Annotated in this window: 39 protein-coding genes and 2 tRNA genes (2 of these 41 only partly in view); 21 read left to right on the forward strand and 20 right to left on the reverse strand. The window is 66.5% G+C overall.

Annotated elements, in window-relative coordinates; genetic code table 11:
• The 6 genes from AC07V5_RS17770 to AC07V5_RS17795 form a co-directional block, all read left to right on the forward strand.
• On the forward strand, positions 1-776 hold the 3' portion of the coding sequence (locus tag AC07V5_RS17770; protein WP_495117002.1) for a tetratricopeptide repeat protein. It extends 208 nt beyond the left edge of the window; only the last 776 of its 984 coding nucleotides appear in the window; its start codon lies off the left edge, out of view; the stop codon is at positions 774-776.
• A gap of 59 nt (positions 777-835) precedes the next feature.
• The gene (gene lgt / locus AC07V5_RS17775; RefSeq protein ID WP_495117003.1) at positions 836-1,651 is read left to right on the forward strand and encodes a prolipoprotein diacylglyceryl transferase; all 816 of its coding nucleotides are present in this window, start codon (positions 836-838) and stop codon (positions 1,649-1,651) included.
• 1 nt (position 1,652) lies between these two features.
• Complete coding sequence (dnaQ, locus tag AC07V5_RS17780; RefSeq protein WP_495117004.1) at positions 1,653-2,384, forward strand: DNA polymerase III subunit epsilon; 732 nt, start codon at positions 1,653-1,655, stop codon at positions 2,382-2,384.
• A gap of 34 nt (positions 2,385-2,418) precedes the next feature.
• Positions 2,419-2,493 (forward strand) — tRNA-Val (locus AC07V5_RS17785).
• A 98-nt stretch (positions 2,494-2,591) separates the two neighbouring features.
• Positions 2,592-2,666, forward strand: a tRNA-Val gene (locus AC07V5_RS17790).
• A 696-nt stretch (positions 2,667-3,362) separates the two neighbouring features.
• A complete protein-coding gene (locus AC07V5_RS17795; protein ID WP_495117005.1) occupies positions 3,363-3,830 on the forward strand; it encodes an Lrp/AsnC family transcriptional regulator in 468 nt (155 codons plus the stop codon).
• 102 nt (positions 3,831-3,932) lie between these two features.
• Here the strand turns inward: AC07V5_RS17795 and AC07V5_RS17800 are convergent, their stop codons facing one another.
• A complete protein-coding gene (locus AC07V5_RS17800; protein ID WP_495117006.1) occupies positions 3,933-6,896 on the reverse strand; it encodes a TIR domain-containing protein in 2,964 nt (987 codons plus the stop codon).
• A 518-nt stretch (positions 6,897-7,414) separates the two neighbouring features.
• On the opposite strand from AC07V5_RS17800, the gene AC07V5_RS17805 reads away from it, so the two are divergent.
• Positions 7,415-8,137, forward strand: a complete 723-nt coding sequence (locus AC07V5_RS17805; protein ID WP_495117007.1) for a helix-turn-helix domain-containing protein — start codon at positions 7,415-7,417, stop codon at positions 8,135-8,137.
• A gap of 146 nt (positions 8,138-8,283) precedes the next feature.
• Here AC07V5_RS17805 and AC07V5_RS17810 read toward each other — a convergent pair whose 3' ends face one another.
• A complete protein-coding gene (locus AC07V5_RS17810) occupies positions 8,284-9,447 on the reverse strand; it encodes a dipeptide epimerase (protein WP_495117008.1) in 1,164 nt (387 codons plus the stop codon).
• Between the two features lie 96 nt (positions 9,448-9,543).
• On the opposite strand from AC07V5_RS17810, the gene AC07V5_RS17815 reads away from it, so the two are divergent.
• The 11 genes from AC07V5_RS17815 to pepN all read left to right on the forward strand — a co-directional run bounded on the left by AC07V5_RS17815 (position 9,544) and on the right by pepN (position 30,433).
• Positions 9,544-10,815 carry a peptide MFS transporter gene (locus AC07V5_RS17815; protein ID WP_495117009.1) on the forward strand — a complete coding sequence of 424 codons (1,272 nt, stop codon included), beginning with the start codon at positions 9,544-9,546 and terminating at the stop codon, positions 10,813-10,815.
• Positions 10,816-10,983: 168 nt separating this feature from the next.
• On the forward strand, positions 10,984-13,281 hold the full coding sequence (locus AC07V5_RS17820; RefSeq protein ID WP_495117010.1) for a TonB-dependent receptor: 2,298 nt from the start codon (positions 10,984-10,986) through the stop codon (positions 13,279-13,281).
• Positions 13,282-13,316: 35 nt separating this feature from the next.
• Positions 13,317-15,242 carry a serine hydrolase domain-containing protein gene (locus tag AC07V5_RS17825; protein WP_495117011.1) on the forward strand — a complete coding sequence of 642 codons (1,926 nt, stop codon included), beginning with the start codon at positions 13,317-13,319 and terminating at the stop codon, positions 15,240-15,242.
• 8 nt (positions 15,243-15,250) lie between these two features.
• The gene (locus tag AC07V5_RS17830; RefSeq protein WP_495117012.1) at positions 15,251-16,285 is read left to right on the forward strand and encodes a Glu/Leu/Phe/Val family dehydrogenase; all 1,035 of its coding nucleotides are present in this window, start codon (positions 15,251-15,253) and stop codon (positions 16,283-16,285) included.
• 58 nt (positions 16,286-16,343) lie between these two features.
• Positions 16,344-17,609 carry a metal-dependent hydrolase family protein gene (locus AC07V5_RS17835; RefSeq protein WP_495117013.1) on the forward strand — a complete coding sequence of 422 codons (1,266 nt, stop codon included), beginning with the start codon at positions 16,344-16,346 and terminating at the stop codon, positions 17,607-17,609.
• Positions 17,610-17,714: 105 nt separating this feature from the next.
• Positions 17,715-19,217 (forward strand): serine hydrolase, encoded by a 1,503-nt coding sequence (locus tag AC07V5_RS17840; RefSeq protein ID WP_495117014.1) that lies wholly within the window; start codon positions 17,715-17,717, stop codon positions 19,215-19,217.
• Positions 19,218-19,236: 19 nt separating this feature from the next.
• Positions 19,237-20,217 carry a dipeptide epimerase gene (locus AC07V5_RS17845; protein WP_495117015.1) on the forward strand — a complete coding sequence of 327 codons (981 nt, stop codon included), beginning with the start codon at positions 19,237-19,239 and terminating at the stop codon, positions 20,215-20,217.
• Complete coding sequence (locus tag AC07V5_RS17850; RefSeq protein WP_495117016.1) at positions 20,217-22,076, forward strand: OPT/YSL family transporter; 1,860 nt, start codon at positions 20,217-20,219, stop codon at positions 22,074-22,076. Before AC07V5_RS17845 ends, AC07V5_RS17850 begins: the two co-directional genes overlap by 1 nt.
• Positions 22,077-22,112: 36 nt before the next feature.
• Positions 22,113-24,068 (forward strand): serine hydrolase domain-containing protein, encoded by a 1,956-nt coding sequence (locus AC07V5_RS17855; protein WP_495117017.1) that lies wholly within the window; start codon positions 22,113-22,115, stop codon positions 24,066-24,068.
• 49 nt (positions 24,069-24,117) lie between these two features.
• Complete coding sequence (locus AC07V5_RS17860; RefSeq protein ID WP_495117018.1) at positions 24,118-27,654, forward strand: indolepyruvate ferredoxin oxidoreductase family protein; 3,537 nt, start codon at positions 24,118-24,120, stop codon at positions 27,652-27,654.
• Between the two features lie 97 nt (positions 27,655-27,751).
• Positions 27,752-30,433: an aminopeptidase N gene (pepN, locus tag AC07V5_RS17865; RefSeq protein ID WP_495117019.1), complete on the forward strand. Its 2,682-nt coding sequence runs from the start codon at positions 27,752-27,754 to the stop codon at positions 30,431-30,433.
• 75 nt (positions 30,434-30,508) lie between these two features.
• Here pepN and AC07V5_RS17870 read toward each other — a convergent pair whose 3' ends face one another.
• The 16 genes from AC07V5_RS17870 to AC07V5_RS17945 all read right to left on the reverse strand — a co-directional run bounded on the left by AC07V5_RS17870 (position 30,509) and on the right by AC07V5_RS17945 (position 52,301).
• Positions 30,509-32,122, reverse strand: a complete 1,614-nt coding sequence (locus tag AC07V5_RS17870; RefSeq protein WP_495117020.1) for a GMC family oxidoreductase — start codon at positions 32,120-32,122, stop codon at positions 30,509-30,511.
• The gene (locus AC07V5_RS17875; protein WP_495117021.1) at positions 32,119-32,598 is read right to left on the reverse strand and encodes a hypothetical protein; all 480 of its coding nucleotides are present in this window, start codon (positions 32,596-32,598) and stop codon (positions 32,119-32,121) included. Before AC07V5_RS17875 ends, AC07V5_RS17870 begins: the two co-directional genes overlap by 4 nt.
• On the reverse strand, positions 32,588-34,738 hold the full coding sequence (locus AC07V5_RS17880) for a TonB-dependent receptor (protein ID WP_495117022.1): 2,151 nt from the start codon (positions 34,736-34,738) through the stop codon (positions 32,588-32,590). The genes AC07V5_RS17875 and AC07V5_RS17880 overlap by 11 nt, the downstream gene beginning before the upstream one ends.
• Before the next feature lie 153 nt (positions 34,739-34,891).
• The gene (locus AC07V5_RS17885) at positions 34,892-35,302 is read right to left on the reverse strand and encodes a nuclear transport factor 2 family protein (protein WP_495117023.1); all 411 of its coding nucleotides are present in this window, start codon (positions 35,300-35,302) and stop codon (positions 34,892-34,894) included.
• Between the two features lie 9 nt (positions 35,303-35,311).
• The gene (locus tag AC07V5_RS17890; protein WP_495117024.1) at positions 35,312-36,682 is read right to left on the reverse strand and encodes an MFS transporter; all 1,371 of its coding nucleotides are present in this window, start codon (positions 36,680-36,682) and stop codon (positions 35,312-35,314) included.
• Between the two features lie 17 nt (positions 36,683-36,699).
• Entirely contained in the window at positions 36,700-38,451 is a 1,752-nt protein-coding gene (locus tag AC07V5_RS17895) for a M14 family metallopeptidase (protein WP_495117025.1), read from the reverse strand.
• A gap of 4 nt (positions 38,452-38,455) precedes the next feature.
• The gene (locus AC07V5_RS17900; RefSeq protein WP_495117026.1) at positions 38,456-39,958 is read right to left on the reverse strand and encodes an aldehyde dehydrogenase family protein; all 1,503 of its coding nucleotides are present in this window, start codon (positions 39,956-39,958) and stop codon (positions 38,456-38,458) included.
• Positions 39,959-40,254: 296 nt separating this feature from the next.
• The gene (locus AC07V5_RS17905; protein ID WP_495117027.1) at positions 40,255-41,196 is read right to left on the reverse strand and encodes a helix-turn-helix transcriptional regulator; all 942 of its coding nucleotides are present in this window, start codon (positions 41,194-41,196) and stop codon (positions 40,255-40,257) included.
• Between the two features lie 56 nt (positions 41,197-41,252).
• Positions 41,253-42,443, reverse strand: coding sequence for a serine hydrolase domain-containing protein (locus AC07V5_RS17910; protein WP_495117028.1), 1,191 nt, complete (start codon positions 42,441-42,443; stop codon positions 41,253-41,255).
• Positions 42,427-42,807 carry an AtuA-related protein gene (locus AC07V5_RS17915; protein ID WP_495117029.1) on the reverse strand — a complete coding sequence of 127 codons (381 nt, stop codon included), beginning with the start codon at positions 42,805-42,807 and terminating at the stop codon, positions 42,427-42,429. Before AC07V5_RS17915 ends, AC07V5_RS17910 begins: the two co-directional genes overlap by 17 nt.
• A gap of 3 nt (positions 42,808-42,810) precedes the next feature.
• Positions 42,811-44,151, reverse strand: coding sequence for an acyclic terpene utilization AtuA family protein (locus AC07V5_RS17920; RefSeq protein ID WP_495117030.1), 1,341 nt, complete (start codon positions 44,149-44,151; stop codon positions 42,811-42,813).
• An 18-nt stretch (positions 44,152-44,169) separates the two neighbouring features.
• Positions 44,170-45,186: an enolase C-terminal domain-like protein gene (locus tag AC07V5_RS17925; protein ID WP_495117031.1), complete on the reverse strand. Its 1,017-nt coding sequence runs from the start codon at positions 45,184-45,186 to the stop codon at positions 44,170-44,172.
• Positions 45,187-45,340: 154 nt separating this feature from the next.
• Positions 45,341-46,279, reverse strand: coding sequence for a branched-chain amino acid transaminase (locus AC07V5_RS17930; protein WP_495117032.1), 939 nt, complete (start codon positions 46,277-46,279; stop codon positions 45,341-45,343).
• Positions 46,280-46,398: 119 nt separating this feature from the next.
• A complete protein-coding gene (locus tag AC07V5_RS17935) occupies positions 46,399-47,535 on the reverse strand; it encodes an acyl-CoA dehydrogenase family protein (protein WP_495117033.1) in 1,137 nt (378 codons plus the stop codon).
• Positions 47,536-47,542: 7 nt separating this feature from the next.
• Positions 47,543-48,766 (reverse strand): acetyl-CoA C-acyltransferase, encoded by a 1,224-nt coding sequence (locus AC07V5_RS17940; protein WP_495117034.1) that lies wholly within the window; start codon positions 48,764-48,766, stop codon positions 47,543-47,545.
• A 28-nt stretch (positions 48,767-48,794) separates the two neighbouring features.
• Entirely contained in the window at positions 48,795-52,301 is a 3,507-nt protein-coding gene (locus tag AC07V5_RS17945) for an indolepyruvate ferredoxin oxidoreductase family protein (protein ID WP_495117035.1), read from the reverse strand.
• A 149-nt stretch (positions 52,302-52,450) separates the two neighbouring features.
• On the opposite strand from AC07V5_RS17945, the gene AC07V5_RS17950 reads away from it, so the two are divergent.
• On the forward strand, positions 52,451-52,912 hold the full coding sequence (locus tag AC07V5_RS17950) for an Lrp/AsnC family transcriptional regulator (RefSeq protein ID WP_495117036.1): 462 nt from the start codon (positions 52,451-52,453) through the stop codon (positions 52,910-52,912).
• A 304-nt stretch (positions 52,913-53,216) separates the two neighbouring features.
• On the opposite strand, the gene AC07V5_RS17955 is transcribed toward AC07V5_RS17950, so the two are convergent.
• Positions 53,217-53,615: a methyl-accepting chemotaxis protein gene (locus tag AC07V5_RS17955; RefSeq protein WP_495117037.1), complete on the reverse strand. Its 399-nt coding sequence runs from the start codon at positions 53,613-53,615 to the stop codon at positions 53,217-53,219.
• Between the two features lie 34 nt (positions 53,616-53,649).
• Positions 53,650-54,654, reverse strand: a complete 1,005-nt coding sequence (locus tag AC07V5_RS17960; RefSeq protein WP_495117038.1) for an AraC family transcriptional regulator — start codon at positions 54,652-54,654, stop codon at positions 53,650-53,652.
• 405 nt (positions 54,655-55,059) lie between these two features.
• Between AC07V5_RS17960 and AC07V5_RS17965 the strand changes: the two genes are divergently transcribed.
• Together AC07V5_RS17965 and AC07V5_RS17970 are read left to right on the forward strand one after the other, a co-directional pair.
• Positions 55,060-57,339 carry a TonB-dependent receptor gene (locus AC07V5_RS17965; protein WP_495117039.1) on the forward strand — a complete coding sequence of 760 codons (2,280 nt, stop codon included), beginning with the start codon at positions 55,060-55,062 and terminating at the stop codon, positions 57,337-57,339.
• A 98-nt stretch (positions 57,340-57,437) separates the two neighbouring features.
• A protein-coding gene (locus tag AC07V5_RS17970) for a long-chain-fatty-acid--CoA ligase (RefSeq protein WP_495117040.1) crosses the window boundary here: on the forward strand, positions 57,438-57,671 show its start. 1,326 nt of this gene lie beyond the right edge of the window; 234 of the gene's 1,560 nt are visible here — the first part of the coding sequence; the start codon lies at positions 57,438-57,440; the stop codon falls past the right edge of the window.

Here is a 57,671-nt window from a genome sequence, read left to right on the forward strand (position 1 = left end):
GTGCACGGCTGGAGGCCGCACTGCCGGCGCTGCAAGTTTGTACCGAGAAGCGCCCGCAAGCCGCCTGCAGCTACGCGCTGGGCCGCGTGTACGGCCAGCAGGCGATGACGGCCAGCGTCTTCAAGATGCCCGGCCTGGCGAGCAAGACCAAGGAGCAGTTCGCCAAGGCCGTTGAGCTGGACCCGCAGCTCTTCGAGGCGCGCAGCGGCCTGACCCAGTTCTATCTGATGGCGCCGGGCTTTGCCGGCGGCAGCGTGCCCAAGGCCAAGGAACTCGCCGCCGAGGTGCAGCCGCGCCAGCCCGAGCAGGCCAAGGTGTTGCGCGCCATGCTCGCCATGAACGACAAGGACTGGGCCGGCGCCGAGCGCGAGCTTGCCAGCGCCAAGCCGGGGGACGACCGCACGGTAGCGCGCGAGCTGCGCGGTCAGTGGACGCGCCTGGGTTTCGAGTTCATGGAGCAGAAGAACCTGCCCAAGGCCCGCGGCATCTTCGAGGCGCTGCAACGCGACTACCCCGCCCACGCTGCCGGCCCCTACGGCCTGGGCCGGGTGCTGACCGAGATGGGCCAGCCCGAGGAGGCCGTCAAGTCGCTGGAGCGCGCCCGCACGCTGGAAGGGGCGGAGCGCATGCCCATCGACCACCGGCTGGGCCAGGCTCTGCTGGCCAAGGGTGACAAGCCCGGCGCCAAGACCGCGCTGGAGCGCTTCGTGCAGAACAAGCGCGCCAACCCGAAGAACGTCGAGGAAGCCAAGAAGCTGCTGGCCGGCATCGCCTGATGGGGCGTGGGGGAGGGCGCTGGCTATGATGCGCGCCGCTTCCGCTACTCCCCCGGGCCATGCTGGTTCACCCGCAGTTCGATCCCATCGCCATCAAGCTCGGCCCGCTGGCCGTTCATTGGTACGGCATCACCTACCTGATCGCCTTCGGCCTCTTCCTGTGGCTGGCCGGCCGGCGTGCGCGCATGCCCCAGCACGCGGCCGTGGGCTGGACGAAGCAGGACGTCGACGACGTGCTGTTCTACGGCGTGCTGGGCGTCGTGCTGGGCGGGCGGCTGGGCTACTGCCTGTTCTACAAGCCCGACTACTACGTTGACCACCTGCTGGAGGTCTTTGCCGTCTGGAAGGGCGGCATGTCCTTCCATGGCGGCCTGCTGGGCGTGCTCTTCGGCCTGTGGCTGTTCGGGCGCCGGCGCAAGCGGGGCTTCTTCGAGGTGTCGGACCTGATCGCGCCCTGCGTGCCCACCGGCATCATGGCCGTGCGACTGGGCAACTTCATCAACGGCGAGCTGTGGGGGCGCCCTGCGCCGGCCGATCTGCCCTGGGCCATGATCTTTCCGCAGGCCAACGATGGCGGCATTGCGCGCCATCCGTCCCAGCTCTATCAGGCGGCTGGCGAAGGCCTGCTGCTCTTCATCATCCTGTGGTTCTACGCCCGCAAGCCGCGCGCCACCGGGCAGATCTCGGGTGTTTTCATGATGGGCTATGGCGCGTTGCGCTTCGCGGCTGAATACTTCCGCGAGCCCGATGATTTCCTCGGCTTGCGCGCGTTGAGCTGGAGCCAGGGCCAGTGGCTGAGCCTGCCGATGATCCTCGCCGGCATCGTCATCTTCGCGTGGGCCACCCAGCGCAACCAGAGGCCCGCCCAAGGTTGATATGAGACAAATCTTCTTCGACACCGAAACCACCGGCCTGGAGGCCGACAAGGGCGACCGCGTCATCGAAGTGGGCTGCGTGGAGATGGTCAACCGCCAACTCACCGGCAACCACCTGCACCTCTACATCAACCCCGAACGCGCCAGCCACGAGGACGCGCTGCGGGTGCACGGGCTGACCGAGGCCTTCCTGTCGGACAAGCCCAAGTTCGCTGAGATCGTCGACCAGCTGCTGGACTTCCTGGCTGGCGCCGAGCTCGTTATCCACAACGCGCCCTTCGACATCGGCTTCATCAATGCCGAGCTCAAGCGCCTGAAGCGCGGCGTGCTGACCGACCATGTCGGCGGCGTGCGCGACACGCTGCTGATGGCACGCGACCTCTTCCCCGGCAAGGCGAACTCGCTGGACGCGCTGTGCCGCCGGTTGGAAGTCGACAACACCAAGCGCGTGCTGCACGGCGCGCTGCTGGATGCGGAGTTGCTGGCCGACGTCTACATCCGCCTGACGCGCGGCCAAGACGCCCTGCTGATGGACGAGCATGGCGACAGCGCCGGTGGCGACAACCACGCCGCCGTCGAGGCCGTGGACCTGAGCCGCTTCGAGTTGCCCGTGCTGCGGGCCAGCGAGGCCGAGGTGGCCGCGCACGCCAAGCTGCTGGTTGACCTCGACAAGGCGGCCGGTGGTGCCAGTCAGTGGCGCAAGCTGGAACCAGCCCCTCAAGCCGTGGCATAATCGCGGGCTTCCCGGAAGCCGAGTGCGTTTTCGAGGGCGGTTAGCTCAGCGGTAGAGCACTGCCTTCACACGGCAGGGGTCGCAGGTTCGAACCCTGCACCGCCCACCAAAATGCCTTTGAAAATCAAAGGGTTGCGGTGGAACCTCGAATGCGCACCCGCCGGGTAGGCCAAAAGTAGGCCAAAGTAGTTTTTGAAGTTCAGGATTGGGCGGTTAGCTCAGGGGTAGAGCACCACATTCACACTGTGGGGGTCGCAGGTTCGAAACCTGCACCGCCCACCAATCCATCACTTGTCAGCAACCCGGCCTTGAGCCGGGTTTGTTGTTTCTGGACGCTTCGCTGCACAAGAGACAACTCCCTCCTCCCGCGCGACTGAGCTTTTAATCATGATCGCTGGGCTGAGTGCGCAGCCGTCTAAGCTTCCAGCCACTGCGTGGCCCCCGTTAGGTCCTGTCTGGCTGCGTAGCGCGTCGACCGCAGCTAGCAGCCACATGTCGAGGTGCTCCCGGACTACGCGTGCGTGGCGACTTCTTCAGTGCTCCGAAGTAGTGCTGGGCTTGGGCCTGGGCCATCATGATTCGATCGGTCGACTCCTGCTTCAGCCCATTGACCTTGCGAAGTCCCCAGGGTCGCAGCCTTTCGATGCGGTCGTCCGTTCGTAGCGTGGCGCCTTGCCGCTCGGTGGCGGCTCAAGGCTTGCCTGCCAAGTGGGAACCGGGCGGCGTCACTGCCGGCGGCTAGAAAGACAAACCCCAAGCATTCGCATGCTTGGGGTCGGTGTAACAAGAGCTCGGTGCCCTCGTGGGGCTCGACTGCGCAGGGGATCGGGGTTCGTCCTAGGAGCGCTGTACCGTTGGTGACGGTGTGTCCACAGTGTAGGAAAACCGGGCTGGCAGAAGATTGCGAAGTTGCTTTGCACGGCGCTGAAATTGGCAGAATATGCCTTTTCCATAAAAGCACTAAGCAGGGGTTGCCAAATGGATCGCTATGACAGGCAGATTCTCGAAATTCTCCAGATTGATGGCCGCATCAACAACCAAGAGCTGGCTGATCGCATCGGGCTGTCGCCGTCGCCTTGCTTGAGGCGCGTGCGGATGCTGGAGGAGGCGGGCTTCATCACAGGCTACCGCGCGACATTGGACGCAAGGAAGCTGGGGCTGACGCTGACGGCTCTCGTCCACATCTCGATGGATGTGCATACGACAGAACGCTTTGCAGACTTCGAGGCCTCCGTGGCTGTGTTGCCGGAAGTGTTGGAGTGCTTGCTGATCACGGGGCAGGCAGCCGACTATCAACTGAAGGTAGCGGTGCGGGATATGGACCACTACCAGTCACTGCTTCTCGGGCATCTCACCCGGATCAAAGGCGTGACGGGCGTGCATTCGAGCTTTGTATTGCGGCATGTCATCGACAAGGCGGCCCTGCCGGTTGCCGTTGCAGCATGAGCAGCTCCGCAGCTCTGACCATCTGTGCGGCTTGAGCTCGTCAAGGCTTAGCTTTGGGCTGTTTGAAGGTCAACAGCGCCTTACTGATCTAGTAGGGGTTCATTATTGTTTGGGCGCATCTGCTGGCTCGAGGCGGGCGATCCAGCCCAGTGTTTTGTCCACCAGGTTTTCGAGCGGCGCATAGCCGAACGTGGGCGCGGGGCGGTCGTCGAGGATGGACTCCATAGGCAGAAAGAAGCGCTTCAGATCCTCCCTGGCGAGCGCTCGCGCGACAGAGGGCGACTGCTTCTTGACAGCGGCGATCAGGTCGGGCGTGTAGGGCAGCACTGGCGCGAGGACCGGGCCTTGGTGTGCGCTGATCGCCACCAGGGACTTGTTCGGCCCACAAAGGACGAGGCGATTGAATGTCGGTGTCTCCTTGTTCCTTCCCGGTTCCATCAGCGCATAGGACGTGCCGGATTGAATGTCCCAAAGCCATACCTGCCATTGCCCCTCGGCCCGCAAAGTCGTGGCAATCCGCCCAGGCTGTCCAGGCAAGAAGGCGACTTCGGCCGCGGGGAACGTCTTCTTGAGCTCCAGCGGTTCGACGAGTGCCGGCGACCAGACATTGACCTTGCCCTCCTCGATGAAGGCGATCTGGTCGTTTGGCCCTGCTGCCAACCCCCCCGAATTGGCGCGGCTCATCTTGAAATCGGCGACGAGCTTCCCTCCCGTGAGGTCCCAGATGCGCAGGCGGTCGTCCGAGCCGCTAACGGCCGCATACCGGCCAGTGTCCGTGACGACGCCGTGCAGCAGATTCTGGTTCTTGGGGTAGGAGCGCCCCGGAGCCTTCAGGGCGCGGACGAGGCGATTGGCCTTCGGGTCATGCACGATCGCGTCGCCCTGGCCGTCCACTACGAGCACCTGCGACGTGCCGGGGATGCTGGCAATGCCGGTGGCGCCGCGGGGGCTGGCCGAGTTGACGACGCGGCCATCCGGACCGATGACGCCGAACGATCCGTCGCCCGCCGCGAACAGCAGCATGCCGTCCGGGGAGTATTTCAGCTCGAGGATTGCGCCATCGGCCTTGTGCTGGAGCATCAAGGCGCCGGTGTCCAGCTTCCAGGTGAAGACTTCGCCCGTCTCGCAGCCCGCCGCGGCCGTTACCAGCCCATCGGAAATAACCACGGACCGGATGTATCCAGTGCAGGGCCGAGCCGTCGCAGGCTTGCCGCCGGGGTTGGACAGGTCCCAGGTCAGTACCGTCCCGTCACGGCCCGTGGCGGCGATGTAGCGTCCCGACGCCGAGGACACGCTTGCATGGGTGATACCTGGCTGAGACTGCAGCGCGCGCCGTTGAAACAGGGGATCGAACGACCACGACTTCGCTACGCCGTCGTGTCCCGCCGTGTAGATGAGGTCCTTGTCGACGTGGATGGACGCCACAGTGTCGGTGTGCTCAGCGAACACGGTGGTGCGTTGAAGGCTGGCGGCGTCAAACATGTGCACCCGCCCCGCGACGTCCCCCACCAGGATGCGCTGCCCGCTGGCGTCGTGGGCCACGGTCGCGGGCAGGCTCAGCGTGGGGGACTCCGCCGCCGAGGCCAAGCGCAGCTTCGCGGTTGCCAAATCCACGACGGCGATCGAGTTGTTGCCCACGGCAATGACGCCCGTCTGCCCTGTCGGGTCCAGGGTCACGTTCAAGGCCAGGTCGCCTATTGCCCCGACGCGCACGCGCGAGGCAGACTTGATGTCGACAAGGTCCACTTGGTGGGTTTCGCCGCGCTCCATCGTCACGACCAGCGCCTTGCCGCGCGCTTTGCTGTAGGCCGAGCATTCGCCGATCAGGCCCTGAGCCAGCGGCAGCTCGTGTAGGGTCGACAGGTCGGGTAGCTGCAAGATCTCTACTTTGCCCCCCAGAGTGACGGCCACCGTGTCACCGTCCGGCGACATCGTCATGCAGTTCGGCGCGTCGGTAAATGCCTTGACAGCTTGTGTGCGCGTCGATTCGTTCCACACGACGATCTGCTTGCCGCCAAGCGCCATGACCATGGCGTGACGACCTGCGTAGTAGGCGGCATCGATCTCGGGCTTCGCCAGGTCCAGCGCGATGGTCTGCGAGGCCCCACCCGGGCCTTCGATGTGAATCTTGCCTGTGCGCGACAGCGCATAGCTCCAGCCCTCTTGCTGCACGCTTGGCACGAACAGCACGATCTTCTCGCCGGGGTACCTCGCTTGCGTTCTCTCGCGCAGTTGTTGAGCGGAGCGGCTCAAGGCAACGGAGGCCTGCCAGGCATAGGGGCGATCCCGCCCATCGGCGGGCAAGGCGGCCAGTGCGAGCCGTGTCGCCAACGTGGCGTCGCCCGCACGCAGCGCATCGGAGGATTGCGTGGCGAGCAATTCCGACTGCCCGGCAAGCGCTCGGTTCTTCTCACTGTTGGCCTTGATAGCCGCTGCGAACGACAGCAGGCCCAGGGCCAGGATGACCGCCGATACCGACGAGACGGCCGACGTCCAGATGCGCCTGACGCGCCGCTGCCGCTTCTGCTCGCGGTTGCGAAGCTCCTCCAGGCCCCGGCCTCGGAGCTTCGCGATGACTGCCAGGAGCGCGCCGTCGAAGCCCTCGTCTGTGTTGACGACGAGGGGCACGCGCGGCATAGCGATCAATGCGTCGTCCTGGGGCGTGCCGGCGAACAGCAAGTCAGCGGCCAGCCCGCCATGCCCTGGGGCGGCGATGCAAAGAACGGGAGCATTGGGATGTAAGGCCCGGAAGGCCCGGACTTCGGCCCTCACCCACTGCGACTGCAGCGACGCGGGACTTACCACCACCACCAGGCAATCGCTGGCCGCAAGGGCCTGCTCGATGGCCGCAGGTAAGTCACTGACGGCGCCCAACTCGGCATGGTCGATATAAAGCCTGCCTATGCGGGCGTCCTCACCGGCAGCCAGCAAGGGCTTGGGCAGTTTGTATGCCTCCAGACGGCTGTGAAGCCTTCTCGCAAAGACCTTGTCCGCGTGCGAATAGCTGATGAAAGCAGGGTGTCGCACGGCCTTGGCCTGTGCCTGCAAGGATCCGGGTTCCGTCATGCCGCGGCAAGCCTAAGGGGGTTGAAGTGGCCGCAACGCTAACGTTGCTGTCCGCTTCCATCACCTTCGTTGCGGGTTAGCTCGTAAACAAACTTGACGAGGTCATGCAGCGCATTCGCAGACGGCGGCAGCACAGTGCTGTCGACACGGATCAGTTCGGTTCGCAACTGCTGCGACAAGAACCTGCAAACCGATGCGGCACGAATGTTTCCCGAAGCAGAGATGGATTCCTGATGCTCACCGTCGCACGGCGTGTAGGGCGAAGAGCCGGGCGTGGGAGGGCCGCACCTGCGGCGCGTGACGCTCGCATGACTTTGCGAATCTGGCAAACTCTTTCAACCGGTGCAAAGGGGTCGATGCGGCCGACAGTTGCAACGCCCATCACTTGATTTGAAGGTCAGGTCGGCTGTGTTCATGCTGCTGAACGATGACCGCGCCACCTCGTGCAAGCGAGCTTAGCCTTCACGACGCTCCACTATGATTCGCCGGTCGATGACTATCATTCGGAACGCTGGGGAATGACCAAAAGCGATTTGCCCGGAGCGAAGCTGAAGGCGTTGCGCCTGGAAAAGCGATTGACCCTTGCCGAGTTAAGTGGTCGGACAGGGATACCACTGCCGACCATCTCGAAGATGGAGAATGGCAAAGTCTCGCTCAGCTACGACAAGCTGCAGGCGTTGAGCACTGGACTTGGCATCGATGCGGGGGTGCTTTTCGGGAATCCCGTTGCCCACGTTCCCGTGGTTGCCTCCGGGCGACGCAGCGTTCACAAGCTCGGCGAAGGCAAGCGAATCGAGACGCACCTCAGCAGCTACCAGTACCTGGCGAGCGAGCTGATCGACAAGCACTTCATCCCGCTGTTGACGGAGGTCCGCGCACGTTCGCTGTCGGCGTTTGGGGAAATGCTGAGTCACCCTGGCGAGGAGTTCGTCTACGTCCTCGAGGGATCGCTCGAGCTGCATTCGCAGGCCTACAAGCCCTTGCAACTCGATGCCGGCGAATCCGTGTATTTCGACAGCAGCATGCCGCACGCCTACGTGGCGGTCAGCAAGGGCCCCTGCCGGGTGCTGATGATCTGTTCGTCCACGGAGGCGCAGCTCTTTGACGCCGTCGACCGCAGCCGCCCGACCGCGCAGCCCGCTGCGCCGCGCGAGGCGGGGCCCGTGCGTCGCCTCAAGGGCGAAGAGCCCGACAAGCAGCTGCCGGCCAGGGAAAAGACCGCTCGTACGCGCAAGACTTGAGGCCGCGTTGATGGTGCGAGAGGCGCGGCCTTGCGCGGTGCGCTTTTGCATCCATCGGGCCCTCGGCCAGGCGATCAGGAGTTGCCTGCCACGCTGCGCGTGAAGCCCCTGCCTCACGTAGAACCGGCCCCCTGTGTGCCCGGCCTTCAATGCACGCTTGCTTCCCGACCGCCCCAGACATCGGGCGCACAGCTGATCTCACCTCCTGCGTAGCTCGCTGACGGAGTGCAATCGTTGGTGATCGAAATCGGGCCATCCAGGTCGACCACATCGCAGAGCTGCCCCAGGATGAAGCCGGGCGCCATCGCCAGGCTGGTGCCGCCCATGTTGCCGACCATGACGCCCAGGCCCATTTGCCGGGCCGCTTCGGCCACCATCAGCCCTTCGGTCAGGCCGCCGCATTTGTCCAGCTTGATGTTGACGATGTCGAACAGGCCGCCGACTTTTTCCAGCTCCGCCAGGCTCAGGCAGCTCTCGTCCGCAGCTGTCGGAAGCGGGAACTCGATGTTCTTCATGTCCGCTTCGCGCCCGCGCGCAAACGGCTGCTCCAGCAGGCTGACCGAGCAGTCCAGCAGCACTGGCAGCAAGGGCGCGATCGTGGCAGGCGTGAAGCCCTGATTGGCATCGACGCAGAGCCAGACGTCGGGGCGCGCGGCGCGCACGGCTTTGACGCGTTCGATGTCGATTGCCGTCTCGCCGGTGAGCTTGAGCTTCAAGGCCTTGGCGGCGCTGAAGCCGCGGGCGCCCTCTGCCATCGCCTGCGGGGACATGGCGCCCAGCGTCATGGTGCAGGTCTTGGGCACCGGTCGGCCGATGCCGGCCAGCTGCCATTCAGCACAGCCCGCACGAGCCGCATCCAATTCCCACAGGGCACAGTCCACCGCGTTTCGAGCGCCTCCGGGAGGCAGCAGGTCGCGAAGGGCATGACGCGTGATGCCGGCCTCGATCTGGGGCCTTGCCTCCTCGAGCGTTGCGAGCATCGCTTGAGGCCTGTCGTGCAGGTAGTACACGCCGGCGGCCTCGCCGCGCCCGCTCAGGCCGCTGGCGGACAGCCTGACTTTCAGTACCGGTACCTCCGTGAAGGTGTAGCCCGAGATATGAAAAGGCTCCCGCAGCAGCAAGAGGTCCAGTTGCACGTGTAGTGACATGGGTTGCAAGGGCGGTCTCCCGGGTTCCTGGGCGCTCGCCCGCGACAGGCGGCGCCGTGCGATCTCCGCCGACGCGATGGTGCGTTTTGGCTTTGGAGAAATAGTTTGCGAATTTCGCAAAAAGTGTAGCATCCCGCGCCATTGCCAGTCATGCAAGGTCATGCGATGCCCTCCACGTCTGCGGCGACCCGTCGCGAGCCCTCTCATTCCGACGCCAGCGACGCAAGGTCGCCGGCCACAACGACGCAATCGCACTTCGTGCGAGGCGACGACTGGTTCGGTCAGCCCAGGGGGCTGACCTTCCTGTTCCTGACCGAGATGTGGGAGAAGTTCTCCTTCTACGGCATGCGTACGCTGCTCGTGTACTACATGATCAAGCAGCTGCATTTCACCCAGGCCGATGCATCGCTCCTCTACGGTCTGTATGCAGGCGGCGTCTATCTGACGCCCGTCGCCGGCGGGTACATCGGAGACCGCTGGCTGGGTCGACGGCGCGCCGTCATCGGCGGGGGGGTGCTGATGGCGCTGGGGCATTTCATGCTGACCCAGGAATCCTGGTTCCTTGCAGCGCTGGTGATGATCGCCCTCGGCAACGGGCTGTTCCTGCCGAATCTGCCCAGCCAAGTGGCGGGTCTGTATTCCAGCGGCGACCCGCGGCATGGCGGTGCCTACAACGTCTACTACGTGGGCGTGAACGTCGGCGCGCTGTTGGCGCCGCTGGTTTGCGGCACGCTCGGCGAGGTCTACGGCTGGCATTGGGGATTTGGCGCGGCCGGCGTCGGCATGTGCCTGGGGCTGCTCGTGTTCGTGCTCGGCCGGCGCCACCTGCCAGCCGACGCGCCGCTGGGTCGCGGCGTCCGGCCGAAGGACTTCGACGTCGATGCTTCCTTGGCGCCCGCCGCGCCAAAGCTTGCTGCCCTGCTGCTGGTCGGCCTGGCGATGGTCGTCTTCAGGACCGCCTATGAGCAGAGTGGCAACACGCTGGCGGTATGGGCGGACAGGGCGGTTGATCGCCACGTATTCGGCTGGGAGATCCCGGTGACCTGGATGCAGGCGCTCAATCCCCTGCTGGTCTTTGCGCTCACTCCCCTGGTCATCGGCTGGTGGCGGCGCCAGGCACTGCATGGGCGCGAGCCTGCGGCGCTCACGAAGATGGCCCTGGGGGCCGCTGGACTGGCCTTTTCCTACCTCCTGCTGGCGCTCGTCGCCTGGTCGGCTGCGAAAGGGAGCTCGTTGCCTCACTGCGGCTGGTTGCTGCCCTTCTTCCTCATCTACACCGGTGCCGAGCTCTTCATCCTGCCCGTGGGGGTGGGGTTGTTCGCCCGGCTGGCGCCGCGCGGAATGGCCGCCACATTCATCGCGGCCTGGTTCCTGGCTTCGTTCGGCGGCAACCTGCTGGCGGGCTTCGTCGGTGGGGCCTGGGCATCACTCGGGCCGGCCGCGTTCTTTGCACTCATGGCAGGTGTTGGGGCTGTGGCGGCCCTGATGCTGAAGGCGACGGGGCCGCTGTTGCACCGCGTCGATGCCTAGCGTGCCTGCCGCAAACGCTGTCCGTCCCCGGGCGCGAGGAGTGCGGGGGAGGGGGCGCTCGTCTTGCTGGGGCGGGTCATCGATGTAAACCCTGTATTTACTTAATCGGAAAACTTTTTACCATACTAGTAAATCAAGGCAAAACAACCGTACCCGTAGGAGCCCTCCATGCCCCAATTCCAGTGGCACCCCGTTGCCCGCGCAGCCCGCCATGTCTTGCAAGATCTCGCGGTTCCCCGCCGCCTGCGATGGCTGGGCCTCGCCCCCGCGGCAATCTCTATTTCCACGGCCGCCTACGCGCAGGCCCAGCAGCCGGCCGCTGAGCCGGCGCAGGCCGCCGCGGAGGTGAAGGCCGCGCCGGCCGTGACGACGCTGGACATGGTCGTCGTGACCGCCAACCGCCGCCGGGAGCTGAGCCGCGAGGTGCCCATGCCCGTCAGCGCCATTTCCGCGGAGCAACTGCAGAAGTCCGGCGCAAGCTCCCTCATCGACTACCTGGCGACGCAGCCTGGCGTGGAGCTCAAGGGCGGTGGCGGTGCCGGCATGGGCTCGGTGACCATCCGTGGCGTCTCCACCGGCGATGAGCCGACCTCTACCGTCGGCCTGTACATCAACGACGTGGCCTTCGGCTCGAACAGCGCCCAGCTGTACGGCTCGGGCATGGCGCTGGACATGGGGCTGCTGGACCTGAGTCGCGTCGAGGTACTGCGCGGCCCCCAGGGCACCCTGTACGGCGCGGGCGCCGTCGGTGGACTGATCAAGTACGTCACCAACGAACCTGACACGACTGCCCTGGAGGGCACGGTCGGCGTGGGCTACATGACCACGCGCAAGGGCCAGCCGGGCTACACCGTCAATGGCGTCGTGAACGTGCCACTCAAGGAGAACGTGGCGGCGGTGCGTGTGGCCGCCTTCCGCCAGCACGAAGGGGGCTATATCGAGGCCGTGGGCCAGGCGAGCCGTGAAGCCGTGAACCGTGGGGACACCACGGGCGCGCGCGTGGCCCTGCTGCTGGAACCCTCCAAGAAGCTGCATATCCTGCTGAGCGCGACAGGGCAGGAGATTCGGCGCGACGGACTGGACTCCGTCGACTATGACGTGGCCACGGGCCAGCCCGTCAGAGGCCCGCTCGTGCGCCTGCTCAAGGCGCCGGAGCCCTACGTCGTGAAGAACAGCCTGGCATCGGCCGAGATCGAGTACGACCTGGGCTGGGCCAAGTTCAACTCGATCACCGCCGGACAGACCACCCGCTCCAACCGGGCGCAGGACCTGACGGATGCCTACGGCCCTTTCCTGGGCGACCCCACGGTGAAGACCGTGGTGCTGGGCAGCGACGTCGACTACCACCATGTGTCCCAGGAGTTCCGGTTGTCCTCGCTGGGCGACAAGAAGAACACGCTGGACTGGCTGCTGGGTTTCTACTACGCGGACGAGTCGGGCACCTACCACCAGCGGGTCGATTCCACCCTCGAGGCCGGCGCGGGGCCCATGCTTGCAGACGCCACGCTGCCCAGCACGTACAAGGAAAGCTCCTTCTACGGGAACCTGAGCTGGAATGTCAGCGAGAAGCTGAGCCTCACCGGCGGCCTGCGCATCGCGCACAACAGCCAGACCTTTTCTCCGACGGCCGACGGTCCATTGCTGGGCGGTCCCTCGCACCTGGAGGGATCCTCCAGGGAGACCGCCACGACCTATCTGCTCACGGCGCGCTACGCCCTCACGCCGACCAGCAACGTCTACTTCCGCGCCGCGAGCGGCTATCGGCCCGGCGGCCCGAACGCGGTGCTCAACGATCCCGCGACAGGCCAGCCGGTCGCGCCGCCGCAGTTCCAGCATGACGACCTGTGGAGCTACGAGGTCGGCTACAAGGCCGACCTGCTGAACAAGACCCTGTCGACCGAGCTGTCGGTTTACGACATTCACTGGAACCAGATCCAGGCCTACGAGTCGGTCAACGGCGTCAACGTCATCGTCAACAACGGGCGCGCGCGCATCAAGGGGGCCGAGGCATCGCTGCGCTACCGGCCCCTGGAGGACTGGACGGTCACCGGTGCGCTCGCCTACATCGACGCGCACGCGCTGGACGACATTCCGACTCAGGTGGTGTCCGGGTCGCGGCTGCCCAACAGTCCCCGCTTCTCCGCCAACGCCTCGCTGGCCTACAAGTTCCAGCTGGGCGGGTACGCCGGGCATGCGGCTGTGGAGCAGCGCTATGTCGGCAACCGGCAGGCCGGCTTCGAAGGCAGCGCCAGCCTGCCGGGCTACCGGCTGCCCTCCTATGCGGTGACGAACCTGCAGTTCGGGCTTCAGTTCGGCAAGGTGTCCCTGGACGTCTACCTGCGCAACGCCTTCGATCGCCAGGCGCAGAACAGCGCCAGCACGAGCCTGGTGCCGCTTGGCGGCCCGGTGCAGGTCACGCCCATCCGGCCGCGCAGCCTCGGCTTCAACCTCACCACAAGCTTCTGATGCCGGTCGTCAGAGCCCGTGCCAGTGCCGGGCGCGTGAGCCTTCTGTCCCGCAAGGGTTTCCTGATGTCATCTTGGTTGATTCGATTTCTCTCGGTCCTGGTCTTGGCGTCGGCCGTGCCCATGCAGGTGCAGGCCGCCGAACTGACGGCGGCCGACGCCCAGAGCTGGCTCGACGGATTGATGCCCACGGCGATACGCAATGCCCGGGTGCCCGGCGCCGTCGTGGTCCTCGTCAAGGACGGCAAGCCCCTGATCCAGAAGGGCTACGGCCATGCGGACTGGCAGAAGCAGACGCCGGTGGATCCGCAGGCCACGCTCTTTCGGCTGGGATCCATCTCCAAGCTCTTCACCTGGACTGCGGTGATGCAACTGGTGGAGCAGGGCAAGCTCGACCTGGACGCCGATGTCAACCGCTACCTGGACTTCGCGATCCCCGAGCACGACGGGAAGGCGCTGACGCTGCGCCACATCCTGACGCACACGACCGGCTTCGAGGAGACGAACCGCGACCTGGTGACGTTCGACGGCGCAGCCGCGGCCATGGGGCCCTGGCTCAGGAAGCATTTGCCTGCGCGGGTCTTCGCTGCGGGCAGCACGCCGGGCTATTCCAACTACGCCACCACGCTCGCGGGCTACATCGTCGAGCGAGCCAGCGGCCAGCGCTTCAACGATTACATCGACCAGCGCATCTTCTCGCCCCTGGGCATGCAGCACTCGACGCTGCGACAGCCGCTGCCGCCCGCGCTGCAGTCGCAGATGGCCACCGGCTACCGGGAGCGGGATGTCGTCGGCAAGGGCTTCGAGACCGTCAACGTGGCGCCCGCCGGAAGCCTCTCAGCCACGGGCGAGGACATGGGGCGCTTCATGCTGGCCTACCTGCAGGGCGGCCGAGGGGAGCGCGGACAGCTGCTCAAGCCCGAGACGGTGCGCCAGATGCACACGACCGTCACGCGGGCACTGCCCGACCTGAACGGCATGGGACTGGGCTTCTATCAGCAGGACGTCAACGGCCACCGGGTGGTGGCACATGGCGGCGACACCATCTACTTCCACAGTGATCTGGTGCTCTTCGTCGACGACGGCATCGGGCTGTTCATCTCAGTCAACGCCCCGGGCAAGGACAACCAGGGGGGCCTGCTTCGGGAGCGGCTGTTCCAGGAATTCGCCAAGCGCTACCTGCCCAATCCGCAAGGCGGTGCGGCGATGGCGGACCGTGCGACGGCCCTCGAGCATGGTCGTCTGATCGCCGGCAAATATGCGGCGACGCGAGGCTCCTTTACCAACTTCCTGTCCATGCTGTCCGTGCTGAGCCCGACGACCGTCGTGGCCAACGACAACGGAACCATCCAGCTGGAGCTCGGCAGCGAGACCCTCGTCTACGCCGAGACGGCGCAGCCCTTCCTGTGGCAGGAGATGGGCACCACCAACAAGCTGCAGGCCATCGTCAAGGATGGCAAGGTCCTGCGCTGGTCGCTCGAGCCCTATGCATTCGCCTTCGTCTTCGAGCCGCTGCGGGGGCTGTCCGCAGCGGCACCGATGGTCCCCCTGCTGCTCGGCTCGATCGCTGTCGTCCTGGGCACGGCGTTGCTTTGGCCAGTCGCCGCGATTGCCCGCCGCCACTACGGGGTGTCAGTCAAGACGGCGAGCTCATGGCCTTTGCGTGCAGTACGGCTCAGCTGCTTGCTCGCGCTTGTCGCGCTCGGCCTCTGGGCCTGGGTCCTGTACTGGCTCGGCGAGAACTACACCGACATTCCCGCGGGAGTCTTCACGGCCGAGGCGCTGAGCCTTCTGGCGTTTGCCGGCGGTCTTGCAGCGGCACTCTGGCGAGCCTGCGAAGTCCTCAAGTCAGGCCACGGCCGCTGGCCGCGCGCGGTGGCTCTGCTCTGGGTCGCGGCCTTCGCCGTGATCCTGGCTTTTGCCCTGGACTGCCACCTGATCGGCTTCAACCCCAACTATTGAGAGTCCCCATGAGTCTTTTCGAACACCCGGAATTCAACGGGCACGAGCACGTCAGCCACTTCTACGACGAAGCTACGGGCTTGAGGGCCATCATCGCCATCCACAACTCCCGCAAGAGCGTGGCCGGTGGAGGCATCCGATTCTTCCCCTACGCGAACTCGCAGGACGCGTTGTGCGATGTGCTGCGCCTGAGCAAGGGCATGACCTACAAGAGCGCCCTGGCGGGGCTGCCCTTCGGTGGCGGCAAGACGGTCATCATCGGTGACCCCAAGACGCTCAAGAGCGAGGCCCTGCTGGAGGCATTCGGCCGCTGCGTCGAGCGACTGGGAGGCAAGTACATCTGCGCCGAGGACATCGGCATCACGCCAGACGACATGGTCGCGATCAACCGGTCGACGTCTTTTGTCGCAGGCCTGCCGGGCAAGAGCGGTGACACATCGCCGCTGACAGGCTATGGCGTCTATCGGGCCTTGCAGGCGGCCGCGGACTACAAGCTCGGGCGTCCCCTGTCCTCGGTCGCGATCCTGGGCTTCGGCAACGTGGGCAAGAACCTGGCGGCTCATCTGCGCAAGGACGGTGTGAAGCTCTTCGTGGCGGACATCAATGCCGACAACGTCCGCCTGGCCGTCGAGGAATACGGTGCCAGCGAAGTTGGCGTGGGCCAGCTCTTCGCCCTGGAGGTCGACGCCATCGCCCCTTGCTCGATCGGTGCAGTGCTCAACGACGAGACCGTGCCTCGGGTTCGAGCCCCCATCATCTGTGGTGGTGCCAACAACCAACTGGCCGATCTCGACAGACACGGCCGCATGCTGTTCGAAAAGGGCGTGCTGTTCGTTCCGGACTACATCGCCAATGTCGGCGGGTTGATCAGCGGTTCCGCCGATGTGCTGAACCGGGCGCCCGAGCAGACCCGGCAGATGGTCGAAGGCATCTACGACACCTGCATGCGGATCTTCCTCCTGGCCGAACGGTCGGGCTGCTCCCCCTTGCTGGCGGCCGAGCAACTGGCCGCGACGATCCTGAGCAGCGAAGCCTCGCGCTGAGCCGCCCCCCCGCATGACACGCCTCGACGACGCGCCTGCTGAAACAGCTCCGACATCCATGCCACGCCATCAAATGCCCAACCTTCTCAAGCTCGCTGTCGCCCTGTGCACGGCAGCCCTCGCGCAAGCCGCGCTCGCCGGCACCACCGTCATCCACGCAGGCCATCTGATTGCAGAAGCCGGCAAGCCCATCAAGAGCAAACAATCCATCCTCGTGGAGGACGGCAAGGTCGTCGCCATCAAGGACGGATTCGTTGCCGCCGACAAGGTGGTCAACCTGAGGGACTCCTGGGTCATGCCCGGCCTCATCGACATGCACACCCATGTCAGCGGCGAGCTCAACCTCGAGCTTCCGGTAGGGCCCCAGATCGCGCTTGCCTATATGCGTAATCCGGTGCAGCTGGCGCTCGAGACCCTGCCCCGACTGCAAGCCGTGCTGATGAGCGGCTTCACGACCATCCGCAATCTCGGGGATCCGACCGAGACGACCTATGCCTTGCGCGATGCCATCGAGAACGGGATCATCCCGGGCCCCCGGCTGCTCGCGATCGAAGCCCAGATCAGCCTGGACGGCGGGGACTATGACGCGTCCCAATGGGGGGTGCGCTCCGACCTGGAACGCCACGTCACCAACCGCGGCAACTGTTCAGGCGTCGAGAACTGCATCAAGGTCGTCCGCATGGAGGCCAATCGCGGTGCCGACGTGATCAAGCTGCGCCAGTCGAGCACTGCCGTGCGCGTTCCCAATACCGCGATGCTCGAGAGCGAAGGCGAGGTGAGGGCCATCATCGACACCGCGCACAAGCTCGGCCGCAAGGTCGCCGCCCATGTGAACGGCACCCCTGAATACCTGCACATGGTGATCGGCGCTGGCGCGGACACCATCGAGCACGGCCCCCTGGACGACGTGGCCATCGAGATGATGACGAAGCGCGGCACGGCCTTCACGCCGACCCTGCTCGCCGCAAAGCTCATCGACTACCGCTTCCAGGACGCGTCGCAGGGCGCCGCCAAGGCATTCAAGGCTGGCGTGCCCATCGTCTACGGCACGGACCTCGGCATCATGAGCACCAAGCGCAGCCACGAGGAGTTCGCGCTGCTGGTCGCCGCCGGCATTCCACCGGACCAGGTTCTGCGCAGCGCCACCATGAACGCGGCTGCTGCGCTGGGGCGCGCCGACACCCTGGGCTCCATCGCCCCGGGCAAGCTTGCCGACATCATCGCCATGAAGATCGATCCGCTGAGCCACATGGACAAGCTTGGCGACAGCGACGCCGTCAGCTTCGTCATGAAGGCCGGCCAGGTCTTCAAGGGCGGCCAGTAGCCCGCGCGGATCCGGCCAACGGACAAGACCATGACTGCATCTCCTACCCCTCCAATGCTCCGCCTGCTCGCGGGCGGCCTCGCTGCTCTGGCCTGTGCCGCAGCCGTGAGCGCCCCCTCCGGTCCCGCCATCTCTCCCGCAGCCATTGACGACACGGTTGCGCGCGCCATGAAGACCTTCTCGGTCCCCGGGATGGCTGTCGCGGTCGTCAAGGATGGCAAGCCCATCTTCACCAAGGGATACGGCGTGCGTGCACTGGGTGAAGCGGCGCGGCTGGACGTGGACACCGTCTTCCAGATCGGCTCCAACACCAAGGCATTCACGGCCGCCGCCCTCGCCCTGCTGGTGGACGAGGGCAGGCTGCGCTGGGACGACAAGGTCATCGACCACATGCCGCAGTTCCGCATGCACGACCCGTACGTGACGCGCGAGTTCACGGTGCGCGACATGCTGACCCACCGCAGCGGCCTCGGCCTTGGTGCCGGGGACCTGATGTTCTATCCGGCGACCGACTTCACGCGGGCCGAGATCATCCGCGGGCTGCGCCACCTCAAGCCGGTGTCGAGCTTTCGCGCCAAGTACGACTACGACAACCTGATGTACATGGTCGCGGGCGAGCTGATCCCCGCGGTGACTGGGCAGCCCTGGGAGGACTTCATCGAGCAGCGCATCTTCAAGCCGCTGCAGATGGGATCCTGTGCCGCGAGCCATTCGCGCCTGGCCGGCGGAGTCGCCCTGGCGGCGCCTCACACGATGATTGCCGGCAAGCTGGCGCGCATTCCCGTCGAGGACATCCGCGTCGTGGGCGGCGCCGGCACCATCAACTGCAGCATCCGCGACATGGCCATCTGGGTTCAGACCCTGCTGGCCCAGGGGCGCGCTCCGGGAGGCGCGCAGCTGTACTCGGAGGAACGTGCCGAGGAGATGTGGACGGTCAACACCGTCGAGGCCGTCAAGCCGGTGCAGGCCGCACTGCTGCGCACGCATTTCAGCGGCTACGGGTTGGGCTGGGAACTGACGGACGAGTTCGGCTACAAGCGCGTCGCGCACAACGGCTCCGTCCCGGGCAGCTCGACGTGGGTAGCCATGATTCCGGAGCTCAAGCTGGGCGTGCTGGTGTTCACCAACCAGAACGATCCCTACGCGATGGAGGCCGTCGGCAACCAGATCCTGGACTCCTACGTGGGTGCGCCCAAGCGCGATCTCGTCTCGATGCTCGCGGGCATCACGGCGCAGCGCGATGACGAGGCCGCAGCCATCGACGCCGCCGTCGAGAAGACAGTCGCCGGCGCCAGGGCCGCTCTGCCATTGCAGACCTATGCCGGCCGCTACACGGATCCCTGGCGGGGCGATGTCGTGGTCAGGGCCGAAGGCGACAGGCTGGTGCTCAAGTTCAGCCGCACCAGCAAGCTCGAGGGCACGCTCAGGCCCTATGCAGGCAACCTGTTCGTCGTCCGCTGGTCGGATCGCAGCCTCAACGCCGATGCCTTCGTCCGCTTCTCGCAGGGCTTTGATGGCCGCATCGACGGCATCACGATGAAGGCCATCCTCCCGACCACGGATTTCAGCTTCGACTTCCAGGACCTGTCCCTGGTCAAGGTGGATTGAGCGTCACATGAAATGCACCTTGAAAGCTGTCGTCGAGGACTGGCCGATGGCAGAGCCGCTGAAGATTAGCGGCTACACGATGACCCGGGTCCAGGTCGTTGTCGTGACCCTGAGTGGGCACAGCCTGAGCGGACGAGGCGAGGCCAGCGGCATCTACTACTTCGGGGACACGCCCCAGGTCCTGCTGGACCGGATCGCGGCCGTTCGACCGGACATCGAGGCCGGCATCACGCGTGCTGCGCTGCGCGAGCTCATGCCGCCCGGCGGGGCGCGCAATGCGCTGGACTGCGCCCTCTGGGAGCTGGAGGCTCGGCGTACAGGGCAGGCTGCGTGGCAGCTGGCCGGACTGGGTGAGCCTGTCCCGCTGACGACGACGTTCACCGTCGGTGCAGGAACGCCGCAACGCATGGCGCAGGTCGCGACGCAACGCTACCCGGCAGCCAGGGCGCTCAAGCTCAAGCTGCTCGGCGACGGCCAGGACGCCGATCGGGTGCGGGCCGTGCGCGCGGTGCGGCCGGACGTCTGGCTTGGCGTGGACGCCAACCAGGGCTTCGATCCTGAATCATTGGCTGCGCTGCTGCCCGTGCTTGTGTCGGCGCGGGTCGAACTGATCGAGCAGCCATTTCCTGTCGGCAAGGACGACTGGATCGACGCGCTCGCATCGCCCATTGCCCTGGCCGCCGACGAGAGCGCGCAGTCCCTGGTCGATCTGCCGGCCATGGCCGGACGCTACGACGTGGTCAACATCAAGCTCGACAAATGCGGGGGGCTCACGGAGGCCTTGCTGATGGCCGACAAGGCCCGGCAGCTGGGCCTGCGGGTCATGGTCGGCAACATGGGCGGCACGTCGCTGGCGACGGCGCCGGCCCTGTTGGTGGGTCAGTGCTGCGACCTGGTCGATCTCGACGGTCCGATCTTTCTCGAGAACGACCGGCACCCCGGCGTCATCTACGAACAAGGCCAGGTCCGCGGCTCGGGCAGCACATGGGGTGGTCCCTGATGGCTGAAGTTCTCGACACCCTGCCAGAGGCGGCTGGCCTGGGCGCTGCTGCAAGCCCGTCTCCGGCGTCATCGAATGCCGGGCCTCGCTGGAAGTGGCTGCCAGCCATGGGCACGTGGAAGTACCACGTGCTGCTCGTGGTCACCGGCATGCTGGTCCTGGGCCCGCTTTGCGGACTCACGTCGGCCTACATGGTCTTCTCGCTGGGCTTCTTCGTCGGAGGCCAGGTGCTGGCCGGCATCCTGGGATCCGTCGTGACCTTCGGCTATGGCCGCGAGGGCCGGCACGGCGCGAACTACATCCAGACCATCGCGTCCTCGGTGGCGGGCATGAGCGCCATGGGGATCCTGGTGCAGGCGCTCGTGTGGCTCGGGCTGCCGCAGCCGCCCCTCGTGCCGCTGATGCTCTACATGCTGTGCATCGGGATGTTCGGTGCGGGCGTGGGAATGCTCTACACGCCGCTGCTCGTCGACCGGCTGCAGCTGCCCTTTCCAAGCGGCCTGGCCGTTGCCAACATCCTTCGCGCACTCACGGATCCCGTCCTGCTGCGGCGCTCCATCGCCAAGCTTGGTGGGGGCATGGTGCTGGGGGTCGGTGGTGCCGTTGCCGGCGCGGTAGTGCCTGTCGTCGCAGCCCTGGAGCTCTCCGTGTCGACGATTGGTGCAGGCATGATCGTCGGCACGCGCATCGCCGTTCCGGCGCTGGTGGCCAGCCTGATCTTCACGGCGCTGACGCCCCATTTCGTGAACATCGGCTGGCTCCAGCCGGGCGATCCCTACCGGAAGATCGCTTTCCTGCTTGGCGTCGGCGGTCTGCTCGGCGCGGTGTCCTTCGACCTGTCCGCGATGCTGGTGCAGACCGCGCGCCGCTGGCGGGACACAGGCAGCCGGCCTGCGGGGGCGCCAGCCATGCCAGGCGTGATGAGCACCCCGCGCCTGCTCCTGTGGACGAGTTGCTGGGGTGCCGCCGCAGTGGCCGTCGGCGTGGTGCTGCTGCAGCTGCCCGTCAGCTATCTGCTTGTCGCCGTTGCGTTGGTCTTCGTCTTCGGCCTCGTCAATGGCATTGCGGCCGGGATCAGCGACAACAACCCGATATCCGCAGCCTTCGTCATCACCATCATGCTGATGGCGATGCTGGCGTTGCGCGACCCGATGGTGGGCCTCCTCACGGGTTCGGTCGTCTCCATCGCCATCAGCGTGGCCGGGGACATGCAGCAAGACCGCTCGACCGGCTGGCGGCTGGGCTCCAGCCGCGCGCTGCAGTTCCGATACCAGGTCGGCGGCATTGCGCTCGGCGCCGTGGCCGCCATCGGCTTCGCCAGGCTCTTCATGTCGGCCTATCCGGTGCTGGGCGTTGACCAGACCATGCAATCGGCCGGCGAGCAGGCGGCACAGTGGACTTCGGCTGGCACCTACAAGCTCGTCAGCGTGCTGCGCAGCCTGACCGCAGACAGCGCGAACCAGCGAATGGCAATGCAGCTGGGCATCGCCATCGGCTTGGGGCTGCAGGTCTTGCGCGCGCTCCTCAAGTCGGGCAGGCGCTACCGGCAGTTCGTGGCCAGCGGCAAGCGTGGCAGCGCCGCGGACTGGCTCGTGGACACGCTGCTGCTTCCCTCGCCCTATGCGCTTGGATTCGGTGGGTTCATCAACTTGTCGACGGCTGCCTACTTTGCCGCTGGCGGCACGATCGCCTCGCTGACGGAATACGTGGGGGCATCCCGAGGGAAGCCGTCGGCTGCGGAGCGCGAGTCGGCGGAGATGAGCACCCCCTCCCTGATAGGAGGCGGCCTGATCGCCGGCGAGGCGATCGCCGCCCTTGCGCTTGGCATCTTCGGCTTGATAGCGATCGCCATAGGCTGAACTTCACCCGCTCATCCGCTTCGAGAGGTTGCTAAATTGAGAGAACTCGTCCTGTGGCTGCTGCTGGTCACCGCCATGGCGCTGTCCGTGGCGGTATCGGCCGCACCGGTCAATGCCGCGCCGCTCGTCGCCGCAGCGCCGCTCGTCCGTGGGGATCTGGAGCCCTGGCTTGATGGCTTCGTGCCTGTCGCGCTGCAGCGCGGCGACGTGGCGGGTGCCGTGGTCGTGGTGGTCCGGGATGGCAACGTGCTGCTGCAAAAGGGCTATGGCCTTGCCGACGTGGCGTCAGGCCGTGTCATGGACCCGCAAGCCACCCTGATACGCCCGGGATCGGTCTCCAAGCTGTTCACCTGGACCGCTGTCATGCAACTGGTCGAGCGGGGCCGCATCGATCTCGACCGCGACGTCAACGGCTATCTGGATTTCACGATCCCGCCGTATGAAGGCCGGCCGGTCACGATGCGCAACCTGATGACGCACACGGCCGGGTTCCACGAGGCGTTCAAGGATCTGCTGGTGACGGACCCCGCCCGGGCGACGTCGCTGGACGACTACATCCATCGACATCTCCCGGATCGGATCTATCCCCCGGGCGAGGTCCCGGCGTATTCGAACTACGGCGCGGCGCTGGCGGGCTATATCGTCCAGCGGGTCTCGGGCATGCCTTTCGAGGCGTATGCGCTGCAGCAGGTGTTCGCGCCGCTGGGCATGCGCAACACCACCTTCGCCTTCCCGCTTGCGGCAGCATGGAGCGCGCAGCTCTCGAACGGCTATGACCTGGCTTCTGCGCCGCCGCGTCCCTACGAGATATTCCCGGCTCCGGCGGGCAGCGCCGTCACGACGGGCGCCGACGTCGCACGCTTCATGATCGCGCACCTGCAGCAGGGAGAGATCGACGGCCAGCGGGTACTGCAACCCGCCACGGCGCGCCAGATGCAGGACAGCCCGCTCACGGTCATCAACGCGCAGCTCAACCGCATGCGGCTCGGATTCTTCGAATTCGGTCGCAATGGCCGCCAGATCATCGGCCACGACGGCGAGACGAGGCTCTTTCACAGCGCCCTGCAGCTCTACCCCGATGAGCGTGTCGGACTGTTCGTGTCCTTCAACAGCAATGGCCGGGACGATGCGGCGCGTGACATCCGCAGTGCGCTCACGGCCGCATTCGCCGATCGCTACTTCCCGCCGACGGCCGCGCGACTTCGGGTGGCAGCAGGCGGCGCCCGGGCCCGGGCCGAAGCGCTCGCAGGCCACTACGAGAGCACCTCGCCTCGCGAGGAGCGTGGTCCGCTGTCGCTGTTCGCGCTGGCGATGCAGACGGAGGTCGCGGTGGACGACGAAGGCCGCGTGACGGCCTCCGGCATCGTCGGCCTGGACGGCAGGCCTCGGCGCTTCGAGGAGGTGTCTCCCTGGGTGTGGAAGGAGGTTGGCGGCGAGCACCGGCTGGCTGCCAAGGCGCACGAGGGGCGTGTCCTGATGTGGGGAGAGGACACCGAGTCGCCTGCCTCTGTCTTCCTGCGCGTGCCGGCCTGGCGTGATGCCGCGTGGCTCGTGCCTGCCCTGGCGGCGTCGCTCGCGGTGCTGCTGTCGACCGCGGTGCTCTGGCCCGTCAGCGCGCTGGTGCGCCGCCACCACGGCAGGCCGGTGCCGCTGGCCGGGCACGCTGCGCGCGTTTTGCGATGGGCTCGCTTGGCGGCGGCGGCGGGGAGCCTGCTGATGCTCGCCTGGCTGATGACGATTGCCTGGATGGTGGTGGGTTTCAACTTCAGCTCGGCATCGGACCCGTGGCTTCAGGCGCTCCACCTGCTCAGCATCGCCGTGTTCCCGCTCGCGGCTGTCGCGACCTGCTGGAACGCCTGGGCGACGAGCCGCAGCGCAGCCGCCCGCAGCCTGGCTGCCCGGATCTGGAGTGTCGCGAGTGCCGCCGCCAGTCTTGTGTTGCTGTGGGTCGCGGTCGTGTTCCACCTGATCGGCTTCAGCGTCGCGTACTGAGCGTCGCGCGCTGAGGCTGTGCCCAGGGAACCTGCGCCCCGATGGACGAATGGAACAAGTGATGTCTGAACTCAAGAAGCCGGAAACGACACTGGAAGACAAGTACGCCGCCGCCGAAGGCTGGCTCTACATGACGGGGACCCAGGCGCTGGTGCGCCTGCCGCTGCAGCAGCGGCTGCGCGACGCAGCGGCGGGCTGGAACACGGGCGGATATGTATCGGGCTACCGGGGCTCGCCGATGGGCCGGTACGACATGGAACTGTGGGCCGCGCAGAAGGCGCTTGAAGCTGCCAACATCGTCTTCCGCGCAGGGCTGAACGAGGATCTGGCCGCCACGGCCATCTGGGGCGCCCAATACGTGGGCACGTTCCCCGGCGCAAAGGTCGACGGCGTGTTCGGGATCTGGTACGGCAAGGGCCCAGGTGTGGATCGTTCGGGCGACGTGCTGCGGCACGCCAACCTGGCCGGCACCTCCCCCAGGGGGGGCGTGCTGTGCCTTGCCGGAGACGACCACGGCGCCAAGAGTTCGACCGTGGCGAACTTTTCCGACGGCATCTTCATGGCCGTAGGTATGCCGCTGCTCTATCCGTCGAACACGCAGGAGCTTCTGGACTACGGCCTGCACGGCATCGCCATGAGCCGGTTCTCGGGCTGCTGGGTGGGCATGAAGGTGGTCACCGACGTCGTGGAGGGCGGGGGCTCGGTGCACGTTGCGCCCGACGCACCGCTGATCTCGCTGCCCGAGGCCCCGAGTCGACCACAGGATCCCTTCGGCCAGGGCTATCACGCCCGGGGCTTCGACATGCCGCTGGTGCAGGAGGACCGGCTCTACAACCACAAGCATGCCGCCGTGCTGGCCTACGCACGCGTGAACGGCCTGAACCGCATCACTGGCGCCGCCGTTGGCGCGCGCATCGGCATCGTGTCGGCAGGCAAGTCCTGGCAGGATGTCCAGCAGGCTCTGGGAACGCTCGGGGTCGATGCCTCGCGGCTGGCCGAGCTCGGCGTGCGGCTACTCAAGATCGGCCTGGTCTGGCCATTGGAGCCCGGCATCGTGCGCGAGTTCGCGCGAGGCCTGTCGACCATCGTTGTCGTCGAGGAAAAACGCCCGGTGCTCGAGGACCAGCTGCGCGCGGTGCTCTATGGCCAGCCCGATCAACCGCAGTTGATCGGCAAGCATGTGGGCGGTGGTGTCTTCGATCCCGAGCGAGGTGCCGCGGCCTTCCCCAACGCGGCAGAACTCTCGCCAGTCCTGATCGCCAAGGTGCTGGCGGACGTCCTGCGGCAATCCCATCCGCAGCTCGATGTCTGCCCCGTTGCTGCGCCGGTCCTGAAGCCCGGCCAGCCGGCGGGGCCGATGCGGTTGCCGAGCTTTTGCTCCGGCTGCCCGCATGGCCGCTCGACCCAGGTGCCCGAGGGCAGCCGCGCGCTGGCGGGCATCGGCTGCCACACCATGGCCATGCTGATCAACCCCAGGCAGACCACCACCGTCTCCCACATGGGGGCCGAAGGCGTGATGTGGCTGGGGCAGCAGCCCTTCACCGAGGAAAAGCACGTCTTCGCCAACCTCGGCGACGGCACCTACGCCCACTCGGGTTTCCTGGCCGTGCGCCAGGCCGTCGCCGCCAAGGTTCCGATCACCTACAAGCTGCTCTACAACGGCTTCGTCTCGATGACGGGTGGCCAGGCGGTCGAGACCGGGCAGTCGCCGGCCCAGATCCTTGCAGGCCTCGCGGCCGAGGGCGTGCGCAAGATGGCCGTTGTCACGGACGAGCCCGAGCGCTATGCCCAGGTCGCGCTTCCTCCCGGCGTGCCGGTCCATCACCGCACCCAACTGGATACCATCCAGAAGGAGTTCCGCGAATACCCCGACGTGTCGGTGATCCTGTACGACCAGGCCTGCGCCACCGAGCGGCGCCGGCTGCGCAAGCGCGGCAAATGGAGCGATCCCGACAAGCGGGTCTTCATCAATCCCGCCGTCTGCGAGGGCTGCGGCGACTGCGGCAAGGTGTCGAGCTGCATGTCCATCGAGCCGCTGGAAACCGAGCTGGGGCGCAAGCGCCGCATCAACCAGTCCAGCTGCAACAAGGACTATTCCTGCGTGGAAGGCTTCTGCCCGAGTTTCGTCACGCTGCATGGCGCAAAGCCCAGGAAGTCCGGGGCGCCCGCCCGCGCGGCTGCGCCCGGGCCGCAGTGGAGCCGGGAGCTGCCCGAACCCGCCGTCCCACCCTTGACCCGCCGCCACGCCGTCCTGATTGCCGGGATCGGCGGCACCGGCGTGGTCACCATCGGCCAGACGCTGGCGGTCGCGGCCCATCTCCAGGGCCTGTACAGCTCCAATCTGGACGTCACCGGGCTGGCGCAGAAGTACGGCGCCGTGCACTCCCACGTGCACATTGCGCCGCGGCCCGAGATGCTGCACGCCACGCGGATCGCACCGCAGTCGGCCGATGCGCTGATCGGCTGCGACCTGGTGGTGGCCTCGGGCGATGAATCGCTGTCGCGGCTGCTGGCGGGCACGAGCCGCGCCGTGGTGAGCAGCGATCTGGTCCCGACCGCCGAGTTCGCACGCAACCCGGATTCGCAGCAGGACGGGGAGGGCATGTGCGCACGTCTGCGCGCCGCGCTGGGCGACGGACTTGCCACGCTGGATGCGCAGCGCCTGGCTATGGCACTGATGGGCGACCCCATTGCGGCGAACATGTTCATGCTGGGCGCCGCATGGCAGCTCGGGCTCGTGCCGGTCGCTCTGGCCGCCATCGAGCGGGCCATCGAGCTCAACGGCGTCGCCATCGCCATGAACAAGGAAGCGCTGCTGTGGGGGCGCCGCGCCGCGCACGATCTTCCGGCCGTCGAATCCTTTGCGGCGGCCAGGATGCCGGCACAGGTGATCTCCGTTCGGCTGCGCCAGCATCGCACCGTGGGCGAGATCGTGGAGCATCGGCGTGCCCACCTGCTGGCCCACACTGGCGCGGCGCTCGCTGCGCGCTACGGTGCACTCGTGGACCGCGTGGCCAAGGCGGAGGCAGCGCTAGGCAACGGCGACGGCCTCACGCGTGCCGTGGCGCACAACTACCACCGGTTGCTTGCCGTGAAGGACGAATGGGAGGTGGCGCGCCTGTACAGCGCGCCCGAGTTCAAGGCAGCCATCGAACAGGAATTCGAAGGCGACTTCCGATTGAGCTTCCACGTGGGTGCCTGGCCTTTCGCGAAGACGGATCCGGGCAGCCAAAAGGTCATGAAGGCCGAACTCGGGCCCTGGCTGCTGATTGCATTCAGATGGATGGCCCGGCTCAAGGGGCTCAGAGGCACATGGCTGGATCCGTTTCGCAACAACACGGAGCGTGCGCTTGATCGCCAGCTGCTCGCCCAATACGAAGGCGACATCGAGCTGCTGCTGCAGGCGCTTGCTGCGCACACGCAGCTCCCGGCCATCAAGCTGGCAAGCCTGCCGACCCAGATCCGCGGCTATGGCCATGTGAAGGCCGCACAGGCTGCGTCTGTCGCCGGCGCCCGGGAAAAGCTCCTCGCCGAACTGAGCGCCGGTTCGATGCCTGTCCCGGGCACCCACTCCACCATGGCCTGAGCATTGCGCCGCCGGCAGGCCAGGCCCCGTCTTGCCTGCCTCACCGGCCCGAAGCGGCGCCATGCGCTACCCATCGACCTGCATCCAAGGACTATCCATGAGCCAGGGCACAGCCCCTTCCCTTGTCTACCGCGCCGACTACCAGCAGCCACCCTATTGGATTCGCACGGTCGACCTCAGCTTCGACCTCGATCCCGTCGAGACGCTGGTCACCAGCAAGATGCGGATCGAGCGCAACCGAGCCGTTGCGCATGGCCCGCTGCGCCTCCATGGCGAGGACCTGAACCTGCTGCGCGTGCTCATCGACGGCGCCGGCGCCGCGTTCCGGCTGGAGGAGGGCAGGTTGGTCATCGACAGTGCACCGGACGCGGACTTCACACTCGAGATCCGCAACACCTGCGCACCCGAGAGGAACACCACCCTTTCGGGCCTGTACACCTCGGGGGGGAGCTTCTTCACCCAGTGCGAGGCCGAGGGCTTTCGGCGCATCACCTACTTCCTGGATCGGCCCGACGTGATGGCCATCTACACGGTCACCTTGCGCGCAGACAGGGCCAGGTACCCCGTGCTGCTGTCCAACGGCAATCTCAAGGACAGCGGCGATGTCGACGCGGACCGTCACTTCTCGGTCTGGCACGACCCCTTCCCCAAGCCCAGCTACCTGTTCGCCCTGGTGGCCGGGGATCTGGTCAAGCGGGAGCAGAAGGTGCACAGCGGCGCCGGCAAGGAGCACCTGCTGCAGCTCTTCGTCCGCCGCGGCGACCTGGCCAAGACCGAGCACGCGATGAACAGCCTCGTCGCCTCCATCGAATGGGACGAGAAGCGCTTCGGCCTGCCGCTGGACCTGGAGCGCTTCATGGTGGTCGCCGTATCCGACTTCAACAGCGGCGCCATGGAGAACAAGGGTCTGAACATCTTCAACACGGCTGCGCTGCTTGCCTCGCGGGCCACGGCCACGGATGAGGACTTCGCCCGCGTCGAGTACACGGTGGCTCACGAGTATTTCCACAACTGGACCGGCAACCGCGTGACCTGCCGAGACTGGTTCCAGCTCTCGCTCAAGGAAGGCCTGACGGTTTTTCGCCACCAGGAATTCGCCATGGACCGCGTCGGAACGCCGAGTGCCCGTGCGGTCTGCCGCATCCAGGACGTGCGCCTGCTGCGCAGCCTGCAGTTTCCCGAGGACAGTGGCTCCATGGCCCATCCGGTGCGGCCGGACAGCTACAGCGAGATCAGCAACTTCTACACGCCCACGGTCTACATCAAGGGTGCCGAGCTGGTGCGCATGATCCAGGTCCTGGTCGGGCGCGCCGGCTTCGAGAAGGGCCTCAAGCTCTATTTCGAGCGCCATGACGGCCAGGCGGTTACCTGCGACGACTTTGCCCAGGCGATGGCCGATGCCAATCCCGGTTCGGCACTGGGCACCCGGCTGGAGAGCTTCAAGCGCTGGTACTCGCAAGCCGGAACGCCACGATTGACCGCGCGGGGTGTGCATGACCCCGTCGCTCGCAGCTATACGCTGAGCCTGTCGCAGCACATCCCGGCCACCCATGGACAGGAAGCCAAACTGCCGCTGGTGGTTCCGGTGGCGCTGGGCCTGCTCGACGAGCGGGGTCGGACGCTCCCGCTGCGTCTGCGAGGCGAGTCCGAGGTCGTTGGCGTCGAGCGCGTGCTGGTGCTGGAACGGGCGGAGCAGGTCTTCGTGTTCGAGGACATCGGCAGCCCTCCGGTCCCTTCGCTGCTGCGCGGCTTCTCCGCTCCGGTGGAACTGGACGACGATCTCTCGGACGAGAACCTGCTGGTGCTGCTGCGGCACGACAGCGACGCCTTCAACCGCTGGGACGCCGGCCAGCGCCTGGCACTCAGGCGCATCCTCCGGGCGGCGCGCGCGGGGCAGGCCGTGGAGCTCGATGACGGCTTCGTCGACGCCATGCGGGCCGTTCTCGAACACGGCGAGCTGGATCCTGCATTCAAGGCGCTCGCACTCAGCCTGCCGGACGAGGGCTATATCGCCGAGCAGTTGGATGTCGTGGATCCGCAGGCCATACACGCAGCGACCGTGGCTATGCGGACTCAGCTCGCCAGCAGACTGCATGGCGGCTGGGTCGGCGCCTTCGAGTCGAATCTCCTTGAAGGTGGATACACGCCCGATGCCGTGTCGTCAGGCAAGCGCGCGCTGTGCAATCTGGCTCTGGCCATGCTTGTGCTGGACGCCCAGTCCGACACCGACTCCGTCTGGCCCATCAAGGCCTACGAACGCTTCAGGGATGCAACCAACATGACCGATCGCCTGGGTGCCCTGACGGCCCTGGTGAACGCTCAGGCGCAGCTTGCCGAACTGGCACTGGCGCGTTTTCATGCCATCTTCAAGGACGACGCGCTGGTAGTGGACAAATGGTTCGCCGTACAGGCCGGCGCAACCGAATCCGGCGGCCTCGTGTTTGCCCGAGCCAAGCGGCTGCTGCAGCATGCAGACTTCAGCATCGCCAACCCCAATCGCGCCCGGAGCGTGCTGGGCAGCCTGTGCATGTCGAACCCGGCAGCGTTCCACCAGGCCGATGGGGCCGGCTATGCGCTCTGGGCCGATCAGGTGTTGGCCATCGATGCCGGCAATCCGCAGCTGGCTGGACGCCTTGCCCGCGCTATGGACCACTGGGCTCAGCTTGCCGAGCCCTACCGCAGCGCAGCCCGCGAGGCCGTCGTGCGGGTCGCTGCCCAACCAGGTCTCTCCGGCGGCGTGCGGGAGATCGTCGCGCGCGCGCTGGCTTGCGGTGCCTAGGCAGCGTGGGCAGTGCGCACCGTTGCTGCCCTTGATGTGTGCGACCTGGACGAGCGGCAGGGGCTCATCCTGGGCTCAGGTGCGGCCCTTGATCAAGGCGGCGGCCCGCTCTCCCACCATGATGACGGGCGCATTGAGGTTCCCGGACGTGATCTGGGGAAAGATCGAAGCATCCGCAATGCGCAGGTTGGAGACGCCCCGCACGCGCAGCGAAGGATCGACGACGGCTCTGCTGTCGGATCCCATCCGGCATGTCCCGCAGCTGTGGTGGCAGGTCGCCACCGCTGCACGGGCAAACGCTTCCAGCCCCGCCCGATCGGCACGCTGCAGTGCAGCGGCAGGCCGTACGCGCCGCATGAGGTTGTCCGAGAAAGGCGGGTTCTTGACGATGCCGTCGACCATGCCGATCGCGTCGACGATCAAGGCCAGATCGCGCTCGTCACCAAGGAGGTTGGGCTGGATGCGTGGCGCCACCATGGGGTTGCGTTCGGCAAGCCAGACCCGTCCACGGGAATGTGGGCGACAGATCGACGGCGTGACGCTGTAGACCGACTGCTTGCCGGTGAACGCGCCTTCCACGATCTGCCCGAATGGGCCGGTGAAGAAAAGCAGGTCGGGGTCTTCCAAGCGTCCATGCGAGCTGCCATAGGCAAACACATGCGTGCCGGGGGAGGTTGCCGGACCGCCGCGGCGCAGCAGGAACTGCAGGCCGCTGGCGGGCAGCCGGTACCACCGCCCGGCGTCCGAGTACGTCGGGCGCGACACGGCGTATTCGACGTACAGGTCCGGATGGTCCTGCATGTTCATGCCGACTTCCGGCGAATCCGCCACGGGCGTGATGCCCATGGCGCGCAGCGCGTCGGCCGGGCCGATGCCAGAGCGCATGAGCAGCGACGGGCTTTCGATGGCGCCGGCGCAGACGATGACCTCGCGGTTCGCCGCCACGCGCAGTTCCGAGCCGTCGTTCCGCCGGAGCTCGGCGCCGACGGCGCGGCCGTCGACGAAGAGCAGCCGCTGCGCCGTCGTCCTGTCGACGATGCGCAGGCCGGGCAGGGGGCGGCGCAGATAGGCCGTCTCGGTGCTCTGGCGGATGCCGCCACGCTGGTTCGTCTGCGTGATGGCTGCCGCCGCCGCGCGGGCCTGGTTGATGTCGGCAACGATGGGGAATCCCGCCTTGCCGAAGGACGCCAGCAGCGCGACGGAGAGCGGGTGTGGCGAGCGGAATGTCTCGACCCAGACGGGCCCGACCTGGCCGCGCTCGCTTGTGTCGAAGCCCAGTGCGCGCTCGGCGTGCATGAAATGGGGGCGCACGTCCTCCCATGCCCAGCCCGTGGCGCCCAGGGCGGCCCAGCTGTCGAAGTCTCGCGGCAGCCCGCGCGCCCAGATCAGGCCGTTGATGCTGCTGCTGCCGCCCAGCGATCTGCCGCGCTTCCATGTGTCGACCCGCCCGCCCCGCGAGGGATCGGGCTCGGTCGGATACAGCCAGGCATGCTTTGACCAGTCCTTGATGAAAGTCATCGCCCCGGGAAGCATCAGGAACGGGTTCCTGCCGCTCCCGCCTGCCTCCACGAGGATGACCGTGACGCCTTGCTGTTCGGCCAGGCGGGACGCCACCACCGCGCCAGCTGAGCCGCCACCGATGACGACGTAGTCAGCGCTCAGATCAAAGCTTCTTGCGTCACGTGTCATGGCTGTGCAAGGTCGGCCGTCGTGACGACCACATCCCAGTGGCTGAGGAGCAACTCGAAGCGGCGCTGCTCCTCGCTCCTGAACAGCGCCTGGTCCGCGAACAGCCGCTTGACCAGGGCCGCGCCGTCGTAGTCGTCATGCGCCACGACGGCGTTCTTCCAGGTGATGGTCACCCGCAGGTCCCAGCGACCTTCCTCGGTGAAGTGATAGAAGGGGCTCTCCGCCTTGAGGCTGAGGATGCGCCCCTCCTCCATTTGCCGCTTCAGGATGGGAAGGTGGTTCTTCTTGAAGAGCCGCACGAACTCCGGCGCCGCTCCCCACCTGACCTTGTAGTAGGCCTCGACGACGAACGGTGCGGAGTCTGCGGCTGTCGGTAGCGCCGGCTGGGCGAAGGCGCCAGGCGCGCCCGCGCCCAGCAGCAGGGCGACCGTCCAGCGGGCGAGAAGCCGGCGCGGATGACGACGCTCAGTAGTCATAGCGCAGGGTGACGCCGATGGTGCGCGGCCTGATGGGATAGAACTCCGTGTAGGTGGTGAAGTAGTCCACCGCCGACGACAAGCCCCTGGCATTGGCGGCGTTGTTGACGAAGGCGCCGAGTTCGAGCGAATTCCAGATCAGCGTCGCGCGCAGGTCCACCGTGGAGTAGCCCGGCAAGGAGAGGTTGGAATCGATCTGCGCGTTGCGCTTGCCGGTATAGGCCAGCAATGCCGACAGGCGTCCGCTGCTCTCGAAGGGACCCTCGAAATACGTGGTGGCGTCCAGCGAACCCTGCAGCTTGGCGGTGCCGGGCAGGCGCGTTCCACTCGGGATGGGCGTGCCGCCGATGCTGATGCCCCCCGACGTTGCAGCATCGGTATAGGCCAGCGTGCCCTTCAGGGAGAGCTTGGAGAAGGGCTTCCAGGCAAGGGCTGCCTCCACGCCCTGCGAGCGTGCCTGACCCACGTTGCCGGTGACCAGGAAACTGCGGCTGGTCGCCGGATCGACGTAGAGCTCGGACAGTTGCACGTCCTTCCAGTCAATCCGGAAGACGCTGACGTCGATGGACGCCGTCTTGGTGGGGCTCCAGCGCCAGCCGGCCTCGTAGTTCCACAGCGAGTCGGACTTGTAGGGCAGGCCCTGCGCGCTGCTGCCCAGGTTGGAGATGCCGCCGAAGCGGTAGCCGCGAGATGCCAGCGAGTAGACTGACATCGACTCATCGATCACGTAGCGCAGCGAGGCCTTGGGCGTCGTGCCGCTCTCGTTGGAGGCATACGGCGTGGTGCTGGTGCCGGCGTCGGTGGCGCCCACGATGCGGTCGTAGGACAGCTTGGTCTTGTAGTAGCGCGCGCCGATGTCGGCGATGAGCCGGTCGGTGATCTTGATCTCGGCATCGGCGAAGACCGCGTTCTCGGTCGCCTTGCCGTTGCGCCTGAAGCGCAGGTCGGCCAGGGCTGCGCGCGGCTCGTGGAAGACCAGTTGGTCGCGCTTGACGTCCGCTTCCATCCAGAAGGCACCCAGCAGCCAGTTGATGCGGCCCGGCGTCACCGGCGTCACGCGCAGTTCCTGCGAGGTCGACGTCGACTGGTAGCTGGTGTCGGAGGTCCACTTGTCGTTCAGCGCGGTCGGATCGAAGAAGTCGCGGGTGAAGTCCTCGCGGGCGCTGCGCGACTTGGACTGGCGACCGGTCAGGGACGTGAACCTGAAATCGCCGAGGTTCAGGTTGGCCTGCACCGTTCCCAGGTCGAACGTCGAGTCATAGGCCATGGGGAACGCCGTCTTCACGTCCAGGCTGTCGTAGTTCTTCACGTAGCCCTTGCCGGTCGAATAGTCGAAGGGCGAGATGCCGGGGCCGTCGGCCTGCTTGCTGTGCTGGCGGAGATAGATGGCCGTGAGGTCGAAGTCCGGGCTGGGCGCATAGGTGAACAGCACGCGACCGCCACGAACCCCGACCGTGTTCGCATCTTTCTGAGCGGTGCCGAGGTTGTCGATGAAGCCGGCGTCATCGCGGGCATTGAGGACGACGCGCAGGCCCGCCTTGCCGTCGGCCAGGGGAACGTTCACCATGGCCGACGTCGACCATCCCGTGCCGCCGCCGGCCGTCGAAGAGAAGCCCGCGAGCACCGAGCCTTCGGTGAGGCGCTTGTTCGGTTTCGTCATGATGTAGCGGATCGCACCGCCCAGTGACGACGATCCATAGAGGGCACCTTGCGGTCCGCGCAGCACTTCAACGCGCTCCAGGTCGAACGGGGCGAGGTCGGGTGTCGATACGAAGGCGAACGGATCCGTGAACGGCACGTCCTCGATGTAGATGCCCGTGGGTGACTGCGTGAACCCCTGTGCCGCCCCGTTGGAGTTGGTGCCAACGCCGCGGATCGAGATCAGGGCACCGTCGGTCGTGCCCTTGTTGAACTGGACGCCGGGCGTCAGCTTCAGGAGGTCCTCGATGTCGGCGCTGCCGTGCTTCTCGATGTCGGCGCCGCTCAGGGCCGTGACGGTGCCCGCCACGTCGCTGAGTGTCTGGCGCCGCTTGCTCGACGTGACTTCGACGCGGTCCAGCGTCTGCAGCTCCTTCTCGGCTGGCGCAGTCGCCGACTGCGCCCTGGCGGCGCCGCCTGCCAGAAGACCGATGGCGACCATGGCTGCGGAGGCGGTCGGAACCAGTCCGGACCGGAGGGCGCCCTGTCTTGCGGATGTGCGTGAACGGGTCATGTGGAAGTTCTCCTGGGATGGATTTGGATGGCGATGTGGCCCACAACTGCGGCCAGGAAGGAAGGGGGTATGTCGGCTTGGTCAGGGAGGCAGCGCGGCCAGGCGGGTCGCGTGATAGCGCTCGATCAGCCAGGCGCCGCCCTCTTTCTTGAAGACGGCCGTCTCCAGAAAGCGGAACGGCTTCTCGTTGCCGTCGTTGGCGATCCAGAGTTCATCGTTGCGAACGGTCGTCCAGGCGCAGTCCCGAAGGACCACGGTGCGGAAGTCGTGCAGCAGGGCGCGCTGGCGCCCGTGGCCCGCGCTGGCCTTGACGAGGTCCAGTAGTGCGGCCTTGTCCATGGTCCGGTCGTGTTCGATCATCAGGAAGCCGGGTGTGAGGCCTGCCTCGACTGCGGCCCAGTCGTGGGCTTCCAGCGCGCGGTGCCAGTCGCGCAGCGCCGCTTCGACTGCCAGGACGTCGGACATCGGGGTGTTGGGGGTGGCGAGGGTCATCGCGGGTGCTCAGGCAAGGCGCGGGTCGGGGATGGCACGGCCCAACCTGGCATTGCGCTGCTGGATGACTGCGTGGCGACGCGAGGTGATGGGATAGGCCCAGATGACGATCGCGGCCAGCACGAAGAAGCTGAACGGCAGAGCGAAGGCGGAGAGCTTCAATCCGAGCACGGCCGACGGCGAGTACGGGGCCTGCTTGGCCTCGAAACCGAACTGCGACACGACCAGCAGCGACAGCGATGTGCCGATGCCGAACGTGGCCTTGCGGACAAAAGTCAGCACCGACACGTACTGGGCCGTGCGCTGGACGCCGGACTTCATCAGGTCGAAGTCCGCCAGGTCGCCCACCATCGCCTGGGGAAGCATGTCGATCACGATGTAGAACATCGTGTGGGCGAACGAGCAGACCAGGTAGAAGAACAGCAGGTTGGCAGCGCCGGGGCGCAGCGGCGTAAAGGCGACGTAGCAAAGGGCGCAGCCGATGGCTGACCACGCGAATACGCGGTGCTTCTCGAAGCGCTTGAGCAGGAACTCGGCAACGCCTACGCCGATCGTCGCGGCCACGCCCCACTGGAGCAGGACCATGCCTATGGCCGCGCCCAGCCCCAGGTAGGAATCAAGCAGCAGGAAGCCGACTGCCGCACCTGCGGCGTCACCAAGCCCAGCCAGTGCCGACGCGATGAGGAAGCGGATGAAGGCCTTGTTGGAGCGGATCGCCCTGAACGACGCAATCAGGCTGTGCCGTTTGGTGCGCGCCGCCGCCACGCCGTGGGGCACGAAGATGACGCACAGGACGCTGATCGGCGGCAGCGTCACCGCCACCATCCAGGCCAGCACGCGCAGCGCGTCGAAGTTCATGTCGCTGCTCGGCAGGAACCACAGCAGCGGAATCAGGCCCAGCAGCGCACCGCTGGCCACGTTGAAGTACTGGCGCGCGACGGTGATGCGCGAGCGTTCCCGGTAGTCGGTCGTCAGCTCGACCGACCATGCGCCATAGGGGATCTCGTTGACCGTCCACGCGAAGTAGGCGACGAAGAACCAGATCGCGAAGTACATCGCGTCCGCATCGGCGGGCGGGACGTAGAGCTGGAAGATGCAGGCGACCGTGAGCATCGACCCGGCCAGGAACCAGGACTTCCGTCCGCCCCAGCGGTCCTGCGTCGCGTCGGTCGCCCAGCCTATGCCTACGTCCAGCACGCCATCGAAGACGCGCACCAGCAGCAGGATCAACGACATGGTCCCGAGCGAAATTGCGAAGCGCTCCGAGTACAGCGCTGGCAGGATGCCGAACGCAGGCCCGCGCAGCAGGTACATCGGCAACGTGGGCAGCGCAAACAGCGCCAGCAGCGGCCAGGACAGTCTCTTCGGTGGCTTGGACATCGTCATTGAGGAGGCTTTCAGGCGCAGGCCATGTCGGTTGGCTGTTCAGGGGAGCAGTTCAGGGTGACGGACGTCCGGACGCGGCCCGCACGATCTGCCTGGGCAGTGAGCTCGATGCGGCTGCCACGTGGCGCACGTACGGTCCATTCGGCGATCGCCCTGTCTGCGGTGGGTTCCGGGTCCGGCGACAGCGCCAGCAGCGACTTCCTGGGTGCGTGCCCCCTGAGCTGAGGTCCTTCGAACTTCGGCTTGCCGCCCAGCAGCGTGATGTCCGGGTCGTGCGTTGGCAGGTGGATTTCGAACATGACGCCGCGGACAATCTTGTGTTCCAGCGCGAGCTGGGTCACGTAGGCCGGCAGCCAGCCGCTGTTGAAGACGGCCAGGCGAATCTTCCAGACGCCATCGGCCAGCGACTGCACCTCGGTGCCTAGCAGTTCGAGCCTTGGCAGGCTCAGCGCAATGCTGTCCATCCACGCCGGAAAGCGCGCGACCTCGGCCATGCGCAGCTCGGGCGGGGGATTGCGCCAGTAGTTGATCTGGTCCCAGCCGCCTATCTCCACCGCGCCCAGTTGCGGATGGTCGAACGGTTGCCAGTCGACGTGGGCCTTGCCGGCGCACTGCTCGTCACTCCAGCGCAGCAGCTTGAGGTCGTCCTCGACCGGATGCTCGCGGAACCAGTCGATCCACTTGTAGTCGGTGATGCCTGCCTGTCGGTTGGGGCTCCAGAGTTCGACCACCCAGTACAGCGCCCCCAGCTGCTCGTAGAGCCAGTCCTGCGTACCGCCGACCACTTCCTTCGGGTGGTACTTGAAGTCGTGCCACACGCTCAGGGTCGGGTATCCCGTCAACGCGGACCCGTGCTCGCTGAAGCGCTTGAAGCACCACAGGTCCTCCGGGATCATGTCGTCGTCGCGCATCGTGCCCATCGGCCTCAGGATCACGCCGCTGAACGTGTGATAGCTGATGGCGGCGCCAATGTTCGGGTGTGCCAGGACGAAGTCGACCATGGCCTTGACCTCGGGTTCGCTGGTGGGGTAGTCGCCGGCCCCTTTTTGCGCATGCTCCTGGCGCCAGTAGGAAGGGAAGTTGCGGTTCAGATCGAGCCCCTGCGCAGGCGGCTTGATCTTGATCGTGAAACCGTCGAAGTCCTTGATGGAACCCTCGGGCAGGATCCGGAAGTACTCGCCGCCGAACTCGCCTGGCTGGCGAGGCACCATCAGGCGCGGCTGGTCCGCGTGCTTCTTCCAAGATCCGTTGGGGTCGGGAATCCGCATGGACAGCACGCGGCCGTCACCATCGATGTCTTCGATGGTGAGGCCGTCCATCGCCGATTCGACCTGCGGATAGATGCGGGCGCTCGAGCGGACATGGCGCGGCCTGTCCGCCAACGCGAGTTCCGCGCCGTCAGGGCTCAGGCGCGGGCACAGATAGACCGTGCGGGTGTCCAGCAACTGAGTGATCTGGGGCTCGGCGCCGTAGCCCGTCACGAGGTGGTGGAGGTAGAACAGCACCGCCGTGCAGCCCGTCAGCTCGATCGAATGGATGTTGCCGTCGGCCCAGAACGCTGGCTTGTCCTGGGGTGAGCCCGTCAGCGTGTTGGTGACGGCGGCGACCCAGATGTCCCGCCCTTCATAGCTCTTGCCGATGGACGACACGCTCACAAGGTCGGGATAGGCCGCGGCGTAGTCGTGCAGCCATTGCGTCAGCTCCTCGTGACGCGGGAAGACGTCGAAGCGGGGCTGTGGTGGCGAGGTGGTGGTCATCCGCATGTTGTCAGGCGAGCCTGAAATGGACGCTCTTGGCCCGGGTGTAGGCCAGCAGGCCGGCGGTGCCGCCTTCCACGCCAAAGCCTGAAGCCCTGGCCGGCTCGACAGACGAGCCCGTCACGTAGGAGGGGCCGGGCGAGGCCACGGCATTGACGGTGATCGGCCCGCCGCGTACCTGCCTGGCCAGGCGGTGCGCCAGAGCGAAGTCGCGCGTCCAGAGGGTCGCCGACAGGCCGTACTGGCTGTCGTTGGCGAACTGCAGGGCCTGCTCGGGGTAGTCGAAGGGGAGGATGCCAGCGACAGGTCCGAAGACCTCCTCCTGCATCAGCGCGTGGCTGTGCGGCAGGTCGGCGACCAGGGTAGGGCGGTAGTGGCACAGACCCGTGGCGCCGTCGCGCGTACCACCCGCGACGATCCTGCCGGTGCCGTGCCGGGCGGTGTCAACCAGTGCCTCGACGCGCTGCAGCTGCGCCAGGCTGGCCAGCGGCCCGAGCTGTGTGTCGGGGTGCAGAGGGTCGCCACCTTGCTGCGCCTCGACGAGACCCTCCATGCGCGTGAGCAAAGGCGTGTACAGCTCACGCGCCACCAGGATGCGGGTGCCGGACACGCAGACCTGTCCGCTGTTCCATACAAAGCCCTGGACCAGCGAATCTGCAACGGCGTCCAGGTCATCGAGGTCATCGAACACGATCTGGGGCGACTTGCCACCGCATTCCAGCAGCAGGGCTTTCAGGTTGGACTGCCCGGCGTACTGCATTAGGGCCCGGCCGGTTGCCGTGGAGCCGGTGAAGCTCAGGCAATCGACGTCGGCGTGCAAGGCGAGCAGGCGGCCGGTCTCGCGCCCGACGCCGGGGATGACGTTGAGCACGCCCGCGGGTATGCCGGCCGCCAGGGCCAGGTCGCCCAGGCGCAGACAGGACAGGGAGGCCAGCTCCGAAGGCTTGAGCACCACCGAGTTGCCCATCGCGAGTGCCGGGACGATCTTGCCCAGCGCGACGTACAGGGGGAAGTTCCAGGGCGTGATCGCCGCGACCACCCCATGCGGCACGCGCAGGTTCAGGGCCAGCGTGCCGGCTGAACTGGGCAGCAGTTGCTCGCTGAGCTTGTCCACGCGCTCCGCGCAGCCGCGCACGATGCTCGCTGCCAGGCGGACGTCGGGCAGGGCCGAGGCGATGGGCATGCCCATCTCCAGCGAGTCGAGCAGAGCGAGCTCCTCGCCATGACGCTCGACCTCGTCCGCGAACTTGAGCAGCGTGCGGCTTCGCTGGTGTGGGGAGATCAGCGACCAGCTCCCGCGCTGGAACGCAAGCCGGCCGCTCTGGACCGCCGCGTCCACGTCGATCTGGCCGCACGAGCCAATCGATGCGACAACGCTGCCGTCCTGCGGGTTGATGCTCTGAAAGCGCTCGCCGCCGCGCACCTCGACTCGCTCGCCGTCGATGACGGCCCGGACGTCGGGGCGCAGCTGCCGGGCACGCTCATGCCAGTCGATGTCGTGGCCAGAACTCACGATGTCAGCCCCTCGCCCTTGCGTTGACGTGGATGGATCCAGCGGGCTTTTGCATTGCTTTTCCAGAGAAGGAGTGAGGGCCGGGTTCAATCGACGAGGCATGTCGCTTACCCGATTGGTATGACACGAAAGTTAGGGGTGAACGTCTCTTTCAGCCATACCCCTCCAGGGATACGCCGATTCGTTGCGTTGCGCGCCGTGCTCAGGGCCGACCCTGCTGCGCACCTGCGGTCGCCACGCATCACGCGCAGCTGTGCTGCCCGACGGCAAGCGACGCCGGGTGGTCCTTGCGACCCTCAGGTGCGCAATGGGGATGGGGCGACTGACCCGCCGGCCCGCGTCGACTTGACGGACTGGTAGCTCTGCAGCGGATCGACCTTCATCTCAGGCGTTGCGAACGGAATGCAACGGATGAAGAGCGCGAAGAGCTCGGCCTGTGAGCCGATCTCCAGCTTGCGATGGATGTTCTTGCGATGGATCTTGATCGTGCCCTCGGTCGAGTGCATGCGTGCAGCCGTCAGTGCCGACGAATAGCCGCTGAGCATGTAGAACAAGACCTCGCGCTCGCGCTTGGTCAGCAGCGACGCGCCGAAATTCTCGATCGAGCTTTGCACCTTGCGGTGGGTGAGGTTGTCGTCGCTGTCGGTGCGTGGGGCGACGAGGCCCACCTGCTGATGATGTTTCGCGACAGCCGAGAACACGAGTGGCAGGACCGTATTGAGTGCCGCGATGTCGGTTGTCGTGAAGCCGTCTCCCGACGAGTCGCGCTCGAGGAACACGGACAGGGCAGTGTCCGCGTCGATGCGCCAGAGGATGTCGATGTAGTCCGACAGCCCCAGTTGCGAATAGAACAGTCGATAGAACTCGCTGTTGTTGAATTCATCCGGCTCCACGTCGCGCAGCCAGTACACGCCACTGTCGCATCCGCCGAGAAAGCGCTGGTAGTTGGGGTCGAGGATGTAGGGCCCGGAGAAGTAGTCGGGGGCCTGCACATGCACGGCGCTGGGCCGACTGCGGTACATCAGCAGCTGAGGCCGCTGATGCCGGGAAAAGATCATCGCGCCGCCGGAGTCCATGGCGCAGACGCCGCCAAGGAACGCCAGCAGGCTCTTGAAGAACCCGGGCTGGCCGATGGACAGGATCACCTCGCCGAGTGCCGTCGCAGTGGTCGAGTCCAGCCTCACCGCCGCGTTGGGCGGCGGCTCCAGAGTCGGGCGTTGCAGGCTTTGGGAGGGCATCGAGGATCCTGTCTTCGATGCGAATTGTCGCGCGCCATCGCATACGAGAAACAGGGCTAGGGGTTCGTACGATGGCATCTGCGCAGCGTCTGGATGAAGTTGAGCAAGGTGGTGTCGCGGTCGGGCTCGTCGCTGCCGTAGTACGCCGGCTCCGGATAGACGGCGAGCTGGACCACGGTGATCCGCTCGCGCCGGTTGACGTAGATGCGCTGGCCTGAATGGCCCAGGGCCCACATGCCGCCTTCGTCGTCCAGCCACCAGCTCAAGCCGTAGCCGGAGACCCCCAGCACCTCGACGCCGGCGGTGTTCTCGCACCCGGCCAGCTCGAAGGCCCTCGCGGCGACGGTGTCGATCCAGTGCTCGCCAAGCAGGTTGACGCCGCCGACTCGGCCGCCGTTCATCACGAGCAGGGAGAACCGCGCCATGTCGCGCAGGCTCATGCCCGCGCGGCTGCCGCTGATCTCCTGGCCGTCTTCCGATTCCAGCGTGTAGAAGGCGTCGAACTCCATGCCCGCCGGCTTCCAGATCTTCTCGGACATGTAGTCCGCCAGCCGCTTGCCGGTGGCTGCGCAGATCACGGCGCCCAGCAGGTAGGTGTCGCCGGTGTTGTAGTTCCAGAAGCTGCCCGGCGCGTGGGCACGGGGCACGGAGGCCATCAGGCGCAGCACGCCGCCGGGATTCTTTGCCGCCAGCGAGCGGCTGTAGCGGTTGACGTGGGAGTCCCTATCCGTGTAGTCCTCGATCCAGCGCACGCCGGACGACATCGTCAGCAGGTGTCCCACCGCCACGCCCTCGTAGCCCGTGCCGCACATCGCGGGCAGATGGTCCGCCACCGCATCGTTGATCGAGCCGATCGAACCGTCCGCGATCGCTGCGCCCACGAGGACCGCGGTCATGCTCTTGACGGTGGACATGGTGCTCCACCGTTCGTGCGCCTGCAGGCCCAGGCCATAGCGTTCCAGCACGACCGCGTCATCGACGGTCGCGATGAGGCCGACCACGTTGTTGCGGTTCATCAGGTCGGCGATGGACAGGGTCCTGCCCTCGCTGACAAACGTGCCTTCCCAGGCCTGTCCGCGTGCCAGCTCGCGGGGCGCGGGGCCGCTGTGGATGGTGCGCGTCGCGAACAGCTTGTCCACGTTGCGGAATCCATAGGACTGCAGGCAGGGCGGCCACATCAGGAAGTCTTCGGCGTTGGGCAGGTGATGCGTCGGCAACGCGAGATGGGCTTCATTGGGCGAGATCACGGTCTTCTCCAAGGGGGTGGTTGAGCATTGCCGCGCGGTGCGCCGGGATGCGAACGGTCAGGCCGAGCAGCAGGAAGGCCAGCGACTTGCCGTGGGCGTCGAGGTTCAGCGAGCTGTTGACGCCGCCGTCCAGCGCGTCCTCCAGGACGAAGTTCAGCGCGTGCAACCTGGGCAGCTCGAACCGGCGCACCCGGGAGGGCCGGCGGGCGGCGAACAGCTGGGCGACAACCTCTTCAGTCACCTGCTCAAGGAGCGTCCCGTACCACGCGGGCTCATAGGCGATCAGGCTGATGTTCGAGGTATTGCCCTTGTCGCCGGCCCGCCCGTGGGCAATCCTGCGCAAGGGAACGACCGACAACGTCATGACTTACTCCAGCATTTCAAAAGTCGTGGGCACCGCGCCACGCGGCACGAAGCAGGAGGTCAGTGCCAGCTGCGACCTGACCGATGTCCGGACGCCGCCACCGCCGGCGGGGCCGCAGGTGTAGAGAGCAGTCACCTCCTGCGCCAGGCATTCGCCGGCCGCCTTGCTGGACGTGGCACTCGCCACGCGCAGCCGCACGTCCTCGGCCCCGGTCTGGCGTTGCTCGAGCATGGCGCCGGCGGAGTCGCCCAGCACGCTGACCACGCCGATCAGGTCGACGCGCAGCGAGAGTCTTGGCAGGCGCCGACGCAACACGTCGGCCGCCAGCCGGGCCCGCGATTCGGCGCCAGGGCCGGCGTAGGAAATCTCACCTTCCGCGATCCAGCTGCCCTGGGTGCAGACATTGACTTTGAGGTGTGTTGGTCGCGCCCCGCCGAGAACGCCGCTGAGTTCCACCCTGTTCTCGCCCTCTGCCCGGACTTCCGCCTCGCTGATGGATGCGGTGACGTCGGGGGTGAGGTAGGCGCACGGGTCGTGGACCTCATAGAGCAACTGCTCCTTGACCGTCTGAAGCGTCACCGCGCCGCCGGTGCTATCGGCCTTGGTGACGTGGACGCCGCCTTCATCATCGAGCTCGACGATGGGAAACCCGACAGCGTGCAGGTCCGGTACATCCTTGTAGCCGGGGTCGGCGAAATACCCGCCGCAGACCTGGGCACCACATTCCAGCAGATGCCCGGCCATCGTCGCCCGTGCGATCCGGTCCCAGTCGTCGTCGGACCAGTCGAAGGCCGCCATCGCCGGCCCGACGGTCAGTGAAGGATCCGCCACGCGGCCTGCCACCACGATGTCGGCGCCAGCCCGCAGGGCGGCGGCGATGGACTCGGCGCCGATGTAGGCATTTGCGCTGACGATGGCGCCCGAATCGAAGCCGGGTGGCAGGTGCTGCAGCAGCATCTCGCGATGCCGCGGTGCGCTGAGATCGTCACCGCTGACCACCGCGATGCGCGGCGCCAGGCCCATGGGGGCGGCGATGGAGCGCAGCAGCCGGGCGGCAGCCATGGGGTTGGCGGCGCCGAAGTTGCTGACGATCCTGATCCCGTTCTGCAGGCACAGGGCGAGCACCGGTTCGACCATGGCGCGAAGGTTGGGTTCGTAGCCTGAACCTGCGTCGGCACGGAGCCTGGCCTGGGCGATGGCCAGCGTGCGCTCGGCCAACGTCTCGAAGATCAGGAACGAGGGCAGCCGCTTGCGGATGAGCGTGCGGACAACGGCCTCGGCGGCGTCCAGCCGGTCACCGGCGAACCCAGCGGCGCAGCCGATGGCTATGCGTCTTTGCTTCAACGGAGTCTCCAAGGTCGATCAGCCCCACAGCGCCGCGTCGGGGGCGTGGAGATAGCCGTCGGCATAGGACACCGGGTGCGCCCGGTCATCCTGCATGTGCAGCGGACCGTCCAGGTCCACGAAGTCGCAGAACGATGCGACAAGGAAGGCCGGCGCCATGGCCAGGGAGGTGCCGCAGTTGCAGCCCACCATCAGCTTGAGGCCGAGCCGTGCTGCCTCGCGGCACATCATCAAGCCCTCGGTGAGGCCGCCGCACTTGTCGAGCTTGAGATTCACGTACTGCACGCGGCCGGCCAGCTGCGCGAGGCTTTCCAGCGAGGTGCAACTCTCGTCCGCGGCCACGGGTACGCGCAGGCCCAAGCCCGGCAGCACGTCTTCCTGGCCCGCAGGCAGGGGCTGTTCGATCAGCGCCAGGGGCAGGGCGGAGACCGCCGAGGCAAAGCGCTGCAGCCCTGCCGGCGTCCAGCCTTCGTTGGGGTCCACGGTCAGCAGGCTGCCGGGAGAGGCCTCGGACACCGCATGGAGCCGCTCGATGTCGCGGTCGAGACCGCCCGGCGTGCGGTCGCCGAGCTTGACCTTCAGCACCGGCGCCTGGCCCCAGCGGCGTGCTTGCGCGGCCATCGCCTGTGCGGTGTCCAGCGTCACCGTCAGCATCGTGCGAAACCTCGTGCTGGCGCCGACATCCTGCAGTCCGGCCAGCTCCCAGGCGCGCAGGCCGGACTGCTTGCACTCGAGGTCCCAGAGCATGGCGTCGAGCGCGTTGCGAAGTCCATCGGGTGGCATGCGCTGGCGCAGCTCCGCGCGGTCCGGCATCTGCGCGAGCCAGGCCAGCGTCTCAAGGCCACGCGCCAGCGCATGGATGCTGCGCGTCTGGTCGGATTCGTGCTGCTCGCCTTCGCCGTGCGCCTGGATGTCGCCCGAGGTCGCCTGCGCGTACAAGACGGTCTGGTCTTCCAGCTCGCCGCGGGAGATGCGGATCTTTTGACGGTAGGGCCAGCGCTGAAGAGTCAGCTTGAATTGAGGTTGCTGCAACATGCGCGCATGGTTTGTCATGCCCAACTGCCCCGCAATACCCCCTTGGAGATAGCCGCAGGCCCTGCGAGGCGCACCGGCCCACGCCATGCGCGAATGGCGGCTGCGCGATGCAGGGGCCGCACGGGGCCGCAGTGAGGCCTCGTGCGCTAGTTCGTCAAACCGAGGTCAGCCACCCGGCGTACTTGGGGTTGCGGCCGTTGACGATGTCGAAGAAGGCCGATTGGATCTTCTCGGTTATGGGGCCGCGTGTTCCGGCATATTCGCCGGCGCCGATCTCGATGCGGTCCAGCTCGCGGATGGGCGTCACTTCGGCGGCGGTGCCGGTGAAGAAGGCCTCGTCGCAGATGTAGACCTCGTCGCGGGTGATGCGCTTCTCGACCAGCTTCAGGCCCAGGTCCTGGCAGATCGAGAAGATGGTGTTGCGCGTGATGCCGTTCAGCGCGCCGGCCGACAGGTCGGGCGTGTAGACCACGCCGCCCTTGATGACGAAGAGGTTCTCGCCTGCGCCCTCAGACACGAAGCCCGAGGCGTCCAGCAGCAGCGCCTCGTCGTAGCCGTCGTCGGTGGCTTCCATGTTGGCCAGGATGGAGTTGGTGTAGTTGGACACCGTCTTGGCCTGCGTCATCGTGATGTTGACATGGTGGCGGGTGTAGGAGCTGGTCTTCACGCGGATGCCGCGCTTCAGGCCGTCCTCGCCGAGGTAGGCGCCCCAGCTCCACGCGGCCACCATCAGGTGCACCTGGTTGCCCTTGGGGCTGACGCCCAGCTTCTCGGAGCCGATCCAGATCAGCGGGCGGATGTAGGCGCTCTTCAGGCCGTTGGCCTTGACGACGGCGCGCTGGGCCTCGTTGACCTGTTCCTGCGAGAACGGGATCTTCATGCGCAGGATCTTGCCGCTGTTGAACAGGCGCTGCGTGTGCTCCTGCAGCCGGAAGATGGCCGTGCCGTTGACCGTGTCATAGGCGCGCACGCCTTCGAAGGCGCCGCAGCCGTAGTGCAGGGTGTGGGTCAGCACGTGGATCTTGGCGTCGCGCCAGTCGACGAGTTCGCCGTCCATCCAGATCTTGCCGTCGCGGTCACTGATTGCAGACACTGTTTTCTTCCTTGAGATGGGGAGGGGCGCTTGGTCTGCCTGTCTCCCTGTTGCAGGCGAACGCCGCTGCAGCGCGGCGTGCGAGTCGATGAGGCCGCCTTGGCAGCGTTGCTTGTCGTTCAGGAGCCGGCGCGCAAGGTCCTGGCAATCACCATGCGCTGGATGTCGCTGGTGCCCTCGTAGATCTGGCAGACCCGCACGTCCCGGTAGATGCGCTCCACGGGGAAGTCCGCCAGATAGCCATAACCCCCATGGATCTGGATGGCGTCCGTGCAAACCTGCTCCGCCATCTCCGACGCGAACAGCTTGGCCATGGACGCCGACATCAGGCAGGGATGACCGGCATCCTTGAGCGACGCGGCATGCCACACGAGCTGACGCGCAGCTTCCAGCTGCGTGGCCATGTCGGCGAGCCGGAAGGCGATCGCCTGATGCTCGATGATCGGTTGCCCGAAGGTCTCGCGTTCACGCGCATAACGCAGGGCGGCCTCGAGCGCCGCGCGCGCCATGCCGACACTCTGCGCCGCGATGCCGATGCGCCCACCCTCCAGGTTGGACAGCGCGATGCGGTATCCATCCCCGGGCTGGCCCACCAGGGCTTCCGGGCCGACGCGGCATTCGTGCAAGACGACCTGTGCGGTGTCCGAGGCATGCTGGCCCAACTTCTCCTCCACGCGACTCGCGTCGTAACCCGCCGTGGCCGTCGGAACCAGGAAGCACGACAGCCCCTTCTTGCCGGCGGTCTTGTCGGTCACCGCGATGACGATGGCTACGTCGGCGTGCTTGCCTGTGGTGATGAACTGCTTGACGCCCGAGATCACCCACTTGTCCCCATCACGCACGGCGCTCGTCCTCAACTGCGCCGCGTCCGAGCCCGCCTGCGGCTCGGTCAGGCAGAAGCAGCCCAGCGCTTCCCCGCGGGCCAGGGGCACCAGCCAGCGCCTCTTCTGGCTCTCGTCGCCATAGCGGTTCAGGATGCCGCAGGGCAGTGAGTTCTGCACGCTGACGATGGTGGAGATCGCACCGTCGGCGGCGGCGATCTCCTCCAGTGCAAGGGCCAGGGCGCGGTAGTCCATGCCGGCGCCGCCCCAGTCCTGCGGTACGGTGATGCCCAGCGCGCCCAGTTCGCCGAGCTCCCGCAAGGCCTCCCTGGGGAACCTGTGGTCCCGGTCGCGCGCCGCTGCGTGAGGGGCCAGGCGTTCCTGGGCGAAGCTGCGCATGCTGTCGCGGATCAATTGGTGCTCTTCACTGAACATGGGGTCCTCAACACATTTCGATGGCCACGGCAGTGGCTTCGCCGCCGCCGATGCACAGGGTCGCGACTCCGCGCTTGAGCCGGCGCAACCGTAGCGCACCGATCAGGCTGACCAGGATTCGCGCGCCCGTCGCCCCGATCGGGTGACCCAGGGCACAGGCGCCGCCGTGGACGTTGACGCGGTCGGGCTCGAGCCTGAGTTCCCGCATCGCGGCCATGGTCACGACGGCAAACGCTTCGTTGATCTCCCACAGGTCGACCTCATCGATCTCCCAGCCCACCCGTGACAGCAGCGCGCGCACCGCGCCAGCCGGGGCGGTCGTGAACCAGCCCGGCTCCTGCGCATGCGTGGCATGGCCACGCAGCAGCGCCAGCGGCGCGATGCCCTGGCGGTCTGCGATGGACATGCGTGTGAGCGCGAGGGCCGCGGCACCGTCTGCGATGGAGCTGGCGTTCGCCGCCGTCACCGTGCCCTGCGGACCGAAGGCGGGCCTGAGCGAGGCGATCCTGTTCAGGTCCAGCTTGGGCGGCTGCTCGTCCTCAAGCATGGCCTGCACGCCCGCGCGTGCGGGCACGTCGACGGGCACGAGTTCCCAGTCGAAGTAGCCCGAGCGCTGGGCATCCCGTGCCAGCAGGGTGGAGCGTGCCGCGAACTCGTCCTGCGATTCGCGCGAGATCGCGTGCTGGCGCGCGCAGTCGTCGGCGAAGCTGCCCATCAGCCGGCCCTGGGATTGCTCGCCATAGCGGTCCTCCAGGCCATCGAAGAACATGTGGTCCGTGAGCGCGCCGTGCCCCAGCCGGTAGCCGCCACGGGCCTTGGGCAGCAGATAGGGCGCATTGCTCATCGACTCCATGCCGCCTGCGACCATCACGTCGGCCGAGCCCGCGCGCAGCAGATCACTCGCCAGCATGACGGCCTTCATGCCCGAACCGCAGACCTTGCTCACCGTGGTGCAGCCCGCGGCGACAGGCAGGCCCGCCAGCAGTGACGCCTGGCGCGCCGGTGCCTGGCCAACGCCTGCCGGCAGCACGCAGCCCATCAGGACCTCCTGCACCTGCTCGGCCGCAAGTCCCGAGCGTTCGACCGCCGCCTGGATGGCGACCGCGCCCAGTTGCGGCGCGGTCATGCCGGCCAGTCGTCCCTGAAAACCGCCCAGCGGCGTTCGTGCGGCGGACAGGATGACGACCGGGTCGTCCGGATTGCGGGCAAGGTCGCGTGCTGCGTTCTGCATGGGCTGGGCTCCAGGGGAGGCGTGAAGTTCAGGCTGCCTCGCGCAATGCGCGGGCGACGGGTGCCGAGGGCTGTCCACGCAGGGCCTGCGTCAGGGCGGCGCGTTGGCCGGCATGTGCGGCCATGGCGGCGGCCTTCACGGGGCCGAAGCCGCGTATCTCCTGGGGCAGCTGCGCCAGTGCCACGGCTTGGGGGTGCGTCGCGGCCGACAGGTTTTCGGTCAGCCAGGCGACGTCTGCGAAGAAGTCGCGGATCAGCTGGCGCTCCGCGCGCCGCTCGGCCGTGTAGCCGAACACGTCGGCCGAGGTGCCGCGCAGGCTGCGAAGCCCCGCCAGCCAGCCCATCGCCCGCAGCACCCACGGCCCGAACTTGCGCTTCTTCGGCCGTCCGGTGGCCGGGTCGATGCGGGACAGCAGGGGCGGCGCGAGCCAGACCGATACCCGGCCCCACTCGGAGAACTGCGCGGCGAGCGCCGCCTTGAAGTCCTCGCCCGCGTAGAGGCGGGCCACCTCGTACTCATCCTTGTAGGCCATCAGCCGGTAGGCGCTGACAGCCACGGCTGTCGCGAAGGACTGCTGGCCAGGCATTGCCCGGCGCTCCGCAGCCTGAGCCTGGGTCACCAGATCACGGTAGCGGCGGGCATAGGCGGCGTTCTGATAGGCCGTCAGATCCTGCACGTGGCGCTTCACCAGTTGATCGAGGGTGTCGGGCAAAGCGGGCGAGGCCGGTGCGCCGCCGAGGGCCTCCAGCGCGTCCGGCTTTGTCGCGAGGATGCGGCCCCAGGTGAACGCCCGGCGGTTGAGCTCGACCGCGGCGCCATTGAGTTCGATGGCGCGCTCGATGGACTCGCTCGACAGTGGCACCAGCCCCTGCTGCCAGGCATAGCCGAGCATCAGCGTGTGGGTGGCCACGGTGTCGCCGAACAGCTGGACCGCGGTCGCGCTGGCCTCGAAGGCGTGGAAGTCGTCCACGCGGCAGCGGGACTGGACCCGCTTGCGCATCAGTGGCGTGGGCAGGGTGGCGTCGCGCTGGCGCATGCCTTCGCCTGTCGGGGACTCACCGAGGTTCACCACTGCGGCGGCGCGGTTGGCCGACAGCTTGGCCAGCGTGTCAAGCGTGGCTGAGACGACCAGGTCTGCACCGAGCAACAGGTCCACCGCACCCTGGCCGATGCGCGACGCGTGGATGTCCTGCGGCGAGGCCGCGATGCGCACCTGGCTCACGACGGCCCCGTTCTTCTGCGCCAGCCCGGTGAAGTCCAGCACGGTCGCGCCACGCCCTTCCAGGTGGGCCGCGGCGCCGAGCAGGGCGCCCATGGTCAGCACGCCCGTGCCACCTATGCCCGTGACGATGATGTTGAACGGCCCGTTGATCCCAGGCAGCCGTGGCGGCGCGAGCGCGGCGGCAAGCTCGGCTTCGAGCTGCTTCACGCGCTGGCCGTCGGGCTTGCGCACGCGCGCCCCCTCGATCTCCACGAAGCTGGGGCAGAAGCCTTTCACGCAGGAGAAGTCCTTGTTGCAGGCGCTCTGGTTGACCTGGCGCTTGCGGCCGAAGGGCGTTGCCAGGGGCTCCACCGCGATGCAGTTGGACTGGACGGTGCAGTCCCCGCATCCTTCGCAGACGCGGGGGGTGATGAACAGGCGCCGGTCGGGGTCGGGCATGTCGCCGCGCTTGCGCCGACGGCGCTTCTCGGCGGCACAGGTCTGCTCGTAGACGATGGCGGTCACGCCCGGCACGGCGCGCAGGGTGCGCTGCACGGCGTCCAAGTCGCCGCGGTCGTGGACGGTGACGCCGTCGGCCAGGTCGGTGGCTGCGCGCCAGCGACCGGGGTCGTCGGACACGAGCGCGATGCGGGCCACCCCTTCGGCGTGCAACTGCCGCGTGATGCGGGCCGGGTCGATGACGCCCTCGGCCGCCTGGCCGCCGGTCATGGCCACCGCGTCGTTGTAGAGGATCTTGTAGGTGATGTTGGTCCCCGCCGCCACCGCGGCGCGGATCGCCAGCAGGCCCGAGTGCTGGTAGGTGCCGTCCCCGAGGTTCTGGAAGATGTGCGGGGTCTCGGAGAAAGGCGCTGCGCCTATCCACTGGGCCCCCTCGCCACCCATCTGGGAGAACGTCTGCGTCTTCAGCCAGGGCTGCGACAGCGCCATCACGTGGCAGCCGATGCCGCCGCCGCTGATCGAGCCGGTGGGCGTGTGGGTGGACGTGTTGTGGGGACAGCCCGAGCAGAAGTAGGGCGCGCGTATTGGAATGGCGCCAGCCGGCAGCGGCGGCTGCTCGCGCTGCAGGGCTGCCAGGCGCTCGACGAACTGCCTGGCCTCGATCCCGAGCGCGGCCATCCGGGTCACCAGCGTCTTCGCCAGCAGCGCGGCACTGAACTCGGACACCTCCGGCAGCAAGGTCATGCCACGTTCGTCTGACTTCCCCGTGACGCGCGGTCGGCGTCCCGCGGGTTGATGGAAGAGGGCATCCTTGAGCTGGGCCTCGACGACCGAGCGCTTCTCCTCGACCACGAGGATTTCCTCATGACCGTCGGCGAAGGCCATGGCCCCTTCGGTCTCCAGCGGCCAGCTCATCGCGACCTTGTAGACGGAGACGCCCAGTTGCTGCATCGCCGCGGGCGACAGGCCGAGATCCTCGGCCGCCTGCATGAAGTCCTGGTGGGCCTTGCCGACGGTGATGACGCCCAGGCGCCGGCGCGGCGCATCCACCACGATGCGATCCAGCCGATTGGCCCTGGCCCAGGCACGGGCGGCAGGCAGGCGGTACTGGATCAGGCGCCGCTCCAGTTCGGCGCGCTGCGCCGGCCAGGCGATGTCCGGATCCCAGTTGAGGCCGTGTGGCGGTACCTCGAAGTCCTCGGGCATCACGAAGCTGGGCAGCGGGCCGAGGTCGAAGGATGCTGCCGTCTCGACAACCTCGGCGATCGTCTTCAGGCCGACCCAGAGTCCCGTGAAGCGGGACATCGCCAGCCCGGCCAGGCCCAGTTCGAGGATCTCGCGCACATGGCCAGGCTGGAGCACGGGAATGGAGCTCGACTGCAGGATGCCGTCCGTCTGGTGCGGATACATCGACGATTGGGCGGAGTGGTCGTCACCGGACACCGCGAGCACGCCGCCGAGCCTGGACGTGCCGAGCACATTGGCGGTGCGCAGCGCGTCGGCGCTGCGGTCCACGCCCGGCCCCTTGCCGTACCAGATGCCGAAGACGCCATCCACCCTCGTGGATCCGAAAGCGCGGTGCATCTGCGCGCCCCACAGCGCCGTGGCCGCGAGGTCCTCGTTCAGTCCGGGCTGGAAGACGATGTCATGGGCTGCCAGCTGCTTGGCGGCTTTCCAGAGCTGCTGGTCATAGGCGCCAAGCGGCGACCCGCGATAGCCGGAGACCAGCCCCGCGGTCTTCAGGCCCTGGGCCCTGTCCAGCTGGCGCTGCAGCATCGGCAGGCGCACCAGCGCTTCGATCCCCGTCAGCAGGGTGCGCCCCTCGGTGCGGTTGTACTTGGCGTCGGCGGTGAAGGAAAGGTCTATGGCACCCATCGGTATCTCTGGCGCGCCCGGCATGGGCAATGGCGCAGAAGTTTCGCTTCACGGACAGAGACATTGGCACCAAAATGAGCCTACGAAATCCACACGGAAAGGTCCGTGTGAATCAATGAATGATCAATGGATAGTTCAATTGAACCAAGATGAATGATCTCGATACCTTCGACCTCAAGCTGCTGCGTGAGCTGGCGATCGACGGCCGGCTCAGCGGCCGGGAACTCGCCGACCGCATCGGCCTGTCGCTCACGCCGACGCTGCGCCGCGTGCGCCGCCTGGAGCAGCAGCAGTACATCAAGGGATATGTCGCGCAGTTGGATGAACAGCGCTTGGCCGGCACGATCAGCGTGTTCGTGTCCGTGACGCTGGAGAAGCAGTCCGAGGCGGCGATCACCAAGTTCGAGCGTGCCATTTCCCAGGTGCCGGAGGTGATGAGCTGCTTCCTGATGACTGGCGATGCTGACTACAACCTGCGCGTCGTGGTTCCCAACCTTGACGCGTACCACGAGTTCCTAACGCGTACGCTGACTCGTATTCCCGGTGTCGAGCACATCAAGTCGAGCTTTGCGCTCAAGACGGTGTTGATGCGATCGGCGCCGCTGGTCTAAGGCATGACATGCTGGCGCACAAGTTCATCTTCCCTCCGCAGACCGTACTCCCTCGCCACCCCATTTGACAGGGTCAGGGCGGCGCGTGCAGCGCGACCCAAGTCGACTGAATAGCGCTTGATGGGCACCGGCAGACTGTCAGGTCCAACGCGCATGGGTTTGAGCTCGGCTTCCCCAAGAGAGCGAGTTCTTGGGATGTCAGCTTGATGTAGACGGAATGTCCGTTGATCTGGGGCCGATCGTCAGCGCCGCTGCTCTCGCCAGTGTTTTTCCATTTGGCGATGCGGCCATTCCAACAGCCAGCTCAGGGTTGCACAGGGTGCCGAGAGAAGCCTTCGATTTGGAACGACGCAACGAGTGAAGCCATGCGCTCGGATTGATCCTTCAGCGACATGGCGGCCGCGGCGGACTGTTCGACCAGCGCTGCGTTCTGCTGCGTCATCGCATCCAACTGCGCGACGGACTCGTTCACGCCTCCGATGCCGTTGCTCTGCTCCGACGCTGAAGCCCGAATCTCGCCCATGATGTTGGTCACGCTTTGGACGCTCGCCTCGAGCTCGATCATGGTGCTGCCCGCGGAATGAACGAAGCGCGAACCGGCGTCGACCTTGTCTACGGAGGCGCCGATCAGAGTCTTGATTTCCTTCGCCGCATCCGCCGAACGCTGCGCAAGAGCGCCCTCAGCACCATCCTCTCGCCGCATCCTGCTTTGCCGAAATGTGACTCAAGTCTGGCCTTTACGGCTTGCCTTGACGGTAGACGCCCGGCGCGCTACCCGTCCAATGCTTGAAAGCGCGTTGGAAGGCGGCGCTGTCGGCAAAGCCGAGTTCGTCGGCGAGAGTTGCCAGCGCGACCTTGCTGGTGTTGAGCCGGGTGATCGCGAGATCGCGACGGAGCTCGTCCTTGATGAACTGGAAGGTCGTCCGCTCGGCCGACAAGCGTCGCTGGAGAGTGGAGCTCGACATCGCGAGGTTGCTGGCGACGCTGCCCAGATCACCCCAGTGGGGAAGCATTCGCTGGAGTTGGTTTCGCACCGCCTGAGTCACACCGCCATCGCGACGTGGCACGATGACATTCGCAGGTGAAGCCGCCAGAAATTGACGCAGCGCCTGACCGTCTCGACGCACTGGCTTTGACAGGCTGTCCGCGGCAAACCAGACGGTAGAACGCGAGCTCGCGAAGCGCAGCGGCGCAGGGAAGATCTTCGCGTAGCCGTGGACGTAGTCAGGCTGCTGGAACGGGAACTCGAATGCCGTTGCGGGTAGGCGCTCGTCGACGAGCCAGGCCACCAGGCGCCAACTGACCCGCAGGATCAGCTCATGCAGGAACTCGGGGTGGGGCGCCAGGGGTTCGCGCAAGCGCAGCTCGATGCCCGCCTCGTTGCCTCTGCGGACGAGTTTCAACGTCAGGTCGTCCTGCATCAGTGAGAGGGCGCGTGCCATCCGTTTGATGCCGCTTTCAACGGTCGGCGCCGATATGCCCTCCTGGGCAATCAGCGCGAAGCTGCCCCGACGCATGGGGCGCGACAGAAACGCAAGTGCTTCATCGTTGCGCCGCCTGATCAACGATCGGAAAAGTCCGATGTACTGCTCGGAGGTCACTCGTGCATTGGCGCGATCCATCAGTTCCGGCGCAATGCCCGCGCGGTTCAGATGTTCCTCGACGGGCTCGCCACGCGCACGGATGCCGGACAGCATTCCATGCACAAGCGCAATCTCTATCGTGGCGACCGGGGCGAGCATGGGAATGAACAGGTTGCGGCTTTATGACATCACGCTGCCGCGTTCGGCCATGTCTCCTTCGGATGTCGTTTTTTACTATACGGCCACTGCCTGGGCACATGGCAGACACACAACGACAGAGGCAAGAACATGGACACCCTTCCGACGCGGCGCTCGCCGTCCGCGCATGACGTTGAAGGCGAACGACAGCGGATGGTTCGCATAGGGCGGCACTGCCGATTGCGCAGGCGCCGCGACTGACGCATCGGCCAGCCAGCGCCGTTGTGCACGCAGTGCCCATGAGCCGCCGAGGCTAGCCAAACCCCAAGAAGCCGGCGCAAGCCGCAACCGTCTGCCCGTGGTTTGCCGCGGGCAAGTGGCTCGGTGCGCCCGTCGCACCTGGCGCCCATCCCTACCGAAGAACTCATGCACACCCCAGCCCCCTCACGGTTTGATCGAACCGCCGTCGCCGTTACGACCTCCCTGCTGTGCTCGCTCATGCAGTCGGTGCATGCCCAGAGCGTCGAGCCGGCAGCGACCGCTGCGTCATCGAGAACCCCGGCCGAGACCAATGTGCTCGAAAGGATCGTGGTGACCGCCAACAAGCGGGAACAGGCCGCGATCGACGTCGCGGCTTCCATTTCATCGATCCGTGGGGAGCGCCTCGCCCTGGCCGGCGCCGCGCGACTCGAAGACTTCGCCGCGCAGGTCCCCGGCCTGTCCGTCATCTCGGTCACCCGGGGTCAGTCTGCGGTGGTGTTGCGAGGCATCAGCACCGGCGCGAACCAGTCGACACCCACCACCGCCCAATACATCGACGAGGCGCCGATCGGATCGGTCAATGCGTTCGCGTCGGGCAGCGTGCTGACGCCCGATCTTGATCCGGCTGAACTGCAACGCATCGAAGTGCTGAAGGGCCCACAGGGAACGCTGTATGGCGCCGGCGCAGTGGGCGGATTGGTCCGGTACGTGACTGCACCCGCCAACACGGGTTCCTTCTCAGGCGTCGTCACGCTTGGAATGAACAGCATCGCAGGAGGAAGCTCAGGCTCGAACGAGCGCGTTGCCTTGAACCTGCCGCTGGAGAAGGACGTTCTGGGTCTGCGCTTCAGCGCATTCAATCGAGTCGAAGGGGGGTACATCGACAACCCCGCGAATGGCGCGCAGGATGTGAATCGCGCGACAACGCGCGGCGGGCGGATCGCGATGGATTGGAAGGTCGCTCCTCAATGGCTGGTGCGGGGCTGGGTCCTCTCCCAGAAGTTCAAGGCCAAAGGCTATGGGAACGAGGACGCCGTCGCGCCCGACCTCGTGCCCCTGTCGGGCGACCTGCAGCGATCGACGTGGATAGATGAACCGCAGGAGTCGTCGCTCGACGTTTCAAACGTCACGGTCAAGGGAAGGGTGGGTAATTTCGAGCTGGTCTCGGCGACGACCTGGCAGGACTCCCGAATGCACTTCAAGCAGGACGTGAGCCGCCCGAACACAGCCCTGCTGCAGCTGATCTTCGGCCTGCCTGGCCTCGGGGCCCAAAGCGACGTGGACATCCGTACCCGTCGCATATCCCAGGAACTGCGGGCCCGTTCGAGCGCCTTCGAGGAAAGGCTGGAGTACGACGCGGGCTTGTTCTGGACCGATGAAAAGAGTTCGAACGCCATTGGCGCTGACAGCCCCTTCTTCATGGCCACAGGGCAGGTGCTGCCGACGCCGAAGCTGGCGGACGCGCTCACCAAATCCAAATACCGGGAACTGTCGGCCTTCGGCAATGTGACGCTGGCCGTCACGCCGGATGTGGACTTGATGGCTGGCCTGCGGCTGTCCACGGACCGGCAGCACTATGACCAGAACTACGCGCCGACCATCGCGTCGCCCCTCGCTTCGGTCGTGATCCAGGATGTGGCGCAGCGCCATTCGACTTGGATGCTCGGCGCGCGGTACAAGCCGTTCGTCGACACGGCGCTCTATGCCCGAGCCGCTTCGGCCTACAGACCCGGTGGGCCCAGCACGCTGCCTGCTGGGCTGGTGCCGGACGGCAAGCCATCCTTCGACGCGGACAAGCTGGTCAGCTACGAAGTCGGCTTCAAGTCCTACTTTCTCGGCGGCAAGGCGTCGATCGAAAGCGCACTGTTCTTCACCGACTGGCAGAAGCTGCAGATCCTGACGACCGCGCCGAGTTCGACGATTTCGTACGCGTATTTCGTCAACGGCGGCACGGCACGGAGTCAGGGCGCTGAGTTGTCGCTCATCTACACACCCGCTGCCGGGCTGACGCTGCGGGCCAACGGCGCCTACACCGACGCACGGCTGACGTCCGACGCGCCCGCCGCCGGTGGCGTCAATGGCGACAGCATGCCGTTCACTCCCAAGTGGAGCGGCTCGGTCGGGGGGCAATATGACTTCGTGATCGCTTCGCGCAAGGCGTGGGCCGGGATCTCGGTGAACTACATGGGCACGCGTCGCTCGGACTTCAGCCTCAGAAAGGCGGTGGAAGTGCCCGCCTACACGACCTGGAATTTCAACGCAGGCGTGGACATCGACAGCCTTCGCCTCTCGGCCTACGTGCGCAACTTGTCAAACAAGCGCGGGCTCAACCATGCCGCCCCAGGGGGCGACCAGGTGACCGGGCTGAACCCGTCGGGCAATCCCTTCGTCGCCGGTGTCATTCAGCCGCGCACCGTCGGCATCGACATGGCCTATCGCTTCTGAGCTGCTCACCAACCGCATCCACGCCGCAGCGCTCAAGCTGACAAGCATTCCAAGCACGCCAGGCGCTTCGCCATGGCGCCTGACTGAGACGCACCATCATGTACATCACCCAGGCCTTGCACCGCGCGCTGCAGCAGCATCCGGATCGGATCGCCGTCCGCTTCGGTGAGCGACAACGGACCTTCCGAGAGTTTGCAGATCGCGTCGCCCGTCTCGCCAGCGCACTGCGGTCCCTCGGCATGCAACGCGGCGATCGCGTCGCCATGCTGGCCCTGAATTCGGACCGTTACCTCGAGTACCAGATGGCCGTGCTCTGGGGCGGCGGCGTCCTC

The sequence above is a fragment of the Roseateles sp. GW821-FHT02E12 genome (assembly GCF_059421665.1).

What these genes read in the sequence shown, in the direction of transcription:
- lgt (WP_495117003.1), top strand. Translation starts at nt 836, where the DNA reads ATGCTGGTTCACCCGCAGTTCGATCCCATCGCCATCAAGCTCGGCCCG.
- dnaQ (WP_495117004.1), top strand. Translation starts at nt 1,653, where the DNA reads ATGAGACAAATCTTCTTCGACACCGAAACCACCGGCCTGGAGGCCGAC.
- AC07V5_RS17795 (WP_495117005.1), top strand. Translation starts at nt 3,363, where the DNA reads ATGGATCGCTATGACAGGCAGATTCTCGAAATTCTCCAGATTGATGGC.
- AC07V5_RS17800 (WP_495117006.1), bottom strand. Translation starts at nt 6,896, where the DNA reads ATGACGGAACCCGGATCCTTGCAGGCACAGGCCAAGGCCGTGCGACAC.
- AC07V5_RS17805 (WP_495117007.1), top strand. Translation starts at nt 7,415, where the DNA reads ATGACCAAAAGCGATTTGCCCGGAGCGAAGCTGAAGGCGTTGCGCCTG.
- AC07V5_RS17810 (WP_495117008.1), bottom strand. Translation starts at nt 9,447, where the DNA reads ATGACCTTGCATGACTGGCAATGGCGCGGGATGCTACACTTTTTGCGA.
- AC07V5_RS17820 (WP_495117010.1), top strand. Translation starts at nt 10,984, where the DNA reads ATGCCCCAATTCCAGTGGCACCCCGTTGCCCGCGCAGCCCGCCATGTC.
- AC07V5_RS17830 (WP_495117012.1), top strand. Translation starts at nt 15,251, where the DNA reads ATGAGTCTTTTCGAACACCCGGAATTCAACGGGCACGAGCACGTCAGC.
- AC07V5_RS17835 (WP_495117013.1), top strand. Translation starts at nt 16,344, where the DNA reads ATGCCACGCCATCAAATGCCCAACCTTCTCAAGCTCGCTGTCGCCCTG.
- AC07V5_RS17850 (WP_495117016.1), top strand. Translation starts at nt 20,217, where the DNA reads ATGGCTGAAGTTCTCGACACCCTGCCAGAGGCGGCTGGCCTGGGCGCT.
- AC07V5_RS17860 (WP_495117018.1), top strand. Translation starts at nt 24,118, where the DNA reads ATGGAACAAGTGATGTCTGAACTCAAGAAGCCGGAAACGACACTGGAA.
- pepN (WP_495117019.1), top strand. Translation starts at nt 27,752, where the DNA reads ATGAGCCAGGGCACAGCCCCTTCCCTTGTCTACCGCGCCGACTACCAG.
- AC07V5_RS17870 (WP_495117020.1), bottom strand. Translation starts at nt 32,122, where the DNA reads ATGACACGTGACGCAAGAAGCTTTGATCTGAGCGCTGACTACGTCGTC.
- AC07V5_RS17875 (WP_495117021.1), bottom strand. Translation starts at nt 32,598, where the DNA reads ATGACTACTGAGCGTCGTCATCCGCGCCGGCTTCTCGCCCGCTGGACG.
- AC07V5_RS17880 (WP_495117022.1), bottom strand. Translation starts at nt 34,738, where the DNA reads ATGGTCGCCATCGGTCTTCTGGCAGGCGGCGCCGCCAGGGCGCAGTCG.
- AC07V5_RS17885 (WP_495117023.1), bottom strand. Translation starts at nt 35,302, where the DNA reads ATGACCCTCGCCACCCCCAACACCCCGATGTCCGACGTCCTGGCAGTC.
- AC07V5_RS17890 (WP_495117024.1), bottom strand. Translation starts at nt 36,682, where the DNA reads ATGTCCAAGCCACCGAAGAGACTGTCCTGGCCGCTGCTGGCGCTGTTT.
- AC07V5_RS17895 (WP_495117025.1), bottom strand. Translation starts at nt 38,451, where the DNA reads ATGCGGATGACCACCACCTCGCCACCACAGCCCCGCTTCGACGTCTTC.
- AC07V5_RS17905 (WP_495117027.1), bottom strand. Translation starts at nt 41,196, where the DNA reads ATGCCCTCCCAAAGCCTGCAACGCCCGACTCTGGAGCCGCCGCCCAAC.
- AC07V5_RS17915 (WP_495117029.1), bottom strand. Translation starts at nt 42,807, where the DNA reads ATGACGTTGTCGGTCGTTCCCTTGCGCAGGATTGCCCACGGGCGGGCC.
- AC07V5_RS17925 (WP_495117031.1), bottom strand. Translation starts at nt 45,186, where the DNA reads ATGTTGCAGCAACCTCAATTCAAGCTGACTCTTCAGCGCTGGCCCTAC.
- AC07V5_RS17935 (WP_495117033.1), bottom strand. Translation starts at nt 47,535, where the DNA reads ATGTTCAGTGAAGAGCACCAATTGATCCGCGACAGCATGCGCAGCTTC.
- AC07V5_RS17940 (WP_495117034.1), bottom strand. Translation starts at nt 48,766, where the DNA reads ATGCAGAACGCAGCACGCGACCTTGCCCGCAATCCGGACGACCCGGTC.
- AC07V5_RS17945 (WP_495117035.1), bottom strand. Translation starts at nt 52,301, where the DNA reads ATGGGTGCCATAGACCTTTCCTTCACCGCCGACGCCAAGTACAACCGC.
- AC07V5_RS17950 (WP_495117036.1), top strand. Translation starts at nt 52,451, where the DNA reads ATGAATGATCTCGATACCTTCGACCTCAAGCTGCTGCGTGAGCTGGCG.
- AC07V5_RS17955 (WP_495117037.1), bottom strand. Translation starts at nt 53,615, where the DNA reads ATGCGGCGAGAGGATGGTGCTGAGGGCGCTCTTGCGCAGCGTTCGGCG.
- AC07V5_RS17960 (WP_495117038.1), bottom strand. Translation starts at nt 54,654, where the DNA reads ATGCTCGCCCCGGTCGCCACGATAGAGATTGCGCTTGTGCATGGAATG.
- AC07V5_RS17965 (WP_495117039.1), top strand. Translation starts at nt 55,060, where the DNA reads ATGCACACCCCAGCCCCCTCACGGTTTGATCGAACCGCCGTCGCCGTT.